Raw genomic sequence first — 57,671 nt, 5'->3', positions numbered from 1 at the left:
CGGCGAAAAGTCCTCGGCATACAGCATCGCCTGGCCCGGCGGGTAGCTGCCGGCGCGCGAATACAGCATGCGGATCAGGCTCGACAAGGTGGTCACACTGCCCACCGAGGAACGCGCGCTCGGCGTGCCGCGCTGTTGTTGCAGGGCCACGGCCGGCGGCAGGCCTTCGATGGAGTCCACGTCCGGCACGCCGACCTGATCGATCAGGCGCCGCGCATAAGGCGCCACCGACTCGAAATAACGGCGCTGGGCCTCGGCATACACCGTGGAAAACGCCAGTGACGACTTGCCGGAACCTGACACGCCGGTAAACACCACCAGGGCATCCCGTGGAATATCCACGTCGACGTTGCGCAGGTTGTGTTCGCGGGCGCCGCGTACCCGGACGAAACCTGGGCGTTGGACGGAGATCGGGGGAATGCTGCGCGGTGAAGTCATTGGCAACCTTGTCGTGCGGTAAGCATGCTGCGCACCCGTAGCGTGAGGGCTTCGGGGCTGTAGGGCTTGCTCAGCAGATGAATGTCGGGGCTCAGCAGGTGGTTGCTGGAGAGAATGTCGCGGGTGTGGCCGGAGGTGAACAGCACCGGCACCGGCGGCTGTTGCTGGCGAGCCCAGTCGGCCAGGTCGGTACTTTTGACCCGTCCCGGCATCACCACGTCGGTAAAGATCAGTTCCGGTTGCAGGCCGGTTTGCAGCTTTTGCATGGCCTGGTCGCCGTCGTCGGCGGTGAGCACGGTGTAGCCCGACTGTTCGAGCACTTCCACCACGGTGAGGCGCACGCCTTCGTTATCCTCAACCACCAGGATGGTTTCCTGGCCGCCGACAGTCTCCACGGGCTCATCCACCGACTCCCCGCATTCCTCACCAAGGCTGCGCGGGAAATACAACTGCACCACGGTGCCCTTGCCTTCGGCGCTGCACACGTCGACATGCCCGCCGCTTTGGCGCACAAAGCCGAACACCATGCTCAAGCCCAGCCCGGTGCCGTGGCCGTCGCGCTTGGTGGTGAAGAACGGTTCGAACACCTTGGCCCGGATCGCCGGTGACATGCCCACCCCGGTGTCGCTCACCGACAGGCGCACGTACTCGCCGGGGCTGATGCTTTTGCCCACGCAATCCTTGGGATTGAGGATGATGTTTTCGCCACTGATGCGAATCACGCCTTCGCCTTTCATGGCGTCCCGCGCGTTGATCGCCAGATTGAGCAGGGCATTTTCCAGCTGGTTGCGGTCGACGTGAATGCGCCACGGGTCGCGCGGCAGTTGCACATCGATATGGATGGTTTCACCCAGCGCACGCTGCAACAGCTCGCCGAGGCTTTCATAAATGCGCAAAGGGTTGTACACCGCCGGCGACAGCGGCTGACGACGGGCAAACGCGAGCAATTGCGAGGACAGCTTGGCGCCCCGCTCCACGGCGGCGATGGCCGCCGTGACACGGCGCTGTACCTGAGGGTTATCCGGCTCATGCCGGGCCAGCAGGTGCAGGTTGCCGGCGATCACTTGCAGCAGATTGTTGAAGTCGTGGGCCACGCCGCCGGTCAGGCCGCCGATGGCTTCGAGTTTCTGCGACTGGCGCAACTGTTCCTCGGCGGTCGAACGCGCCTGCACTTCGGCGGCGACGCGCTGCTCAAGGTTGTGGGTGAGCTCCTGGCGCACCCGCTCGGACTTCACCAGTTCGGTGGTCTCCACCACAATCGCCAACACCCCGGCCGGTTGCTGGTTGTCGCCGGCAACCGGGCTGTAATAAAGGTCGAGCCACAGGGTTTCGGGCCTGCCGTGACGCGACAGCACCAGTTCCTTGTTGTTGAACGACAGGGTGCCGCCGGCCAGGCAGGTGTCCACCACATGCCGGTTGAACTCGGCCACTTCCGGCCAGCCCTGCTCCACCGGCGTGCCCAGCAGGTAGGGATGGCGCCCGCCGGCGAACACCGAATAGCTGTCGTTGTAGATCATGTAACCCGCCCGCCCCCACAGCATCACCATCGGCACGGGAGATGCGAGCATCATCTGCACCGTGCAAGCCAGACTGGTCGACCATTCGTCGAGCGGCCCCAGGTCGGTGTTCGACCAGTCGAACGCGCGAATGCGTTGGGCCATTTCACCGGCCCAGCCTTCACAGTCATGTGGGTTGGATAAAAATTGCATGGTTGGGCTCTGCACAAAGAGGACGTTTGCAAGGTTTGGAGCATGCCAGTTGTAGATGGTTTCATCCGGACTTATTTAGGGCGCAAACACTATGCAATCAACGGCTTCAATGGAAATCCCGGCTGCGCACATGGATGCCGTCCAGCAGCGGCGTGAGGTCGGTGAGACGCCCGGCGATCAGGTGCCGCACTTCGCCCACCGCCTCCCAGCGCCCATCCACCTTGAGCAGGCGCGAACCCACCAGGGCCTGGCGCTGGCGCTCGGCGAGGTCGCGCCAGACCACCACATTGAGGTTGCCGAATTCATCTTCCAGGGTGACGAAGGTCACGCCGCTGGCAGTGCCGGGCCGTTGCCGCCCCGTGACCAGCCCCGCCACACTGACGTTGCGCCCATGTTCCACCGTCGCCAGCTCGCGGGAACTGCGACAACGCCGCTTGCGCAACTCCCCGCGCAGCAAGGCCAGCGGGTGCGGGCCCAGGGTGGTGCCGAGGGTGGCGTAGTCGGCGTGCAGGTCTTCGCCCAACGTTGGCGCGGGCAACGCCACCGGGGTTGCGTCGGCGCCGGGCAGGCCGGCAAACAGCCCCAGCTGTTTATGCACCCCGGCCACGTCCCAGCGCGCCTGGTGCCGGTTGCCGGCCAGCGCACGTAATGCACCGGCATCGGCCAGCAGGGCCTGGGCACGCGAATCCAGCCCGGCCCGCTCGTCGAGGTCGGCAATGTCGCCGAACACACGACGCCCGCGCGCGGCCTCGATGCGCCGCGCGTCGTCTTCGCGAAACCCCGAGATCATGCGCAGCCCCAGGCGAATTGCCGGTTGCTGGCCGTCGATGGGCTCCAGGCTGCAATCCCAGTCACTGGCGAGCACGTCCACCGGGCGGATCTGCAGGCGATGGCGGCGTGCGTCCTGCAGGATCTGGTCCGGGCTGTAGAAACCCATGGGCCAGCTGTTGATCAGCGCACAGGCGAACGCCGCCGGCTCATGGCACTTGAGCCAGCAACTGGCGTAGGTCAGCAGGGCAAAGCTGGCCGCGTGGGACTCGGGAAAACCATAGCTGCCAAAGCCCTTGATCTGCTCGAAGATCTGCGCGGCAAAGGCTTCGGTGTAGCCGTTCTTCATCATGCCGGTGCGCAGGCGTTCCTGATGGGGCTCCAGCCCGCCATGGCGTTTCCAGGCAGCCATGGAACGGCGCAACTGGTCGGCCTCGCCGGGGCTGTAGTCGGCGGCGACCATGGCGATCTGCATCACCTGTTCCTGGAACAGCGGGATGCCCAGGGTGCGTTCCAGCACCTCTTTTAAGGCAGGCGACGGATAAGTCGTGGGTTCTTCTTTATTACGCCGACGCAGATACGGATGCACCATGCCGCCCTGAATCGGCCCGGGCCGTACGATGGCGACTTCAATCACCAGGTCGTAAAACGTCTGCGGCTTGAGCCTGGGCAACATCGACATCTGCGCCCGCGACTCGATCTGGAACACACCGATGGTGTCAGCCTTGCTGATCATCGCGTAGGTGGCCGGGTCTTCCTTGGGGATCGACGCCAGCGTCAGGTCCTGGTTGCGGTGGCGGCGCAGCAGGTCGAAGCAGCGGCGGATCGCGCTGAGCATGCCCAGGGCGAGGATATCCACCTTGAGCAGGCCCACGGCGTCGAGGTCGTCCTTGTCCCACTGGATGATGGTGCGCTCGGCCATGGCCGCGTTTTCCACCGGCACCAGGGTGTCCAGCGGGTGTTCGGAAATCACGAAGCCGCCGGGGTGCTGGGACAGGTGCCGGGGGAAGCCGATCAACTGTTGGGTCAGCGTGAGCACCCGGCGCAGGATCGGGCTGTCCGGGTCGAAGCCGCTTTCACGCAGGCGTGCCAGCGGTGGCGCATCATCACTCCAGCGCCCGCAGCACTCGGCCAGCGCGTTGATCTGGTCGGCGGGCAAGCCCAGGGCCTTGGCCACATCGCGCACTGCGCCGGCCGCGTGATAACTGCTGACCACCGCCGTCAACGCCGCGCGGGCACGCCCGTAGCGTTGGAACACGTATTGCAGCACCTCCTCGCGGCGTTCGTGCTCGAAGTCGACGTCTATGTCCGGCGGTTCGTTGCGCTCCCTGGACAGGAAGCGCTCGAACAGCAGCCGGGTCAGGCTCGGGTCGATTTCGGTGATGCCCAGGGCAAAGCACACCGCCGAATTGGCCGCGGAGCCGCGCCCCTGGCACAGGATCGAACGGCTGCGGGCGAAACGTACGATGTCGTGCACCGTGAGGAAGTAGCTTTCGTAGCCCAGCTCGCTGATCAGCGCCAGCTCGGTGTTGATCTGCTCCAGGGTGCCGGCCTCGACGCCCTGGGGCCAGCGCCGGGCAATGCCTTCTTCGGTGAGGGTACGCAGCCAGCTCTTGGCGCTGTGGCCGTCGGGCACCAGCTCGCGCGGATAGTGGTAGCGCAACTGGCAGAGGTCGAAGGTGCAGCGGCGGGCGATGGCCAGGGTTTCGTCGAGCAAGGCCTGGGGGTACAGCGCGGCCAGGGCCTCGCGGCTGCGCAGGTGGCGTTCGCCATTGGGGTGCAGGCGCGTGCCGGCTTCGGCCACCGGTACGTGATGGCGGATGGCGGTCATGGTGTCTTGCAGGGCCCGGCGACCGCGCGCATGCATGTGCACATCGCCACAGGCCACCGCCGGGATGTGCAGGCTGGCGGCCAGTTGCAGGCGCTGCTCCAGATGGCGCGCATCGTCCTGGCCGCAGTGCAGGTGCACCGCCAGCCACAGGCCGTCGACGAAGGTGCGGCGCAGCCATTGGATATCGGCCTGGGTATTGCCGTCTTCGGCCACCCACAGCGCCAGCAGGCCGGAAAACGGTGTATCGAAGTCCTCCCGCAGCAGGCGATAACCGCCCTTTTCGGCCCGCCGCCGGGCCAGGGTGATCAGCCGGCACAGGTGCTGGTAACCGATGAGGTCCTGCACCAGCAACACCAGTCTCGGGCCGTTTTCGATGCGCATCTCGCTGCCGATGATCAGCGGCACCTCCACCGCCTTCGCCGCCTGCCAGGCCCGCACGATGCCCGACAAGGTGCACTCATCGGTGATCGCCAGCGCGCGGTAACCCTGTTGTTTGGCACGCTCGAACAACTCCAGCGCACTCGAGGCGCCGCGCTGGAAGCTGAAGTTGGACAGGCAGTGCAGTTCGGCGTAGTTCATGCAAACCAGCCTTGCAGCCATAACCCGTCGCTTTGCCCCACGCTGCGGTAGGCCCAGCCCTGCTGACCGGCGCGGGTCTGGATCAGGTAGTAGTCGCGGCGGATGTCGGCGCCGTCCCACCAGCCGGATTCGATGCGTTCCGGGCCCATCAGAATCTGCACCCCCTGCTCGGCCAGCAGGGTTGGTTCGCGCAGCAGCCAGCCGGGGCGTTGCACCTTGTTCAGGGGTGGGCAGGGGTGTTTGTCGACCACCGCCTGCCAGGCACATTCGGGGCGGTGATCGGCATGAAAACGCAGGCCCTGCACCGCCTCATCCCCCAGGCGCGCGCGCAGGCGTTCGCGCAACTGTTCCCACGGCAGGGTTTGTTGCGGGCGGTCGTCGAACAGGTCCTGGCGCTGGGGCACGAACAACGGCAGGTCCTCGGCCACCAGGCGAAAGCCGCGTACCGGCGCGGTAACCTGCACCTGCTCAAGCCGCCCGCGAGCCAGCTCGAACAGCATCGCCGGTTCGCGCTCGGCGCTGAGCAGGCCGACCTTGATCACGCTGTCCGGCGCCTGGGCGTGTTCCAGGTGCAGGTCGAACCGTTGCACGCCGCTGTCGCGACCGCAGAGGAAGGCTGATAGATCGCCGGTCAGGCGGCGCAAGGGAAACAGCAGCGCCTGGTGGGAGCGCACGTCGAAATTCAATTCGATACGCGCATCGAACTGGTCCGGCGGCTGATAGAAGGCCAGGGCCAGGGGGCGCTGCCCGGTCAATGTATCCAGGTGCTGCAGCAGCCCGGCGTCAAAGCGCCGCGCCAAGGTATGCCGGGGCAGCGCCTGCACCTGCGCCAGCGTGCGCAGGCCCATGCGCGACAAGGCGGTGGCGGCCTGCGGGTTCAGGCCTGCACGGTCGATGGGCAGCGGCGCCAGGGCGTGCAGCAAGGCGCTGTCATCGGCCACGGCCAGGCCATCGTAAAGGTTCGCCAGCACCCGCGCCGCCGCCGGGTTGGGGGCGGCGACGATGCGGTGGCGAAACCCCAGTTCGGTGAGTTCCTTGCGCAAGCGCGCCTCGAACTGCGGCCAGGGCCCGAACAGGCCCAGGCTCGACTCGATCTCGAACAGCAGCGCACGCGGATAAAACACACTGACCTGGGAACTGAAACGGTAGGCCCAGGCCGCGAGAAACTGTTGCCAGTGTTCGATTTGAACCGGGTCGTACTCGGCGCTGGCAAAGGTTTTGCTCAGCGCATGGGCGGCCGTCAGCGACTGACCGGGGCGCAAGCCCAAGGCGCGCGCGGCGGCATTGGCCGTTTGCACGACGCGGCGCTGCGGCGTGCCCGCCAGCAGCACCAGCGGTTGGTCCGGCTCGGGATGCAGACGCTGCACCCCGTCCAGCGCCAATTGCGGGAAGACAATACACACCCAGCGCATGGCAACCTCAGTGCCCGGCCAGCGCAATCGGCGCCGGATGGGCCAGCCCGCCCCGGCACTTGAGCACGCGCACCTGCGCAGGCCGCGCCTCGACCGCCAGACGCAGAGCCGCCGGCGACGCATTGAGCGCCTCGCCCAATGCGCGCCAGGCAAACGCCAGGGTCTGCCCGGTTTCCGCCGCCACCTGCAGGCGGCGCAAGGCGCGGTCATCGGCCTTGCGCGGCCAGCACAGCACCGCGCCGCAACTGCCGGAACGCAGGCACTGTTCCGCCGCCCACAGCGCGTCGCGTTCCTCGGCCTGGATGACGGCGAGCTGGCGCAGGTCCACCCCGGCGTTGTGCCAGGCATGGGCGTACGGCGTGTAAGGCGGCGCCACCAGCACGATGCGCTCCCCCGCCGCCGACAGGCGCGCCAGGGTCGGCAGCACCAGTTGCAATTCGCCTACGCCCTCCGTGGCCATCAGGATTTCGCTGAGGGCCGACTCCGGCCAGCCACCGCTGGGCAGCACCGCATCCAGCGCCGCCAGCCCCGTGGGGTGCACGCTGGCCGGTGGCGCGGCGGGCCGGCCTTTCCACACGCGGCCGCCATTGAACAGCATGTCCAGCGCAATAACGGCGCCCATCAACCCTGCCTCACCAGGCCGCAGAACACCCCTTCGATGGCCAGGTCCTGGTCAGGCCCCACCACGATGGGCTGATACGCAGGGTTGCGCGGCAACAGGCGCACGCTGTCGCCATGGCGCTCGAACCGCTTGATGGTGACTTCGCCATCCAGGCGCGCCACCACGATCTGCCCGTTTACGGCCTCGGCACTGCGGCGCACGCCCACCAGGTCACCGTCGAGAATGCCGTCTTCGATCATCGAATCGCCCTGCACCCGCAGCAGGTAATCCGGAGTTTTGGCGAACGTGGTCGGGTCCAGTTGCAGGCGGCTGTGCACCTCGGCATCGGCACCGATGGGCAGCCCGGCGGCCACGCGACCGAGCACCGGAACATCCAGCCAGTCGGGCCGCGCCGGCTGATTGAGCAGGCGAATGCCACGGGCCTGGTTGGGGTTGACCTCGATAAAACCGGCTTCAGTCAGCGCCAGCACATGCTTGCGTGCCACGCTGCGCGAGGCAAAGCCGAACGCCTCGGCGATCTCGGCGAGGCTGGGAGGCTGCCCTTGCTGCGCGATGCGATCGCGGATAAAGGTCAGAATGGCGGTACGGCGTGGGGTTAGAGTCGTCATGGAGTACATTTGTACTCCTGCGGGAAATTTCTGACAATTACCGGCAGTCGGGAGACCGGTACGGATTGCATGACTGCCCGGTGTCAGGGCTTTGAAAGTGTGCGAATGAAGTGACGCTTTATCTTTGTACGCTTATATAAGCCACCTCTAGAATTGTGCGTCGGCGTAGTACCGTTCTTACACTTATTTCATGGCGAACTATAGGAACTTTCTAATTAACTGTTTTGCAGCGTTTACCTATGGCGGCAGTTTCTTCGGCTCAGTAAGTTGCTCGACCGAATAACGTTAAACCGCACATCCGCCAATCCTTATCGTGAGTTAGTTGGGTTCTTCCAACTTAATCAAGATCAGGCAGGGCGGACGCTGGAGACAGTGAATGCTTGCATTGCCAGTGCCTTCCTGGTTCGACATAGAATCACGCTTGACCCATGCAATGGGCTATCAATCAGGCGCCAGCTTTCGTACCGCGTATAACGAGTCTGTTCCCTCTCTCGCGTTTAACCTGCGTCGGCTTAAATGCATCAGAACGGCTTTCATCCATGCCGAGTGGGAAGCCGCCGATCTTTTGAGACGACGCTTCGCTGACCTGGACATATCCAGCGTCCTTAACGATTTGATCGACGCCGTCGCTCAAATGGCGATGATTGTGGCCGGGAGCGTTTTAACCGGTGCTGTGATCGGTGCCGGCGTGGGCGTGCTGGGCGCTGGTGCCGGCGCCATTCCGCTGGGCGCCACCGGTGCCGCCCTGGGGTTGCAAGTCGCCGGCGGGATCCTGAGTGTGCTTGGGCTGGCCGCACTGACGGAGTTCTTTGCCGAGGGATTGCCTGCAATTGTCGAGTATTACCTCAGGGGCATTCGCACCGCCTGGGGCGCACCGCATGGTGAAGAGGGGCTGACAGCCTATAGCCATGACGATTCTTTCGCCATTTATTGCGCCTCCCAGGAAATCGCGAAGGGCCATGTAGAAGCCGTCATCCTGCTGTTGGGCGCCATTGTCAGCTACCTCACGCGCGGTCGCGGCGACGCGCACGCCCTCGCCCAACAAATGCAAGCCAGCGCCAAAGGCAAGCGACTGGGCGCCTGGGTACTGAAACATGAAGAAGCCCTGAAAAATCGTCCGGAACTGCAAACGGCAAAATCGCACACTGGGTCGTATGTGCCTCAGCAGCCTGCTCCGGTAGCCACTCCTGCAAAATCCAGACAGCCGACCGTGGTCAAGCCCGGCAGGATGGCGCTGCATAATGTTGAGTGTTTCAAGGCGGACAAGCTGCCGGTTTACAAGGTGGGAGAGTTCAAGCGGCAGTTGAAGGGGCAGGAAGGTGGGCTGAATCGGCTGACGATTGAGGAGTATTTGGAGAATATTGCGAGTCCGGTGAAGCGCAGCCCCGAAGTGGCAAAGCGCGCCAGAAAAGAATTAGAACGTAGGTTACGAAAGAGATTTCTGAAAGATTTTCCAGATATGGATAGAAAAGAGGCTCAGACAGCTGCTATCAACAAAGCCAAAGAGACGATGGCCAATATTGCAGCACTTCACACCCCTGACCTGCGTGCTGGCGGCAAGGATATCATCGGCGATTTCGGTGACCGGCAAGTAAACTCCACCATTGGGCCACAGTGGAGGCCAAAAATTAAAAACCTGAAAGAGGTTGCTGAGAAGGTTCCTGAATCTCTACGGAAATCAACTTTTCTCAACGTAAAATTGCATAAGTGCTAATCAAGGAGGTGTCCATGGATGAGGTATTTTCAATTTTTCTAGAGGAGTTTGGTGCTCCTATTGAGCGACAGGAAGTGCCAGCTTCAAGCATCGACCGCTACAGGGGCAAGCTGCCCAATCAACTGCTGGCGTATTGGGCGGAGCACGGTTGGTGCGGATACGGTGACGGGATTTTTTGGATAGTGAATCCTCAGGAATACGAGAGTGTGGTGGCTTCCTGGATTGAGGGTACGGAACTGGAAAAGTACGATACTTATCATTTGATTGCCCGTGGTGCATTTGGCGATATGTATCTATGGGGCGAAAAAACCGGCTATTCGCTGAAAATAACCAGCTTTCTTTCTCGATGTGTTATCGACGACTTTAAACCAACACCAGAACAAATGGATCGCAATCTGCAAGACTTCCTACTGATCGCCGATGTCGAAGCCAACGATTTTGGCGACCTATTCAAACCCGCCAGGAAAAAGCTCGGCACTCTTCGCCACGACGAGATGTATGGCTTCGTTCCAGCGATTATGCTCGGTGGCCCGGACACGCTTGATCATCTTGAAAAGGTGAAGACTGTTGAGCACCTGATCTTTCTCTCTCAGCTCGCCGAACTTGAGCCTTATAGTTTTTCAGACATTCAGTTCTGATCAAAAAGAGACGTCGGTGGACGAGGTACTTGAAGATGGAGATCGTCCCACGCTCCCGCGTGAGAATGCTCAATCTCAGGGCTGCAGCGCAGCCCGGCGCGGGGCAAGCCCGCTCGCCACTGGGGCGGTGAATCCAGGGCAAGGAATGTATACAGTTCCCAATGTGGGAGGGTTGAGCACACACCGAGCGTCTAATACCCGGTCATCTCCAGATACCCCCCCCCCCCCTCAAACTCCACCGGCCCTTCCCAGTACGGAATATTCAAATCCATCCAGGCCTTGGGGTTGACGGCTTGAGTCGTGATATCCAAGCCCTTGCCGGGAATCTTAAGCGACCAGCGCGTGGGAATACGGCGCCCGTCAATCTCGGTGGTGGCCAATGGCGTGAGCTGGATATCGGCGTTGTGCAAGGTCTGCGTCCCCCCTTGCGGATCAATCCAGGTACCCGTCAGGTAGCCCGAACCGTCCTTCTGCCGCACACGAAACAGCATCAACTGCTCGCCCCTGTCCAGGTGCAGCGAAAACCAGTCCCAGCCCGTCTGGCTGGCGGCCAGGGGTTGGCTGCTCCACTCCCGATCCAGCCAGGCCGGCCCGGTCACCTGATACACCTTGCCATCCAGGCTGACACTGCCGCTGGCCGTAAAAAACGGCTGACTGTAGTAATACGACGCCTGGCCCTGATCCGATTTACGGCTGTAGCCACGGTCACCTTGCAGCACCAGTGGGCGGCTGGAGGTCAAGCGCAAATCGTAGGCAAACTGCGCGCCGCCGGCCTTGAGTTGCATGTCTGTCAAGGGGCTGGCCGCGCCGGGACGGCTGGCAAAATTCCACTCGTCGATCCAGGCAGCAAACGGCTCCGCCTGGGCGCCGGCCTGGCCGACACCGCCACGGGCGTAGCGCTCGGCAGCGTAGTGGCGGGTGGCAGAAGTGACGGCCGCGTGGCCCAGCCAGACGGTGGAATCGCGCCAACCGGCCTGCGCGGGGCCCGCCTGCAAGGCGTTGCGAAACAGCGTCCACTGCACGCCAAACACATTGCCCTGGGCGTCCTTCAAGTTGGCGGTGACGTACCACCATTCAATGCGAAAGCCTGGATGCGCACCGTGGTCTGCGGGAAACGTAAACACCTTGCCTGGCACCACCTGGGCAAAATCCGCGGCATCGCTGCCAAGGCCGGCAAAGCTTTCTTCGGGGGCGGGGGCTTTGTCGCACGCACTCAACAGCAGCAACGCACACCACAACCAGGCTTTAATTTTCATGGGCGAAGGTCCTCAGCAGATCCGCCGGGCGGCTGCGGTACAGCTGCCACAGCGGCCAGGCGGAGGCCAGCAGCGTGGCGAGCATCGCCAGCCCCAGCAGTTGCGCCAGCTGCCACGGAAATACCTGCAACGGCAGGCGCCAGCCAAAGGCCTGCACGTTGATCACCGCGTCCAGGCACCACGCCAGCAGCAGGCCCAGAGGCAAGGCCAGCACCAGGGTCAGCACCGCCAGCAGCCAGGTCTGGCCCAGGTTGAGCAGCATCAGTTGTCGGCGCGTCACCCCCAGCGCCCACAACGGCGCGAGTTGGCCGAGGCGGCTTTGGCTCTGGGTCAACAGGCTGATGAACAGCGCCACGCCGGCGACGCCGAGGGTGAGGCTGTTGAGCGCGGCCGTGGCGGCAAACGTGCGTTCGAACACCTGGCTCGACCAGCCTTTGAGCTGCTGTTGATCGACAATGCGGCTGTCCTCCAGGGCAAAGGTGCGCTGCACGGCCTGGATCAGCGACGGTACCTGTTGCGGCAACACCCGCAGGTTGAAGCGCACCGGTGACAGCCCTGGCCAGTGCGCCAACAGGTGCTGTGAATCGACCAGCAGATGGCCCTTGGGGTTGCCGTAGTCAGCGTAAATCCCGACCACCGAAGGCGACCAGTTTCCCTGCGCGGTGGGCACGCTGAGCGTATCGCCCAATCGCACTTTCAAGCGCCGCGCCAATTGTTCACTGAGCATCACCGTATCGCCTTGATGCAGGCGGTCCCAGGGTTGGCCGACGGCTTCCAGCAACGGCCAGTGCTGACGGTAGGTGGGGTCGTCGACCACGCCGAACACGTCCGCCGGCCAACCCTGTAATTGCACGCTGACCTGCCAGGCGGGCAGCACCGCCTGCACCTGCGGTTGGCGGGCCAGCCAGGTGTGCATCTGCTCGGCCTGCGCCGGGTTTTGCGGGTTGAGGTAGAGCTCGGCGGTAAGGCGCTGTTCCAGCCAGTTATCGAAGGTGTGGCGAAAGCCCGAGGTCATGGAGCCCGCGCCGATATTGGCCGCCAGCGCCAACAGCAGCGCCATCAGCGCCAGGCTCAGGGCCGGCAGTTGCTGACGGCAATCGGCGAGAAACCACTGTCCCAACACCGAACGGCTGCGCCCCAGCACGCCTTTGAGCAGCGCATTGAGCAACACCGGCAAGCCCAGCGCCGCGCCCAGCAACAGTGCGGCCATCAGCACAAACCCGGCGGCCAGGCTGTTGCCCAGCCACAGCGCCAGCAGCGCAATCAGCAGCGCCGCTCCCGCCACCCAACCCTGGCGCCGCAACCAGCGGCCATGGGCCTCATGCCAGGCCTGGGCATTGGCCAGCGCCAGCAGCGGCAAGCGTGCCGCGCGCCACAGGCTGCCGGCGCCGGCGAGCAGCGCGCCGAGCAGGCTCAAGCCGAGCCCGGCTACCCACCAGCCCGGGCTGAGGCTCAATTGGCCCGGCACCTCGGCGCCGTACAGGCCGCGTATGCTGGCAGCCACATCCGGCAGCAACAGGCTGGCCAGCAAGTACCCGCTGGCCACGCCCAGCACGCCGCCGAGCAACGCCAGCACGCCCAGCTCCACGCCCAGGCTGAGGGTCAGCAGGCGCGCGCTGACCCCGCACGCGCGCAAGGTGCGCAGCAGGCTGCGTCGTTGCTCCAGGGCCAGGCCGATGGCGGCGTGGACGATAAACAACCCGACCACAAAGGACAGAAAACCCAGGGCATCCAGGTTCAGGTGAAAGCTTTCGGTGAGGCGCGCGAGGTTGTTGTCTTCGCCCTGCTTGAGCTGCAAGCCGGCCGGCGGCGTGGGATGGGTGGCGGCGAAGGTTTTGTCCAGCAGCAGGCGCGACAATTGCCCGGGCATGCCCAGCAAGGGTTGGGCAAAGCCGATGTCCATCAGCAGCAGCCCGGGGGCCATGTCCGGCTGGGCCTGCAAAGGCGGCAGGGCTTGCCCGCTGGTGGTATGCGCTTGCTCGCCCTCGCTCAGGCCCAGCGCGTGCAGGGTCTGCGGCGAAATCCAGGTGCGCCCCGGCGCGGCAAAAAACGCGAGCATCTGCGCCTGGCTCAAGCGCTGCCCTGCCACCGCGCCACTGCCGGGCAGGGACAGCGGTTCGATGCCCATCAACTGCAGGCGCTGGTCTTCATGCCCCTTGAGCAACACGCGCCCCTGCACCACCGGCGACACCGGCCAGCCGGCGCGACGCAACTGGGCAAACAGCGCCTCGGGGAAAGCGGCCGCATCCGGCGCACTCAGGCTGGCTTGCGGCTCACCGCCGATCAACTGGCCGGCGCGTGCGTAGCTATCCCGCGCTTGACTGTTGAGGGCTTGCACACCGGTGAGCAACGCCGTGGCGAGCCACAAGCCGGTGAGCACACTGAAAAACTGCACGGGGTGACGCCGCCAGTGGCTGAGCAGCGCGCGCAAGGCCCAATAAAATACCCTCATCTCAAGAGGCAACGGCGGGCACGACCAGCCCGCGATGCAGCACCACCTGGCGGTCGAGCCGCGCCGCGATACGCGGGCTGTGGGTGACCATCAACAGGCTGGTGGGGCTGTCGCGCAGCAGGTCCAGCAGCAGTTGCAGCACGTCATCGCTGGTGGCTTCATCGAGATTGCCGGTGGGTTCATCCGCCAGCAGCAGGCCCGGCCGCGACGCCAGCGCGCGGCCCACCGCCACCCGCTGCTGCTGACCGCCGGAGAGTTGCTCGGGATAGCGCTTGAGCAAGTTGCCCAGGCCCAGGCGCTCGACCAACTGCGCCTGCCACTGCGGATCAAAACGCCCGGCCAGGCGCGCCTGGAAGGCCAGGTTATCGTCGACGCGCAAACTGCCGATCAGGTTGAACTGCTGGAACACCAGGCCGATTTCGCTGCGCCGCCACTGCGCCAGTTGCGCCTCGCCCAGTTGGTCCAGGCGCTGCTCGCCCACCTGGATACTGCCGGCGTCCACACGGTCGAGCCCGGCCACCAGATGCAGCAGCGTGCTCTTGCCGCTGCCCGACTCCCCCATCAGCGCCAGGCTGCTGCGCTCGCCCAGCTGCAAGTCGACGCCGGCCAGCACCGCCAGCGGCCCCTGGGGGGTGGTGTAGCTCTTGCGCACGCCGTGCACCTGCAACATAAACACGCTCACTTGGAAAACTGAAAACGAGAATAACGGCTGATGGCGCCAAGTACGCAAATTTTTCACATGGATTTCACCACCTGCCCACCCCTGTCACTTTAAATTGCCGGCGCATTACTGATGAATCGGCAACTTGTTAGTTATTCAGTGCGACAACTTTTAACCGCAGGATGTTCAGCCAAAAGACAGCCGCCCTGTGACAGCCTCTTTATCCCACTGCGGGCCTCCGTTAATGCATTGCGCCTACTTGAATATTAATAAATACGGCCATGGTGAATGATGTGGTTGACCTCACGCTAACCAAACCGCGCACGCGCCGACGCTTTATCAAGCGCTGGCGAACGTGGCGGATGAGCCTTGCCGTCGTAAGCCTGATGCTTGCGGGCTGGCTGTTGTGGCCTGCGACACCCCGCGACCTGGGTGTGGGCAAGCGCCTGCTGACTGCGCACCTGCTGCCTGCCTGGCGGGAAGGCGAACTGATCGTGCTGGTGCGCCATGAAGAGCGCTGTGATCGCTCGAAAAACCCCTGCCTCGGCCCGTCCGACGGCCTCACCGTCGTCGGCCACCAACATGCCGAGGCGCTGGGCAAAGCCTTCAACGTATTGGGCATGACGCGCACCGACGTGCTCGCCAGCCCCGCCACTCGCACGGCCCAGACGGCCCATGCAATGTTCGGCAACGTCCAATTGACGGCCGATCCGCAGGCCATCTGCGGCGAGGCGATCGGCGAACAGCTGCTGCAGCACAAACACCCCGGGCGCAACCTGATCTTCGTCACTCACAGTGGCTGCATCGCCGACTTCGAAAAAGCCCTGGGCTACCCCCACGCGGCGTTTCCCCAATACGGCAGTGCGCTGTTCATACGGGCAAGGGCCGACGGCAGGTTCGACACCCTGGGACTGGTCAATGGTCCGGCATGGACGGCTGTTTTGAAAAACCTCTGAACACACTTTTTTACATATCCAGCATTACCTATTCAGCAAAATGACAGGCCTGTTCTGGCATGTTGAGCCGCGCCCGTTAATTAACGGCGCCCCACATAACTCGACCCAGTTAGTGAACATTTTGAGTCTTGCTCTTATTACTTATATAGCCCCCCACTCCGTCATTAAGTGTCAAGGCGCCGCGCGCTCATGACCCGACTAAAACCTCTGCCCTTACTGTTGCTGGCAATCGCCGCATTTTACCTGCTGCCCCTTGGCCTGCATGGCCTGTGGGTGCCCGACGAAACCCGCTACGCCCAGATCAGCCAGGAAATGCTCACCAGCGGCAACTGGGTATCCCCGCATTTCATGGGTTTGCGCTACTTCGAAAAACCTGCCGGCGGCTACTGGTTGATCGCCCTCGGTCAGGCGGTGTTCGGCCAGAACCTGTTCGGCGTGCGGATTGCCTCGGCACTCACCACCGCCCTGAGTGTATTGCTGGCCTACCTGATCGCCCGCCGCCTGTGGAACGATCCGCGCAAAAGCTACGCCTGCGCCCTGCTCTACCTGAGCTTCGGCCTGGTGGCCGGGCAAGCCGGGTACTCCAACCTCGATCCGCAATTCACGCTCTGGGTCAATCTCAGTCTGGTGGCGCTGTGGTTCGCCCTCGACAGCCGCACGCCACGGGCCCGACTCGGCGCCTGGGCGCTGCTCGGGGTGGCTTGCGCCATGGGCTTCATGACCAAAGGGTTCCTGGCCTGGCTGCTGCCGGTGCTGATCGCGGTGCCCTACTTGTTGTGGCAACGCAGGCTGGGTGAATTGCTGCGCTATGGCCCACTGGCCGTGGGCGTTGCCTTGCTGCTGTGCCTGCCCTGGGCCTGGGCGATTCATGTGCAGGAACCGGATTACTGGCGCTTCTTTTTCTGGCACGAACACATCCGCCGATTTGCCGCCGATGATGCACAGCATGCGCGGGCGTGGTGGTTCTTCCTGCCGATCATGGTGGTGGCGTGCCTGCCCTGGGCCGGGTTGCTGCCCAGCACACTGCTCAAAAGCTGGCGGGAAAAACGCCAGCCGGCCATCGTGTTCCTTTCCCTCTGGCTGTGGCTGCCGCTGGCGTTTTTCAGCCTGAGCCGGGGCAAGCTGCCAACCTACATCATGCCGTGCCTGTTGCCGCTGGCCCTGTTGATGGGGCATGCGCTGATCGACCTGGTTCACCAGCACAAGCCACGCGCCATCCGCCTCAACGGCGTGATCAATCTGGTCGTCGGCCTGCTCGCGATGGTGGCCTTGATCTACCTGCAAATCGACCGCCCGCTGTACGGCAACAGCCATGCCGAGATGTTCAGCCTGTCGCTGGCATTTATCGTGCTGCTGGGCTGGATCCTTGCCAACCTGCTGCAGGCCTTCCGCCCGCTGACGCTGTGGGCGACACCGGCGCTGGGCATCGGCCTGCTGGTGGTGTTGCTGCCGGTGGGCATGCCGGCGCAGATCGCCAACAGCGAAATGCCCGACCAGTTCGTGCTCGAACACCTGGACGAACTGCAGCAGACCCAGGCGCTGTTGAGCAATCAACTGGAATCGGCCTCCGCGCTGGCCTGGCGACTGAACCGCGCGGACGTCACGCTTTACAACACCGAAGGCGAACTGCGCTACGGCCTGACGTATGCGGATGCAGCGCACCGCAAGGTCAACCTGGACACTGTCCAGGCCTGGCTCGCCGAGGCGCGCAAGCACGGCTCGGTCGGCGTGCTGCTGCGCGTCAGAAGCACCAGCGAACACCGTGAAGAGGGGCAACTGCCACCCGGTGGCAAGCGCTACCGCAAGGGCGACCTGGTCATTACCCTCTACCCGCAATCCCCTTAGGAATACCCATGAGTTTCTGCAAGACCGAACGCGGCGCACTGCTGTTGCTGCTGGGCGTATCAGCCCTGCTCCTGCTGCTGGGCCTGGGCAGCCGCGACCTGTGGGGACCGGAAACACGCTGGGCGAATATCGCCCTGCAGATGCTGCAAAGCGGCGACTACTTCGACCCTTATCTCAAGGGCGCACCCTACTATGACAAACCCCTGCCCTCCTACTGGCTGATCACCGGCTTTGCCAACCTGATGGGCGGCCTGGGCCCGTGGTCGCTGCGCCTGTCGTCGGTGATCGCCGCGTGGCTGAGCATCTGGCTGGTGTACCTGATCGGCGAGCGCCTGTTTCGCAAGGGCACCGGGCTGATTGCCGGCTGGATGCTGGCCACCACGTTCTATTTTCTGTTCTGGGCGCGGGTGGCCACGGCGGATGTGCTCACCGTGTGCGGCGTGCTGGCCGCCGTGTGGTGGTACTGGCGCGGGCCGGACGACACCCGGCTGGGGCGCTACACAGTATTTTTCCTGCTGCTGGCGGCGACCTCATTGTTCAAGGGGTTGATCGGCTTCGTACTGCCGGGCCTGGTGCTGTTACCGCACCTGCTCAGCGAACAGCGCTACAAACGCCACTTCAACCTGCGCCTGCTGCTGGCCGTGATTATCGCCGGCGCGTTCTACGCGATTCCCTTCGTACTGTCCCATCTCTATGGCGCCCCCACCTATGGCGAAAGCGGCCTGGAGCTGGTGTTCAAGGAAAACGTAGTGCGCTTCTTCGATCCCTTCGACCATATGGGGCCGATCTACACCTACCTGATCTACCTGCCGGCGTACACCCTGCCCTGGGCACCCTGCTGGATGCTCGGCCTGTGGCTGGCGCTGCGCCACTGGCGCGAAACGCCGCCCAATGTGCGCTGGCTGGTGTGGGGCCTGGGCCTGTTGTTCGTGTTCTTTACCGCCAGCGGCAGCCGACGCAGCTACTACGTACTGCCCCTGGTGCCTTTTGCCCAGCTGCTGGCAGCGTGGTGGTTGAGTGAACGCCTGGAGAAAAACCCCGCCGGTTGGCCGCGCTGGCAAAAGGGTTTTGGCTGCGCTGCGGGCTTGATGCTGCTGGTGATCGGCGGCGTGTATCCCTGGACCAACGGTAATGGCGGCGTGACGCAGTTTGTCGACGATGTGAAAGCACAGGCGGTGAAAACAGCACCGTGGGATCAGTGGCAGATGGTGCTGGTGGAAGTCGACAACAAGCTGCCGATGTACCTGAACAATGGCGGCAAGCCGTTCTACTACGTCAGCGAAACCCAAAACTTCCCGCGCCAGGGCGACAGCGCCGCGTTCATGGCCTGGCTGGAGAAAACCAGCGGCCAGGAATTTGATCCACAGCACACCATCATCATCGCGCAGTTCTCCAAAGACGACCCGACGCCGCTGGCGTTTCTGGGGGCGGATCACCAGGTGATCGTTACCCAGCCGGATAATGGGGAGCGGTTGTTTCACAAGCGCGAAGGTGGGAGTGTGGGGTTTCTTCCAGTGAGTAAATGAAGCGACCCGGTGCTTACAGACACTGAATACCCAGTGTGGAAGGCTCCGCCAAATCTTCGACTTAGCGCTGTCGCGCAGCAAACTGGAGACGATTCGACTCGCTCGCGAAGGTGATTTTTCGGTGTACCTATCCGTTTCTGCGGTGACGGCGAATTAGGGTTCCGCCCTTACGGCGGGTCACTTTGGAGAAGCCCCAAAGGGCGCCTCAGATCAAAATCAAGAGCGCGGCGGCCTGAGAGCCGACCGGTAATGCTCTGCGCAGCATCAGGTAAACCGCGTTCTGTCGAATTGGGGGCGCTTCGCACCCCAGCGCGGGGCAAGCCCGCTCGCCACAAAAGCCCGCTCGTCAGAGAGGTTCCGGTTTGCTGCGCGACAGCGCTAACCGAATCTCCCACATTGACCGCAATCTATAGGGGCGTTGGTTAATGGGATTTGGTCATGGTTTGTTAAGGGCCAGCAAGGCGCGTCCCTTTTAATTGCAGGACGTTTCCTAGACAATCTCTGCCGCCTTGCGCCTGTTGGAGTCGGTGGCTAGTCTGCGGCCCGTCACTGCCAATTCAGTGATCGGGTTTAGTCGCCCGGATCTCATATGGCGCATGGTCCCCCGTGATGTTTTATGGTGGCTGTGCGTATGGGCACCTTCGGGTGCGCCGGTTTGCCATGTGGCCGGTCGACTAACCTGCGTACAGCCACCGCCCATCGTTTAGTCGCGAAGAGTGTCGGCTCCAAACCATGTGGAGTTACACCATGAACAAAGCCCTACCCGATCCACCTCACGATCGCAGCGCCTTCCACCGCGCCATTGACCGTCACTCACCCACAAAAGACTTCCATTGCGTCAATGAAGACCTGAGCTTCGAAGATGCCCTGCTCTTCACCGCCAGCTTGCTGGACAGCGCCTCGGTGACGGCACTCGATTGCAGTGAGCACCTGGAGAGCCCCGAACGGGCGAAGATTCTGGCGGTGTGGCATTTGCTGGAGATTGCCAGGACCACGGTGGATCGCTCTATCCACTGCATGAACAACCCAAAAACCACTGCCTGAACGCGCGAAAAAAATGTGGGAGGGGGCTTGCTCCCTCCCACAGTGAGCGTATTTCAAGATCAGGTTCAGCGTAATTCTGGCCCTCAAATCCTGCGACGACGATTGAGTTGCGGAATGGTGGTTTGCGCCACTTCCACTCGCTGCACCCGCGCCTGGGTGCGCGCTGCCAGTTGTGCCAGTGTCGGCTGGCTGAACAGGGTGCGCGCATCCACTTCCAGCCCGGCCTTGCGCAGGCGTGCCACCAGGTTGACCGCCAGCAGGGAATGCCCGCCCAGCTCGAAAAAGTGGTCATGACGCCCCACCCGTTCCAGCTTCAGCACGTCGGCCCAGATTCCGGCCATGGTGGTTTCCACCTCGCCTTGCGGTGCTTCGTAGGCGCGGCTGATCACCGCTTCCAGGCCCGGTTCCGGCAGGGCCTTGCGGTCGAGTTTGCCGGCCGGGTTCAGCGGCAGCGCATCGAGCTGCACGAAGGCCGCCGGCACCATGTACTCGGGCAGTTGCTCCAGCACATGGATGCGCAACGCTTCCAGGCTCGGTGCCTGTTCGCGCACGGTGAAATACGCCACCAGCCGCTCTTCGCGGATCAGCACCGCCACTTCACGCAACGCCGGGTGCGCCAGCAGGCGTGATTCGATCTCGCCCAACTCCAGGCGCACGCCGCGTAGCTTGACCTGGAAGTCATTGCGCCCCAGAAACTCCAGGTTGCCGTCCGGCAGGTAACGCACCAGATCGCCGCTGCGATACAGGCGGTCGCCGGCCACGAACGGGCTGTCGATAAAGCGCTCGGCGGTCATCTGCGCCAGGCCCAGGTATCCGCGTGCCACGCCTACCCCGCCGATATGCAACTGGCCGCTGACGCCCAGCGGCACCGGCGCGTCGTGGTCGTCGAGCACATACAGGCGGGTGTTGTTGATCGCGCGGCCGATCGGCAGTTGCAGTGCCGGCACCGGTGCGCCGGGTTCAAGGGTCCAGGCGCTGCTGTCGACGGTGGCTTCGGTGGGACCGTAGACATTGTGCAGGCGCACCTGCGGCAAGCGCGTTTGCACGCCACGGGCCAGGGCTTCGGTGAGTTCGCCGCCGCCGCACAGCACGTCGGTGAGGCTGGTGCACAGCGCTGACTCGTCCAGTTCCAGAAACTGCTGCAACATCGCCGGCACGAATTTGATCACGCTGATGCGCTGCTCGCGAATCACTTGCGCCAGGTACGCTGGTTCCCGATGCCCGTCAGGTCGCGCCAGCACCAGGCGCATGCCATTGGTCAGCGGCCAGAACAGCTCCCACACCGAGCCGTCGAAGCTGAACGGCGCGCGTTGCAGCAGCGCGCCGCCTTCAGCGTTCGGGCACAGTGTGGAGCCCCAGTGCATCAGGTTGCTCAGCCCGCGATGCTCGATCATCACGCCTTTGGGCGTACCGGTGGAGCCGGAGGTGTACATCACGTAGGCCAGGTTGGCGGGGCTCAGGCCCGGCACCAACGGATTGCCGATCGGCGCGTGGCGCCAGGCGCAGCAGTCGAAGTCGATCAGCGGGATCGACACGTCGCCCGGCAGGTCGCGCGTTGCGGCATGCACCAGCAGCGCCACCGGCTGGCTGTCGTGCAGCATGTAGGCCAGGCGCTCGCGCGGGTAGCCCGGGTCCAGCGGCACGTAAGCGCCGCCGGCCTTGAGAATCGCCAGCAGGCCCACGACCAGATCCAGCCCGCGCTCGACGCACAGCGCCACCCGCGAATCGGGCTGTACCCCGCGCTCACGCAGGTGGTAGGCCAACTGGTTGGCGCGCTCGTTGAGCTGTTGGTAACTCAGCTGGTGTTCGCCGGCCTGCACCGCGATGGCGTGAGGGGTATGTCGCGCATGCGCCTCGAACAGTGCCTGCACGCTGAGGGTGTCGGGGTAGACGGTGTCGGTGGCGTTGAAATCCACCAGCAAGGTGTGCAACTCGTCGGCGGGCAGCACCGGCACGTCGCGCAGCGGCGATGTCGGCGCCTGTTCCAGTGCCTGCACCAGGCCGCGCACGGCCGTGTCGAGGTAGGCCAGCAGCCGCGCGGCGCCGACCTTGCGCGGCGCCTTGGCCTTGAGGCGAAACCCCTCGGCGGTGTCGTCCACCGTGAGCATCAGCGGGTAGCTGAGGATGTCCTCACTGCTGAGCAGGGCAATCCCGGGCACCAGCTTCAACTCGGGGTCGGCCGAGGTATGCCGGTAATTGAGCAGGCTGTTGAACAACGGCGAGGCGCTGCTGCAACGCTGGGCCAGCGCCAGCGACGCCTGCTCGTGAACGAGCAAGGCACTCAGTTGGGCGTGGGTATCACTCAGCGCATCCAGCACAGTTTGCCCGGCCAGTTGCACCCGCAGCGGCAGCGTATTGATGAACATGCCCAGTGCGCGGTCGGCGCCCTCGCCCGCCTGCAGGCGACCCAGCAATACGGTGCCGAACACCACGTCATCGCGGCCCGACACACGGCTGAGCACCTGCGCCCAGGCCAGGTGAAACAGACTCGCGGCACTCACGCCCAGGGCGCGGGCCTGTTCGCGCACGCATTGATTGAGGTGCTCGTCGAGGGCCTGTTCGGCCTCTTCACTGTCGGCGCGATTGGCCTGGCGCTCCTGCAAGCCGAACGCCAGTGTCGGCTCGTCGACATCCGCCAGACGCTCACGGAAAAACGCCTCGTGCGCGGCCTGGCGCGCCGGCAAGCGGCTCTGCGCGACCACATTGCGATACGGCACCGGCGCCGGCAGTTGCGCCTGCTGGCCGAGCAGGTGCGCGCGAATCTCGTCCACCAGCACGGTGGTCGAGGTGGCGTCGTTGACCAGGTGATGAAAGCGCAATCGCGCAATCCAGCGTTGCTGCTGCGGCTGTTCGGCGTAGTCCATGGCCATCAGCGGCGCCTGGCGCAGGTCCAGCGGCTCATCACTGTCGCCCAGCGGCGCGACGCGCAACTGCGCCTTGCGCCACACCACCTGCATCGGTTGCTCCAGCGCATCCCAGGCCAGGCTGGTGCGCAGGATGTCATGCCGGTCGATCACCTGTTGCAGGGCCTGGGCAAAGGCATCGAGCTGTTCGCGCCGGGCAAAGCTGAACATCGCGTGCTGCTGGTACGGATCGCGCTCATCGGTGAGGTGGTGGTAGAGCAAGCCCTCCTGCAACGGCGCCAGCGGGTAGATATCCTGCACATTTGCCGCGCCGCCGGGAATACCCGCGACGATGCGGTCGATGCTGGGCTGGTCGAGTTCGGCAAGGGCCAGCAGGTCCGGGGTGATGTGGGTGCAACCTGGCGCAATTCGGTTGGCCGGCACCGCCACCTCGCGGCGCTGGCTGACGGCTGCCAGCGCCGCCAGGGTGGGCTGGCCGAACAGCACCTGCACATCGGCATGCAGCCCGGCCTGACGCATGCGCTGCACCAGTTGCACCGCCAGCAGTGAGTGCCCGCCCAGTTCGAAGAAATGATCATGCCGGCCCACTTGCCGCACCTGCAGCAGCTCGGCCCAGATCTGCGCCAGGATGGTTTCCGCACCGTCGTGCGGGGTTTCGTAACGGCGGCTGACAAAGGCATCCTGGGTCGGTGCCGGCAACGCCTTGCGGTCGAGTTTGCCGTTGGCGGTAAGGGGCAGACTGGTCAGCTTCACGTAGGCGGCGGGCAGCATGTAGTCGGGCAGCGACGTTTGCAGGTGGGCGCGCAGGGTGTCGATATCGATAGGGTGATGCTCGATGAACCAGGCCAGCAGTTGTCCCTCGCGGAACTGCACCACGGCCTCCTTGACGGCGGGATGGCCGGCCAGGGCGGTTTCGATTTCCCCGAGTTCGATGCGCACGCCGCGAATTTTCACCTGGTCGTCATTGCGCCCCAGGTATTCAAGGTTGCCATCGGGCAGCCAGCGCGCCAGGTCGCCGGTGCGGTACAGACGGCCGGCGCTGAACGGGTCATCCAGAAAACGTTCGGCGCTGAGGTCCGGGCGGTTGAGGTAACCGCGCGCCACGCCCTTGCCGCCGACATACAACTCACCCGCAACGCCAATCGGCAGCAGGCGTTGCCGGGCATCCAATACGTAGACCTGGGCATTGGCGACAGGCGCGCCGATAGGCAGCAGGCTTCCCACTTCAACCCTTCCGGACGTGGCGACCACCGTGGCTTCGGTGGGCCCGTAGTTGTTGATCACATCGAAGGTTTGTGCACGGTTGAACGCACGCAGGCGGTCGCCACCGATGAGCAAGGTGTGCAGGGTCGGGTGTTCCAGGCGCTGGCTGAAAGCGTACTCGGCCACCGGCGTGGGCAGGAAGCACACGTCCAGCGGCTGGGCGCGCCACCAGTCGAGCAGCGCGTCGATGTCTTCGGCACCGTCATGGGCCGGCGGCAGGTGCAGCGTGGCGCCCACGCACAGGGCCGGCCACACCTCCCAGGCCATCGCATCGAAGCCGAACCCGGCGACGCTGGCGGTGTGGCTGCCCGCATGCAGGTTGAAGGCCCGGCAGTGCCAGTCCACCAGGTTCGACACACTGTGGTGCTCGACCATCACGCCTTTGGGCAGGCCGGTGGAACCGGAGGTATAGATCACGTAGGCAAGGTGCGTGGGCTGCACCGCCACGTCAGGGTTGGTGCCCAGGTGCAACGCGGGACGGTCCAGCGCGATCACCGGTACGTCCAGCGCAGGCAGGCGCTGGCGCAAGTCATGCTGGGTCAGCACGGCGACCGGGGCGCTGTCGTGCAGCAGGTAGTTGAGGCGTTCGGCGGGATGGGCCGGGTCCAGCGGCACATAGCAGGCGCCGGACTTGAGAATCGCCAGCAGCCCCACCAGGGTGTCCAGCCCGCGCCGGGCCAGGATCACCACGCGATCGTCCGGCTGTACGCCCTGTTCGATAAGCTGATGGGCCAGGGCATTGGCCTGTTGATTGAGCTGGGCATAGCTCAGTTGCCGGCCCTGATACACCGCCGCCGAGGCCTGCGGCGTGCGCGCAGCCTGGGCTTCGATGCGCGCGTGCAGGGTGCTCGGCTGAGTATCGGGCTGGGCGGTGGCGTTGAACTGTTGCAGTTGCGCCTGCTCAGCCGGGGTAATCAGGGACAATTCGGCGAGGGTGAGCGCCGTGTCCTCCAGGCCCTGCTCCAGCAACCCGATGACGCGTTCAGTCAGTGCCTGGACCTCGTCGTGACTGAAATACGCCTCGTTGTACACGCAATGCAGGCATGCGGTGTCCTGCACGCGATTGCTGCGCAGGTGCATGGCAAGCGGCAGCGCTTCATGGTGGTTGGAAACCTTGATGGCCCGGGCCTGGACCTCGCCATAGCGCAGGTCATGATCGTCCTGCTCGTAGGACACCGACACCTCGAACAGCTGGCCGCGGTCGCTACGGCGCAGGCCCAGCTCACGGTTCATGTCGCTCAAGGGGAAGCGCTGGTGGCGCATGTCCTGCTTGAGCTGGTCGCGCACGCCGCGCACCAGTTCGGCGAAAGACAGCTGCTCGTCAAATTGAAAACGTACCGCGCTGACCTGGGCAAACATTCCCACGGTCGCGCGAAAACGCGCGTTGGCGCGGTTGAGCATCGGCAGTCCTGCCACCCATTCCTCGCGCTGATAGGTGCGGGTGAAACACACATATAACGCCGCCAGCAATACATGGAACGCCGAGGCCTGGTAACGCTTGGCCATGTCTTCCATGCGGTGCAGCAACGCCACGGGAAACCCTTGCACCAAGGTGCTGCTCGGCGCTGGCGCGGTGTGCCGTGGCGTCAGCAGCGGCTCGGGCAAGGTCTGGTATTTGTCCAGCCAATAAGTGCGGTCGCGGACGTAACGCGACGACTGCCGGTAGTGCTGGTCGGCGTCGATGAAGTCGATATACGACGGCGCCAGCGGCTGCGGCTGACGGCCCTGCACCAGGCCCGTGTAGAGCTGCGCCAGGGAGTACAGCATCTGGCCGAAGCCCCAGCCATCGAGGATCAGGTGATGGGCCTGGGTGCCGAGCCAATAGCGGTCGGCGTCGAGCTTGACCAGAAAAAAGCGGAACAACGGCTCGCCCTGCAACCCATAGGGCCGAGCCATCTGCGCCTGCATCAAGGCCTGCGCGGCAACCTGCGGCTCGGGCAAGGACGAGAAATCATACCGCGCCACCTCTACCGTCAATGCCGCAGCGAAGTGCTGGCGTGGCAAGCCGTCAGCGTCGCTGAACAATTGGGTGCGCAGCCCATCGTGCAGGGCCACCAGTTGCTCGATGGCCTGCTGGATCAGCGCGGGCTCCACAGGGCCGGCAAAGTCGAGAAAACCACCGATGTTGTAGAGCGGCGAGTCACCCGCGCGCTGTTGGTCGAGCCAGATATCCTGCTGGGCGGCGGTGAGCGGGAAGCTGGGTGACGGGCTGGAAATGTGCGGCATAAGATCCTTCTCATGGGGGCTCGCCAGGGAGGTCCATCACGGCGAAATTGCCGGATTTGAGCATGGGGGTACGGGGCTGCCTGACACCCCAAACCCGGACATTCAAATGAATGGAACCGGCTCGGCTGAAGGTTCACCGCTGAAACGATTAAAGCGGTGTAGGACATTGGCTATATAACGCCGAGGATGGCAATTAGACACTCCCCCTATAAAATTGAATTATCTTTATAAATCAATAATTTATAAAATTATAAAAATCCGAGCTGGCTATTCGTCTGTGGAAATACCTGACAGAACCGTCGATTTAATGGCGGTACTTTTATGGCAGGTTGTGTCCCACGTTTCCGCTACATACGTAGGACAAATCCATATGGCTAAATGAAATCTCGAACGCCGAGTCACGTTCAAGCACCACGGCGCGCCCCGCACAGACCCAGGGCGCCCGATGGCGGTTTTCGACATCAAGGATGAGATGGCTATGAGTCTGACGCGCACCATGAGCAACACAACCAGCCCGCATTTCTATGCCGAAATGGGCGAACTGATTTCAAACAGCGGCCAGGAAGATTTCGCCGCGCACATGCTGCACCTGGTGGACAAATGGGTGCCGATCCACATGGTTGACCTCAGCGAGTGGACCCTCGACGAACTGCACGACCGCGTGCTCGATATCAAGCTGCTGGGCAGTGCGGGGCTCAAAAGCGAGCTGTCTGCGCCCCAGACCCTGCACCCGCTCAAGGACCATCCGCTGCTGCGGGAGATGCTGCGCATGCAGGACCCGCTGCTGATTCAGATGCGCGCCCAACCCAACAGCGCGCACCCGCGCGGCACCTCGCACCAGTGCAACCTCGTGGCACGCCAGGGCAATCGGCGCCAGGTGATTTCGTTCTACCGCCCGCCGGCCCAGCGTGGGTTCTCCCTGGCGGAGCTGTCGTTTCTCAAGTGCCTGTCGGACACCCTGCTGCCGCTGCTGGAGCGTCATGCCCAATGGCTTCACCAGGCGCCGCAGAGCGGCAGGGAACCGGTGCATAACCCGCTGGAGCAATCGCAATTGCAGCGCGAGTTCTACAAGCGGCTGTCGCTGAGCGATATCACGTTGTCGGCACGCGAGCAGGAAGTCTGCCTGGGCCTGCTGACTGGCGGCACCGTGCCGCAGATGGCGGAAAAACTCAGCGTGAAAAACAGCTCGATTGAAACCTACCTCAAGCGCGCTGCCGCCAAACTGGGCGTAAGTGGCCGCCATGGCCTGGCCAAATGGATGGTGGGCGCTTGATGACCAGAACCACCCTCACCGCCGTCGGCATGGCCTGCCTGCTCGGCGGTTGTTCGCTGATTCCCGAGTACCACCGGCCCCAGGCACCGGTGCCGCAGCATTACCCCCAGGACGGGGTGTATCGCCAGGCGCAAGCGGGCACGCAAACCACCTCGGACTGGCAGCACCTGTTCCATGACCCGGCGCTGCAACAGCTGATGAGTGATGCACTGGTCAACAACCGCGACCTGCGGGTGGCGGCGCTGAACGTCGCGGCGTTCCAGGCGCAGTACCGCATCCAGCGTGCCGACCTGTTTCCGGCGGTGTCCGCCACCGGTGCCGGCAAGCGCCAGAACGTGCCGGGGGATGTGACGGGCACCGGCAAGTCAGCGATCACCTCCAGCTATTCGGCCACCCTGGGCATCAGCGCCTATGAACTGGACCTGTTCGGCCGTGTACGCAGCCTCAGCGAACAGGCGATGCTCACCTACCTGGGCACCGCAGAAGCCAGGCGAAGCGCGCAGTTGAGCCTGGTGGCGAATGTCGCCAACGCGTACCTCACGTGGCGCGCCGACCAGGAACTGCTGGACCTGGCCCGGCAAACCCTGGCCGCCAACGAACGCAGCCTGCACCTCACCGAGCGCAGCAAAAGCGCGGGCAAGGCCTCGGCGGTGGATGTGGTGCAAGCGCGCACCAGTGTCGAAAGCACCCGCGCCAGCCTGGCCCGTTACCAGCGCCAGGTGGCCCAGGACCTCAACAGCCTCGCCTTGCTGGTCGGCGGCCCGGTGGACCCAAACCTGCCGTCGCGCCCGCTGGCGGACGACCTGGTAGCTCGGGTGCCCGCCGGCCTGCCCTCGGACCTGCTGCAGCGCCGCCCGGATATCCTCCAGGCCGAATACCAGTTGCAGGCCGCCAACGCCAATATCGGTGCCGCCCGCGCTGCGTTTTTCCCCTCGGTAAGCCTCACGGCCAATGCCGGCAGTGCCAGCACCGAGCTGTCGGGGTTGTTCAAGGGCGGCTCGGGCACCTGGACGTTCCAACCGCAGATCAACCTGCCGATTTTCAACGCTGGCAGCCTGCGTGCCAGCCTCGATTACGCCAGGCTGCAAAAAGACATCACGGTGGCCCAGTACGAAAAATCGATCCAGACCGCCTTTCAGGAAGTGGCCGATGGTCTCGCCGCGCGCCAGACATTCGTCGACCAGCTCAACGCGCAACGGGATTTTGTGGCCGCCAGCCAGCGCTATTACGACCTCGCCCAGCACCGCTATCGCAGCGGAGTGGACAGCAACCTGACGTTCCTGGACGCACAACGCTCGCTGTTCAGCGCGCAGCAGGCGCTGATTGTGGATCGACTGGCGCAGTTGGTGGCAGAGGTGAACCTGTATACGGCGCTGGGTGGCGCGTGGGCCGAAGCCCCGCGCCTGGCCGCTTCGCCCTAGAGCAGTTTCAGCCCGATGATTGAACGGTTGCTCCAATCCGATTCGCGCAGCTCGGATGCCTTCCCGTAGTTATCCAGCTTGCCGTCGATGACTGCCATTGAATGCGCTAAGCCAGAGACCGTGCCGATCGCTCCCTGCCTGAAGTCTTCAAGAGTAGCCGGGGTCACGTAGTTCTTCAGGCCCAGGCGGCGCAGGGCCTGCCCTGGGTACTCGCCATCGTTCAAGCTGTTCAGGGCAGCGGCATAACCCAGGTGGCCGACGCCATCATTGTTTTCCAACTGAGCACGCTTGGCGCTGACGGCATACAGAAACTGCGCATTGACCAGCACATCATTGGGCCTGTCGGCCTTGAAGTCCGAGGCTTTGCCGGCTTGCTCCAACTCTGCGTAACTGATGCGCAGTCTGTAGGCATCGCGCATGACAACCTCAACACCCGTGGCCGTCGCCTGGACGCGCTTGAAGACGCCGTGGGGATTATGACCAAACCTCATCATGGCGGCCTTGATTGCGGAAATGGTGACGCAATTCCCTTCAACGTTCTGGTAAAAGTCCGTGAATACGTCAGCGGGTTTTATGCCGATGTTGGCCGCCGTTCCGCGGATGAACCGGCCAGCTCCACCCACCCCCGGATCCAGATTTTCAGCCTGTGTGATGCGTCGGCGATTCACTTCATGGGTGTCATACCGCCCACTCCTGCGTTCGGACAATTGCCTGAGCCGCTCGCCCAACACGCCCAGCGCGCTGATCAAACCTTCTGCATTCTGCCTTGACGCGGGCTCAATCGGCATCTGCGCTACGGAATAATCGGTCCTTCCAAAATACACATTCAACCCCAGCATTTTTCACCTCCAATATGCAAACGGTGCAGTCAATCAGCCAGCGTGGCAACTTTCAGGGAAGGTGAGACGGGCCTGTTATAGAACTGCCCCTCCATCACCCCATCAATGATGACGCCGTTCTTGTGTCTGCCGCCTGACGTCACCGGCACACCCACTTGCGCCCCCAGTGTTCCTGCATCGACAACCTTGATCTGCTGTTTCAGGCCCAGCAAGGACAGGGCCGAGTACCCATCAATGCCCTCGCCCGCCACTGCCAGCACGCCCGGATACGTGCGGCGCGCGTGATAGTCGCTGTCCGTGCCATACATCTTCATGAACGGATCCGACGCTTTGTGAAGGTCCAGCTCCAGGCTCTTGCGCTTGTTCATCACGGCAAACAGGAAGCTGGCATCCTTGACCATTTCTTCATCACCGCCGCTGAACTTTGCAGCCCTGAACGCCAGGTTCAACTCTTCAATCGATATATTGAGTTTGAAGCCATCTCTCATCGTAATGCGGTAGCCGTCCCCGGTATTCACGACGTCCTCAAATACACTGGCCGGGCTCTGTCCAAACTTCATCATTGCAACTTTGATGGCGCCTACATGTTCTTCCCTGCCAGCGCTGCCAAAGTAAGGATAGTGTTCGTATGACGCACGCAGCCCGTTGAGGATGTCAGCCGGCTTTTGTCCTTTGGGTACCGCCGATAAGAAGTCTGTGACCGGCTCATAATGTTCAGTTGCAAACATCTCAGTCAGTTCGCTATCAAAATGGGTACGGGTAGCCGCCAGATTTGATCGTTCCATGAACGGTGCCAGCCTGTTGCGCCAGACATTGTCGATGGACACCGGTTCAGTGCGTGGAGCGGGCGCGACGTCCATGGGCGGCGGTGGACTGGGCAGCGTTTTATCCTTGGCCATCCATTTATTCAATGCACCGACCAATGCGTCGTACATCTTCAACAAGGCAGCCAACTCGGGATCTTTTTCCTGCGCCGTTAAATGTTGGCCGATCTCACTGAGTGCCGAGAACGGTCGAAGAGGATTAACGCCATGACTCGCCGCCGGTTGATGATCGACTGATTCAGGCATTTTGCTGATGGGCGCGGGAGTTTCACCGCCCACGGGAGGCATCATCAGACGATTGTTGTACGCAGAACTCATGAGCATGACATTCAAGTCTCGGTAATTGAAATAAAAGGTCAACCCGTCAACGGGGGTACTTTTGCGTGGCGAATCGAAGATGATCGTTCCGGCCGCCAGCGGGCTAATACGTAACAACGACCTTCGATTTCAAACAATTACCATCGGAGAAATCCGCAGCCTCGGCCTGTTTGTGCGCAGGCACGCTGCCCTGCTGGAACTGACGCGGTGTACAGCCATACTCACGCCGAAACACCGTGTGCAGATACTGCGCCGAGGTAAAGCCGCAACGTGAAGCGATATCGGCAATCGCCAGCGCCTGGTTGCCCAACCCCTTGGCTGCTGCGGCGAGTTTGAAGCGCAGGATCTCGTCATGCACGCTGCAGCCGCGTACCTTGCGAAAGTGCGCTTCCAGGGACGAACGCGACACACCCACATAGGCTGCTACCTGCGCAGTCTTGATGCCCTGGCAGGCGTACTGGCGAATAAACAACAAGGCTTGCATCACATACGGATTGCCCAGCGGTTGATGCAGGCTGGAGGCCTGCACGTTGATCGCGTCCGGTGGCACCAGCACCTGGGTGCCCGTGCAGGGTTTGCCGTGCAGCATCTGGTGCAGCAACGCGGCAGCGGTGCGGCCCATGGTCTCGGTGCCCTGGATCACCGAACTGAGCGGCACCCGCGTGAGCGTGCGGGTCAGCGGGTCGTTGTCGATGCCGATCAGGGCGACCTGCTCCGGCACCGCAATGCCCGCCGTGAGGCAGGCCTGCAAGAGCTGCCGGGCGCGGGCATCGGTGACGGCAATAATGCCGATGGGCTTGGGCAGGCTGTGCAGCCAGGCGATCTGCTGCTCCACCGCGCTGTCCCACAGCGGCGCGCTGGTGCCCAGGCCGCGATAGATCTGCACCGCCAGACCGTCGCGCTGCATCAGCCCACGAAAGGCCTTCTCACGCTCCTGGGCCCAACGATTGGCCTGGGCTTCGGGCAGGCTGAAACAGGCAAACCGGGTCAGCCCGGCTTCGATCAGGTGTTCGTAGGCAAGCTTCATCAGCGCATGGTTGTCGGTGGCCACGTAGGGAATGCCCTTGGGATAGGCGTGCACATACTCGTAGGAGCCGCCCACCGCAACGACTGGCAACCTGCTCCCGGCCAGCGCCTCGCCGATCAGCGGGTCATCGAAATCCGCAATGATGCCATCGCCCTGCCAGCGCTCGATGCCCTTGAGGCGGCACAGGAAGTCCTCCTCCAGAAACAGATCCCAGGACGCGCGGGTGCTGCTCAGGTAATTACCGATGCCGGCAATGATGCCGCGGTCGTAGATTTTGCTGCCGTTGAAGAGCAAGGCGATGCGGTGGACGGGCGGTAGGGTTTTCATTGTTGTTGTCCTGGGGCCGATCAGGACAGACTAGACCTCGCCACTCAAAATCGCACCACACCTTGGTGATTTTCATAATCGGCAAGGCAGGCGCCGTTGCTAGTATCCAGACACCGCCAAGAACAATAAGGAAAACGCCATGCCGTACTTCCCCGGTGTCGAGAAGGTTCGCTTCGAAGGCCCAGACAGCGACGCCCCCCTCGCCTTTCGCCATTACGATGCCGACAAGCTGATCCTCGGCAAACCCATGCGCGAACACCTGCGCATGGCCGTCTGTTATTGGCACACCTTTGTGTGGCCGGGCGCGGATGTGTTTGGCGCAGGCACCTTCAAGCGACCGTGGCAGCGCAGCGGTGATCCGATGGACGTCGCCATTGGCAAGGCGGATGCGGCCTTCGAGTTCTTCTCCAAGCTGGGCATCGACTACTACAGCTTTCACGACACCGATGTGGCGCCCGAGGGCAGCTCGCTCAAGGAATACCGCCATCACTTTGCGCAGATGGTCGATCATCTGGAACGCCATCAGGAGCAGAGCGGCATCAAGCTGCTGTGGGGCACCGCCAATTGCTTCAGCAATCCGCGCTTCGCCGCCGGCGCTGCGAGCAACCCGGACCCGGAAGTGTTTGCCTGGGCCGCCGCTCAGGTGTTCAGCGCGATGAACGCCACACTGCGGCTCAAGGGCTCCAACTATGTGCTGTGGGGCGGCCGTGAAGGCTATGAAACCCTGCTCAATACCGACCTCAAGCGCGAACGCGAACAGCTCGGCCGATTCATGCGCATGGTGGTGGAGCACAAGCACAAGATCGGCTTCAAGGGCGACCTGCTGATCGAGCCCAAGCCTCAGGAGCCGACCAAGCATCAGTACGATTACGACAGCGCCACGGTGTTCGGCTTCCTGCACGAGTACGGGCTGGAGCATGAGATCAAGGTCAATATCGAGGCCAACCACGCAACGTTGGCCGGACACAGTTTTCACCATGAAATCGCGACGGCCGTGTCGCTGGGCATTTTCGGCAGTATCGACGCCAACCGTGGCGACCCGCAGAACGGTTGGGACACCGACCAGTTTCCCAACAGCGTCGAGGAAATGACCCTGGCCACCTATGAGATCCTCAAGGCTGGCGGATTCAGGAACGGCGGCTATAACTTTGATTCCAAGGTGCGTCGCCAGAGCCTGGACGAAGTGGACCTGTTCCACGGGCATATCGCGGCCATGGATGTGCTCGCCCTGTCGCTGGAACGGGCGGCGGCGATGGTGCAGAACGACACACTGCAGCAGTTCAAGGATCAGCGCTATGCTGGCTGGCGGCAGCCCCTTGGCCAGGCGGTGCTGGCGGGGGAATTCAGCCTTGAGTCGCTGGCCGAGCATGCGTTCACCCATGAGATTAACCCGCAGGCGGTGAGTGGGCGGCAGGAGATGCTGGAGGGTGTGGTCAACCGGTTTATCTATCGGTGAGGTTTGGCTTCTGTGGTGAGCCTGCTTCTGTGGCGAGCGGGCTTGGTGTGGCGAGCGGGCTTGCCCCGCGTTGGGCTGCGAAGCGGCCCCAAAACCAGACGCCTCGGTTGTATCAGGTAAAACTGCGGTGTATGAATTGGGGGCCGCTTCGCGCCCCAACGCGGGGCAAGCCCGCTCGCCACATAAAGCTCGCTCGCCACAGAGGTCCGCTCGCCACAATCAGTAATGTGCTTGCCTAGAGTCTTCCAACAACAATAAAAGGACGCACTACCATGAAGTCATTCAAACGTACGCTGCTTGCCGCCACCCTGGCGGTGCTCGCCCTGCCGGTGATGGCCGATCCCGCCCACCCGAAAATCGGCTTTTCCATCGACGACCTGCGTCTGGAGCGCTGGTCCCGCGACCGTGATTATTTTGTGGCGGCGGCGGAAAAGCTCGATGCCAAGGTGTTTGTGCAATCGGCCGATGCCAATGAGCAAAAGCAGATTTCCCAGATCGAAAACCTGATCTCCCGGGGCGTCGACGTGATCGTGATCGTGCCGTTCAACGCCACGGTGCTGACCAACGCGGTCGCCGAGGCCAAGAAGGCCGGGATCAAGGTGGTGTCCTATGACCGCCTGATTCTCAACGCGGACATCGACGCCTATATCTCCTTCGATAACGAGAAGGTCGGCGAGATGCAAGCCAGCGGCGTGCTGCAGGCGGCGCCCAAGGGCAATTACTTCCTGCTCGGCGGCGCGCCCACCGACAACAATGCCAAGGTGCTGCGCGAAGGCCAGATGAAGGTGCTGCAACCGGCCATCGACAAGGGCGATATCAAGATTGTCGGCCAGCAGTGGGTTAAAGAATGGAACCCCACCGAAGCCCTGAGCATCGTCGAGAATGCCCTGACCCGTAACGACAACAAGATCGACGCCATCGTCGCCTCCAACGATGCCACCGCCGGCGGCGCCATCCAGGCCCTGGCCGCGCAGAAGCTGGCGGGCAAGGTGCCGATCTCCGGGCAGGACGCCGACCTCGCCGCGATCAAGCGCGTGATCGACGGCACCCAGACCATGACCGTGTACAAGCCGCTCAAGCTGATCGCCACTGAAGCCGCCAAACTCTCGGTGCAATTGGCCCGCAGCGAAAAACCGGCCTACAGCTCGCAGTACGACAACGGCAGTAAAAAGGTCGACACCATCCTGCTGACGCCGACCCCGCTGACCAAAGCCAATGTCGACCTGCTGGTGAAGGACGGTTTCTACACCAAAGAGCAGATCGGCGGGCAGTGACCGTCATGTCCGACTACCTGCTGCAGATGAATGGCATCGTCAAACGTTTTGGCGGTGTCAATGCGCTGAACGGCATCGATCTCAAGGTACGGCCCGGCGAGTGCCTGGGCCTGTGCGGCGAAAACGGTGCCGGCAAATCCACGCTGATGAAGGTGCTGTCGGCGGTCTACCCGCACGGCACCTGGGAGGGCGAAATCCTCTGGGACGGGCAGCCGCTCCAGGCTCAGTCCATCCGCGAAACCGAAGCCGCCGGCATCGTCATCATCCACCAGGAGCTGACGCTGGTGCCGGACCTTTCGGTGGCCGAGAACATCTTCATGGGCCACGAGCTGACCCTGCCCGGCGGGCGCATGAACTACCCGGCGATGCTGCACCGCGCCGAAGCCCTGATGCGCGAACTCAAAGTGCCGGACATGAACGTGGCGCTGCCGGTGTCGCAGTACGGCGGCGGCCACCAACAACTGGTGGAGATCGCCAAGGCCCTCAACAAACAGGCGCGCCTGTTGATCCTCGACGAGCCCTCCTCGGCCCTGACCCGCTCGGAAATCGAGGTGCTGCTCGACATCATCAAGGGGCTCAAGGCCAAGGGCGTGGCCTGCGTGTACATCTCCCACAAGCTCGATGAAGTGGCGGCGGTGTGTGACACCATTGCGGTGATCCGCGACGGCAAACACATCGCAACCACGGCCATGATTGACATGGATATCCCGCAGATCATCACGCAGATGGTCGGGCGTGAAATGAGCAACCTCTACCCTGCCAGGCCTGACGCGGTGGGCGATGTGATCTTCGAGGCGCGTCACGTCACCTGCTACGACGTGGACAACCCCAGGCGCAAGCGCGTCGACGATATTTCCTTCGTGCTCAAGCGTGGCGAAATCCTCGGCATCGCCGGGCTGGTGGGCGCCGGGCGCACGGAGCTGGTATCGGCGCTGTTCGGCGCCTACCCCGGCCGCTACAGCGCCGAGGTGTGGCTGGATGGCGCAGTGATCGACACGCGCACGCCGCTCAAATCGATCCGCGCCGGGCTGTGCATGGTGCCCGAGGACCGCAAGCGCCAGGGCATCATTCCCGACCTCGGCGTGGGCCAGAACATCACCCTGGCGGTGCTCGACACCTATGCGCACCTGACGCGCATCGATGCCGAGGCCGAACTGGGGAGCATCGACCAGCAGATCGCGCGCATGCACCTGAAAACCGCCAGCCCGTTCTTGCCGATCACCAGCCTCTCCGGCGGCAACCAGCAAAAGGCGGTGCTGGCGAAAATGCTGATGGCCAAGCCCAGGGTGCTAATCCTCGACGAGCCCACGCGCGGGGTGGACGTGGGCGCCAAATACGAGATCTACAAGCTGATGGTTGCACTGGCGGCCGAGGGCGTGGCGATCATCATGGTGTCGTCGGAGCTGGCCGAAGTGCTGGGGGTGTCGAACCGCGTGCTGGTGATCGGCGACGGCCAGCTGCGCGGCGACTTCGACAACCAAGGCCTTACCCAGGAACAGGTGCTCGCCGCTGCGCTCAGTCAAAACAATAACGATCGGAAGACCGCCTAGATGAATCAGGTCAAACACCTTTTTACCCGCTACAAGATGCTCGCGCTGGTAATTGCCGTGGCGTTCATCTGGCTGTTTTTCAGTTGGCAGACCGAGGGCGGTTTTCTCACGCCGCGCAACCTGTCCAACCTGCTGCGGCAGATGTCGATCACCGGGATTCTGGCGTGCGGTATGGTGCTGGTGATCATCAGCGGCGAGATCGATTTGTCGGTGGGCTCGTTGCTCGGATTGCTGGGCGGGCTGGCGGCGATTCTCGACGTGGTGTATCACGTTCCGCTGCTGGCCAACCTGAGCCTGGTGGCGTTGTGCGGGCTGATGATCGGCCTGGCCAACGGCTACATGACGGCGTACCTGCGCATTCCCTCGTTCATTGTCGGTCTGGGCGGCATGCTGGCGTTTCGCGGGATTCTGCTGGGGATCACCGGCGGCACCACCATCGCGCCGGTGTCGCCGTCGCTGGTGTATGTGGGCCAGGGTTATCTGCCGCATGAGGTGGGTATCGGGCTTGGGGTCTTGCTGTTTGCACTCACCGTGTTTCTCACCTGGAAGCAACGGCGCAATCGCGCACTGCACGGCCTGGCCGCGCATTCGCCGGTGCGTGACGGGCTGCGTGTGGTGCTTATCGGTGCGGTGCTGGCCGGGTTTGTCACCACGCTCAACAGCTACGACGGCATTCCGGTGCCGGTGCTGCTGTTGCTGGCGCTGCTCGGGGTGTTCAGCTACGTCACCAGCCAGACCGTGTTCGGCCGCCGGGTGTATGCGGTGGGCAGCAACATGGAAGCCACGCGGCTGTCGGGCATCAATGTGCAGGCGGTGAAACTGTGGATCTTCGGCATCATGGGCGTGATGTGCGCCCTCGCCGGCCTGGTCAATACCGCGCGCCTGGCGGCCGGTTCGCCGTCGGCCGGGAACATGGGAGAGCTGGATGCGATTGCCGCGTGCTTTATCGGCGGCACCTCGATGCGCGGCGGCTCGGGCACGGTGTATGGCGCGCTGCTGGGGGCGCTGGTGATTACCAGCCTGGATAACGGCATGTCGATGCTGGACGTGGACAGTTACTGGCAGATGATCGTCAAGGGCAGCATTCTGGTGCTGGCGGTGTGGGTGGATGTGAGTACGCGAGCCGGGCGTCGCTGAGGTCATTGGTGCGAGAAGGGGCTTGGTCCCGATAACGCCAGGTCAGCCACAGATAAGGTGACTGCCATACCGTCAGCGGGAACAAGCCCGTTGGGTTAACCGTAATCTGTAGACCTTAGCGGGACACCGGCATCGCAAACTCCGCGCCCTGCTCGATACTCTCCGACCAGCGCTGCATGATCGACTTCTGTTTGGTGTAGAACCGCACACCTTCGGTGCCATACGCATGCATGTCGCCAAACAGGCTTTTCTTCCAGCCCCCAAATCCGTGCCACGCCATCGGCACCGGGATCGGCACATTGATGCCGACCATGCCCACTTCGATGCGCCGCGCGAACTCGCGGGCGATATTGCCGTCGCGGGTAAAGCAGCTCACGCCGTTGCCAAATTCATGGTCGTTGACCAGTTGCACCGCCTCGGCAAAGTCATTCACCCGCACACAGGCCAGCACCGGGCCGAAGATTTCTTCGCGGTAGATGCTCATCTCCTTGCTCACGTGATCGAACAGCGTCGCGCCGAGCCAGAAACCGTTTTCCAGGCCGGGTTCGGAGGGCACGTAATCACGGCCGTCGAGCAGCAACTGGGCGCCAGCCTGCACGCCCTGTTCGATGTAGCCACTGATGCGCTGCAGCGCCGCACGGGAAACAATCGGGCCCATTTCGGCCTTCAGGTCGCGGCCGTCGGTGATGCGCAACTGCCTGGCTCGTTCGGTCAGGGCGGCGACGACTTTATCGCCCACATCGCCCACCAGCACCGCCACGGAGATGGCCATGCAGCGCTCGCCGGCACTGCCGTAGGCGGCGCCCATCAAGGCGTCGACGGTCTTTTCGATATCGGCGTCGGGCATCACCACCATGTGGTTTTTCGCACCGCCCAGGCCCTGCACGCGCTTGCCGTTGCGCGCGCCGGTTTCGTAGATGTAGTGGGCAATCGGCGTCGAGCCGACAAAACTCAGGGCCTTGACGTCCGGGTGTTCAAGCAGTGCATCCACCGCTTCCTTGTCGCCCTGCACCACGTTGAATACGCCCTGGGGCAAGCCGGCTTCGCGCAGCAGTTCGGCCATGAACAGCGAGGCGCTCGGGTCGGTAGGGCTGGGTTTGAGGATAAAGGTGTTGCCGGCGGCGATGGCGATCGGGTACATCCACATCGGCACCATCACCGGGAAATTGAACGGCGTCACGCCCGCCACCACGCCCAGGGGCTGGCGCAGGGTCCAGTTGTCCATGCCACGGGAGACCTGGTCGGAGTGCTCGCCCTTGAGCAGGTTGGGGATGCCGCAGGCGAATTCGAGAATATCGATGCCACGGTCGACTTCGCCCTGGGCATCGGTGAACACCTTGCCGTGTTCGGCGACGATGATGCTTGCCAGTTCGTCCTTGCGCTCACGCAGCAGATGCAGGTACTGAAACAACACGCGGGCGCGGCGGATCGGCGGCGTGTCGGCCCAGTCGGCAAACGCAGCCTGGGCGGCGGCCACCGCTTCGCCCACGGTGTCGCGGCTGGCCAGGGCGACGCGGCCGGTTACTTCACCGGTGGCAGGGTTGTACACGTCCTGATAGCGATCATCGCGGCTGACGCGCTGGTCGTTGATGTAATGCTCGAGGGTGATGGTCATGGCAGCGGATCCTGGGTCGATTAGCGTTGGCACCTACCATAGGCTTCCGCTTTGTTGCGAACCAGAGCAGAATCCAGAACTTATTGTGCACACAGGCGAACAATAGTCCCATGGAAAAAACCGAGATCGAAGGCCTGTGGACGCACATCCACTGGCTCTCCGTGCTGGAAGAACACGGCACCTACACCGCTGCCGCTGCGCGGCTGGGCGTGAGCAAATCGGCGGTGAGCCAACGCATTTGCGAGCTGGAAGCCGCCACCGGCACCCGCCTGGTCACCCGCACCACACGCAGCGTGCGGCTCACCGACGCCGGGCGCTCACTGACCCGCGACGTGCGCAGCGCCTACGAGCACATCGCCCGCAGCTTTTCCTCGGTGCGCGACTCGGCCGGCGAAATCCGTGGCCTGGTGCGCCTCACCGCTCCGGTCGCCTTCGCGCGCCAGCAACTGGTGCCGCATCTGCCCGAATTCCTGCGTCAGCACCCGCAGGTTCGCATTCAGCTGGACGTGTCCGATGCGTTAAGCTCACTCGCCGCCGAAGGCTACGACCTGGCCGTGCGCCATGGCTTCCAGGTGCCGGAAACCCACGTCGCCTGGAAACTCTGCGACACCGCCTCGGTACTGGTCGCCACCCAGGACTACCTGCACCACCACGGCGAACCCCGCGAACCCGCCGACCTCAGCGCCCACAACTGCCTCTACTATCCGCGCGGCGCCGACCAGCCCGCGTGGACCTTCGAGCGCGGCGTTAAACAGACAGAACGCATCACCGTGCCCATCGCCGGCAGCTTTTCTACCAATAACAGCGAGGCACTGCGTGACTCGGCGCTCAATCACCTGGGCATCGCCCTGCTCCCGGATTTCAGCGCCCACGCGGCGCTGGCCAATGGCACGCTCAAGCAAGTGCTCAAGGGCTGGCGCTTGAAGGGTGCGTTTGCCGACGAGATCTACTTGATTCGGCCGTATTCGCCCCATGTGCCAAAGGCAGTGAGTGCGCTGGTGGGGTTTCTGAAGGACAAGCTGTCGGCAGGCTTCGGTTCTGGCGAGCGGCAGGTCGCGACGAGAGCGGGCTGAACATTTTTTTGAAAATGCTGCAATGCGTAGGACATTTCACACAGTTTTCACAGGCGCACGCTTAAGCTCCACTCAGCTCCTAAGTGAACACCTTTAAGCCCGCGCCCCCATCGTGGGCTTTTCTTTGCCTGGCGCAAAAGGCATTGCGCGCAGTGCCTGCCCTGAATGCAAAAAGCCCGGCTCAATGGCCGGGCTTTTTGTTATGGAGCGGTCCTCAGTTGTCAGGATGCTCACTCGCCACCGAATCCGCAGCGTCCACGTCAGACATGTCTTCCTCGTCATCAGCCGGCAACGACTGCTCCGGCGCGTCGCGCTTGGGATCGTGACCGGTTTCGCTGTCCGTGCCTCGGGTCACGGGCTGCTGTGAAATGTTGCCTGGGGCGTTCTCGTCGATTTCCATGCTGGCTCTCCGCTTGGGCGTTCGGGATATCCGCGCTTGAACATGAGAAGCATCGTGGTCTGACAAGTGCCGTTTGATGGACGAACGGTGGCCTGTTCGGACCTCGCTCTATCGGCGGTGTAGAAAATTTGAATTAGCAGATTGTCTTCCCGGTCAAGAATTATGAACGCAGTCAATCTGACGAGGTGAGCGCAATGACTATCCAGGCAGAGACACTCGTACAACTGACCGAAGCGCTGCGCGAACGCGGCTTGAATCTGGTGTCGGATGTGCACTTTACCCGTGCACCTTATCGGCACAATCACCGCTGGATCTGCACGGTGGAGTAAGGTCACACAAAAACAAATGCCCCGACGAGTCGGGGCATTTGCTGTCAGCCGGAGTAGACCGCGTTTTCACATGGCCCGCCCGGCCCTTTTTTACTCACTGCAGGCTTACCTGACGCAGTTGCGGATCACTGTCGCTACCGATCGTGATGCGTTTGGGCTTGGCCTCTTCAGGCACCACGCGCAGCAGGTTGATGCTCAGCAATCCGTTGTTCAGCGAAGCACCACGCACCTCGATGTGATCCGCCAGGCGGAACGACAACCGGAAGGCCCGTTGCGCAATGCCCTGGTGCAGGTAAGTCACCTCTTTCTCGCTTTCACGTTTGTCACCCACAACCGTCAAAACGCCCTTCTCGACCTGGATATCCAGATCCGCCTCAGTAAGCCCGGCGACTGCAATGACAATGCGATATTCGTCATCACCGTGCTTTTCCACGTTATGAGGCGGATAGGTGTTCGGAGCCTCGCTGCGCAGCGCAGACTCAAACAGGTCATTGAAGCGATCAAAGCCCACCGACTGACGGAACAGAGGGGCCAGGGAAAGAGTAGTAGCCATTTTAAAATCTCCTGATTAGATCCAAGTGATTTAAAGCACGACCCTGATTCGGCGTCGCGTGAAGGGAATTTATGTGCGGGAGAGAAGATTTCAAGGGGCGGGTTTGAAATTTTTTTACGGGCTCGCTGGCCCTGGGCTGAAAATCCCGCGAAGCCTCTGGCTCGCGGGATTTCTCCTCGGTGTTAAGTCAGTTGACCTTGAACTGCCTCACCAATCCCTGCTGATGCTCGGCCAATCGAGCAAGCTCGCGGCTGGTGGCGGCGGTTTGCTCAGCGCCGGCGCTGACCTGGATCACCAGTGAGTTGATGTCGTTGACGTTGCGATGAATTTCTTCGGCCACCAGGCTTTGCTCCTCGGCAGCGGACGCTACCTGGATGTTACGGTCACTGATGGACGCAATGCCTTCGGCGATCTCATTGAGCAAGTGGCCGGCACGCACCACATTGCTCGCACCTTCCTGCGCCTTGCCAAGGGTCTCCAGCATGGAGACCGCGGCGCGGTCGGAACCCGACTGCAGGTTGGCGATCATGTTCTGGATGCTGACCGTGGAGTCCTGGGTCTTTTTCGCCAGATTGCGCACTTCATCCGCAACCACCGCAAAACCACGGCCCTGCTCCCCCGCACGCGCCGCTTCGATGGCGGCGTTCAGTGCCAGCAGGTTGGTCTGCTCCGCAACACCGCGAATCACGTCCAGCACCGAAGAGATGGAATCGCTTTCGAGTTTGAGTTCGTTGATGATCTTCGAGGTTTGTTCGGCCTGCACTTCCAGGCCCTGGATCAAGCTGATGGTGTTATCGATCTCAGTCTTGCCCTGCATCGTGCTGGCGTTGACACGCTGTGACATTTCGGCGGCGTCAGTGGTGATGCGCGCTACATCCTTGACCGTGGCGCTCATCTCGCTGATCGCGGTCACCACCTGGTCGGTCCCCTGACGCTGTTGTGCCACGTTCTGGCTGGTCTGCAAGGCCACCGCCGAGGACTGCTCGGCAGCCGTGGCAACCTGCGCCGTGGCGCTGCCGATTTCGCTGACCACGCCACTTATCTGAAGCGCCATGTTGTCCAGGTTGCGTGATATTTCGCCAAACTCGTCCTTGCCGGTGTAGCGGGTGCGCACCGTCAGGTCGCGGGTGGAAAGCGATGCAAGGGTGCGGTTCACATCGGTCACCGCCAGCTTGATATTGCGGATGATCACCAACGCCAGCCACAGCAAGGCGATCAACATCACGATAACGGTCGCTATGGCCACATACAGACTGAGTTCGGCATCGTCACGCTCGTGATGGGCCAGGCCAACCACGGTCTGGCCCAGCTCCGCTTCGACGCCAGCCATGAGGTCGATACGACTGGTCGAAAGGTTGAACCAGTCTTCAGGTTTGATATTGAGCGGGTTGCCCAGGGGCGTGTCAAAACCGAGCCGCTGAAGGCGTGCGACTTCCAGTGATCCGGGTTGTTGCAGGACGGCATCCAGCTTGCTCTTGAAGGCTGCCGGAGCCCATCGCTGGAAGGCTTCAAAGTAGCCGGAGAACTCACCGAGGTTACGGCTGAAGCGCGACAACAATGCAGCGTCGAAGCGATTTTGATTGAACGCCAGGCCCAGCAATACGCGCTCGCGCCCGGCACGCTCTTTCATATCGACAAATTGATTGAGCGAGCCCAACGCACGCAGAATCTGGGGGTCATCAATGCTGGCTTCCAACGAATAATTGAAGCCCACGAGGGTTTTAATCAGGTCGGTAAAAAGAGCGCCGGACTCCGTGTTGTTAATCGCCAGGTTATCGACTTTCAAACGCAAGGCGGCCAGCTCACCCAGCGCGCGCAATGCCTCGTTCGGAGCTGGAATACCCTCGCTCGATTGCCCTCGCAGCGCGCCGATTGACGTGTCGGTCTCCTGGCGCAAGGCCTTGAGCTTGTCTTGCATGGACTTGCCACCGCTGCCCAGAAAAACGCCGCTGGCGCCGCGCTCGCGTTGGAGGGTGGTCACGACATTGCTGAATTTCTGTGCGGCGGTGGTGGCGGCAACTGCGCGATTCATTGACCCCAGCGTATCGCTTTTGTCCGCAATGAAAATGCCCGCAAAGGCCAGAAATCCGAGCAAAGGAAAAATCAGAATAAGCAGCAGCTTGGTACTCAAAGGAGCATTGCTAAGCATTACAAACCTCGGGACTTACAAATTTTGTCTAATAATTACCTCCGGCGCACGTTCTAGTGAAATCGACGTTTATAGGAGCCAAAGATGATCCAGTTTGAGCCCGCCATAGCCGTTTTTCTTCCGTTTACACTATCTCGGCCTGAAGCTATCGAGCTTTAGAGCTGCCGGAAAAAATGGACTGCGCGTGAACCTGGACACCTGAGGGTGTTTACAAACCCCGGAAACGCAAAAGCCCCGCTTTCGCGAGGCTCTCGTGTCAATCTTGGCGGGAAACCAGGGATTCGAACCCTGGGAACGCTATTAACGTTCGCCGGTTTTCAAGACCGGTGCATTCAACCACTCTGCCAATTTCCCTTGTGCATCACGGGATTATAGTAGCCCTTCCCGTCTCAGCGGGCGCCATAATACCCGAATGAAACACACTGTCAAACTCTCGCCATCGCTTGTTACAGAGCGTCTGTTATGATCTTTGCGACTGAACGTTTCAAAACCACAGGAGTGTCGCCATGCGCGAACAGAATTACGCAGTGAATGGCAACGCCCAGGCTGAGCAGCTTGAAGTCAGCCGCGTGTTGCGCAACACCTACGGCTTGCTCGCCCTGACCCTCGCCTTCAGCGGTGTGATGGCGTTCGTGGCTCAGCAGATGCGTGTTGGCTACCCGAATATCTTTGTTGTGCTGATCGGCTTCTATGGTCTGTTCTTCCTGACCAACAAGCTGCGTGACTCGGCCTGGGGCCTGGTGTCGGCGTTTGCCCTGACCGGTTTCATGGGCTTTATCCTTGGCCCGATCCTCAACCGTTACCTGGGTATGGCCGGCGGCGCGGAAGTGGTCAGTTCGGCGTTTGCCATGACGGCGCTGGTGTTTGGTGGCTTGTCCGCCTATGTGCTGATCACCCGCAAGGACATGAGCTTCCTCGGCGGCTTCATCACCGCAGGCTTCTTCGTGTTGCTGGCGGCGGTGGTTGCGGGCATGTTCTTCCAGATCAGCGGCTTGCAACTGGCGATCAGCGCAGGTTTCGTGCTGTTCTCGTCGGTGTGCATCCTGTTCCAGACCAGCGCGATCATCCACGGCGGCGAGCGTAACTACATCATGGCGACCGTCAGCCTGTATGTGTCGATCTACAACCTGTTTATCAGCCTGTTGCAGATCTTCGGCATCATGAGCCGCGACGACTGATTCATTTTCATTGCCGCAATAAAAAATGCCCCGTATCGAAAGATACGGGGCATTTTTGTTGGCGCGGGACTTAATACTGGTTGGGTTCCATCTCCAACTCAACCTTGAAACGCTGGGCGATGTCCTGCTGGATACGCCGCGCGAGGTTGGCAATGTCCTGCCCGGTAGCACCGCCGTAGTTGACCAGCACCAACGCCTGCATGTTATGCACGCCGGCATCGCCGTCTCGAAACCCCTTCCAGCCGGCCTTGTCGATCAGCCAGCCAGCGGCGAGTTTCATCTGCCCGTCGGCCTGGGGATAGGCCACCAGGTCCGGGTACTGGCTTTTCAGCTCGGCTGCGAGTGCCTGGGAGACCAGCGGGTTTTTGAAGAAGCTGCCAGCATTGCCCAGCTCTGCCGGGTCCGGCAGTTTCTCGCGGCGAATGCTACAGATCGCACGGCTGACGTCACTCGGCGTGGCATCGGTGATGCCCTGCGCCGCCAGACGCTGCTGCACCGGGCCGTAGTCGAGTTTCAAGTGGCGGATGCGGCTCAGGGCAAAGCGCACGCGCAGGATCAGCCAGCGTCCGGTGTGCTGCTTGAACAGGCTGTCACGGTAGCCGAACTGGCACTCTTCCAGGCTGAAATCGCGCAGTTCGCCGGTTTGGCGATCCAGGGCGGTGAGGCCGGCGAATACATCCTTGATCTCCACTCCATAGGCACCAATGTTCTGCATCGGCGCTGCGCCGACAGTGCCGGGGATCAGGCTGAGGTTTTCCAGGCCGCAGAAACCATGTTCCAGGGTCCACAACACAAACGGATGCCAGGGCTCACCCGCTTCGGCTTCGATCACCACGCGGCTGCCGTCGTCCTGCAATACCCGAATGCCGCGGGTTGCCATGCGCAATACCAAAGCGCAAATGTCCTGGGTCAGCAGCAGATTGCTGCCGCCACCGATCACCAGCAACGGCAGTGCCTGCGCAGCGGCGTAAGCCAGGGCTTCACGCACATCGGCGTCGCCATGAGCCTCGGCGAACAGTTGGGCACGCACATCGATGCCGAAACTGTTGAAGGGCTTGAGCGAGACCTGCGCCTGCACCTGCAAGGTCATAACCGCCCCTTCAATTCGATCACCAATAAATCACAGGCGCGCTCGATCAGGTCCAGCACCCTGTCGAAGCCTTGTTCGCCTTCGTAGTAAGGGTCTGGCACTTCGTCCACGTCGGCATCGAAGCGGCGCAGGAACAGATCCAGCTCCGCCTTGCCCTGCCCTGACTGCATCAGCTTGAGGTGACGCAGGTTACTGTGGTCCATCGCAAGGATCAGGTCGTAGCGCGAAAAATCGGCGCGGCTGACCTGCTGGGCACGCTGGGACGACAGGTCATAACCGCGCATCAGCGCCGCACGCTGGCTGCGCTGGTCCGGCGGGTTGCCGACATGCCATTCACCGGTGCCGGCGGAGGCCACGTCGACCTGCCCCGCCAGCCCCGCTTCGCGCAATTTATGGCGCAGTACGCCTTCCGCCGTGGGCGAGCGACAGATGTTGCCCAGGCAGACAAACAGAACCTCCATCAGGCCCCCAGCAGGCGACGAACGCGCTCGAGGTCTTCCTGGGTGTCGACACCGGCCGGCGGCGCTTCGAGTGCATCGCCGACATGGATGCGCACGCCATGCCACAGGGCCCGCAGTTGCTCCAGGGATTCGGTGTTTTCCAGCCAGCACGGGCCCCAACTGACGAAGTCGTGCAGGAAGCCGGCGCGGTAGGCGTAAATGCCGATGTGGCGGCGGTAAGGCACGCCTTCGGGCAACAAATCGGGGTGTTTGGCAAAGGCATTACGCGCCCAGGGCAAGGTCGAACGACTGAACGTCAGCGCCAGGCCGTTGATGTCGCTGACCACCTTGACCACGTTCGGGTTGAACAGGGTTTCCACGTCTTCGATCGGTTCGGCCAGGGTGGCCATGCGCGCTTCGCCATGGGCGGCCAGGTTGGCGGCGACCTGATCGATCACGCTCGGCGGAATCAACGGCTCGTCACCTTGCACGTTGACCACGATGGCGTCGTTTGCCAGGCCCAGTTGCGTGGCCACTTCGGCCAGGCGGTCGGTGCCGGAGTTATGGTCTTCGCGGGTCAGCACCGCCTCGGCGCCAAACCCTTGGCAGGCGGCGATGATGCGCGGGTCATCGGTGGCCACCACCACCCGCTCGGCGCTGCTTTTGCAGGCCTGTTCCCACACCAGCTGAATCATCGGCTTGCTGCCGATCAATTGCAGCGGTTTGCCCGGGAGACGGGTCGATGCATAGCGCGAGGGAATGACAACGGTAAAGGCGGTGGTCATTTATCCAGACGCTCATCGGTGGTGAGGGTGCGCGCTTCGCTTTCCAGCATCACCGGGATACCGTCGCGGATCGGGTAGGCCAGGCCCGCACCTTTGCTGATCAACTCGGTTTTGTCGGCGCTGAGCTTGAGCGGGCCTTTGCAGATCGGGCAAGCAAGGATATCGAGCAGTTTGGTGTCCATGAAGATTTCCTGGAAAGAAGCGTGTTAGGGCAAGGGACGTGCGGGCAGCAGGCGCGTCAGCTGCGTGTCGAACCAGGCGACAAACGCCGGCGACGGCAGCGCATCCACCGCAAGGTACCACCAGTCGGGCTGTGCGAAGGCGCGGCACTTCACCGCGTCCTTCTCGGTCATCACCAGCGGCAATGACGGGGTAAAACTCAAGACCTCGGCGCTGTACTGCGCATGGTCGGCAAATACATGGGGTATGGGCTGCCAGTGTAGCGTTTCAAGGGTGGTGAAGAAACGCTGCGGGTTACCGATACCGGCGACCGCATGCATGGCCTGACCCGCCTGGAAGTGGTCGACCGGCCTGCGCTCGCCGCTGTGCAGATTGATCAGTGCGGCAGGTTGCAGGCGAAAGGCGAAACCGTCTTCACGGTCGGCCCCCGAGCCGTTATATAACAGCGCATCGACGCTTTGCAGGCGCTCCACCGGTTCGCGCAGCGGCCCGGCAGGCAGGCAACGGCGGTTGCCCAGGCCACGGGCGGCATCGATCAATACCAGTTCAAGATCACGCGCCAGGCGGTAATGCTGCAGGCCGTCGTCAGACAGAATCAGGTCCAGGGGTTCGCTTTCCAGCAAGGCTTTTACCGCACGACTGCGGTCGGGGTCGATCATCAGCGGCACACCGCTGCGCTGCACGATCAGCAACGGCTCGTCGCCGGCCACGGCGGCACTGTGGTCGGCCTCGACGCGCCAGGGCAGTTGTGGCGGTTTGGCGCCGTAGCCACGGCTGACCACGCCCACCCGCAAACCGGCGCGGCGGCAGTGTTCGATCAACCACAGAATCAACGGCGTCTTGCCGGTGCCGCCCACGGTGATATTGCCCACCACTACAACTGGCACAGGCGCCTTATAGATGTCGCCCTCCCCGGCCATGAAGCGCGCGCGCTTGCGCTGCACCACCCGACGATACAGACACTCCAACGGTGTCAGCAGCGCCAGGGCCGGATGGCCTGTGTACCAGGCCTTGAGCAGACGGTCGGACATTGCCATCAGGGTTGGCCCGCCGCCTCGACGGTGCTCATGCGCAAGTGGCTGAAGCCCAGCTTGCCGGCGGCGTCCATCGCAGTGATCACGGCCTGGTGCTGGGTCTTGCCATCGGCACTGATGGACAACGGCATTTTGGTATCGCCGCCGGATTCCTTCTGCAGCGCGTCCATCAAGCTATTGAGGTCGTTTTTCTCCAGCAACTGGTTGTTCACAGTGAACACGCCATCAGCGCTGATGGCGATGTCCAGTTGCTTGACCTCCTGGTCCTCGGCCGGCGAGCCGCTCACCGCTTCCGGCAGATCAACCCGCAGCGCGGTCTGCCGAGTGAAGGTGGTGGTCACGACAAAAAACAGCAGCAGGATAAACACCACGTCGATCAGCGACGCGAGGTTGATATCGACATTTTCCCGTCGCTTGCGGCGAAATTTCACACCTTGTCCTCAACCAGATCCACGTCACGGTCGCCCTGCACCACTTCCACCAGCTTGATGGCTTCCTGCTCCATGCCGACCACCAGCTCATCGATACGCCGTTGCAGGAAACGGTGGAAGAACACCGATGGAATACCCACCATCAGGCCCGCTGCGGTGGTGATCAAGGCTTTGGAAATACCGCCGGCCAGCACCGCCGCGTTGGTGGTCATGCCCGAGCCCATGAACGAACTGAAGATATCGATCATGCCCAGCACGGTGCCGAGCAAGCCGAGCAACGGCGCCATGGCGGCGATGGTGCCGAGCGCATTGATGTAGCGCTCCAGCTCATGAATGACGCGGGCAGCGGCCTCTTCGATGCATTCCTTCATGATCTCGCGACCATGCTTGGAGTTGGCCAGGCCCGCCGCGAGGATTTCCCCCAGGGGTGAATCGGCGCGCAGTTCCTTGAGCTTCTGTTTGTCGAGCTGCTTGTTCTTGATCCAGCCCCACACCTGCCCCAGCAGATGCTCGGGGGTCACGCGACTGGCACGCAGGGTCCACAGGCGTTCGGCAACGATGCCCAGCGCTGCGATGGAACTCAAGATGATCGGCAACATCATCCAACCACCGGATTTGACCAATTCCCACACAGTGAATGTCCCCTCGAAAAAGTGCGCCACTTTACCATATAGGTTCGGTCGCGGGGCCCGCCCGTCGCAGGCCGTGAGCGCGTTGGATAGCGAATCAGCGTAACGGTTCACGCCAGAAGCGGCGTTGCGCGCGTGCAACCGTGGCGGGCTCGAAAGCCCCCAACTGCAGGCGTACCGCACCCTGCTCGGCGCTGTCATACACCCGGCTGCCCACTGCGCGGTAACGCTCCAGCACCTGGGCGTGAGGATGGCCGAATGCATTGCCGCGCCCCCGCGAGATCAGCACCGACGTGGGCTCCAACTGCTGCACAAAGGGCCGCGACGACGAACTGCGGCTGCCATGGTGAGGGGCTTGCAGCCAGTCGGTGCGCAGCGCCAGCGGCGAGTCGAGCAACGCGCGCTCGGCAGCGCGATCGATATCGCCGGTGAGCAGCAACCGTTCGCCATTGGCCTGCACCTGCAACACGCAGGATTTCGGGTTACCGTCGACGGCCCCGGGCCATTGCCACAGCTCGAATGACACACCGTCCCACTGCCAGCGTTCGCCGCTGATACAAGGTTGAGTGCCGAGAAACTCGGGCAGGCCGTCGGTTTCACCCCCCACCACACGCTTGACCGGCAGCCCGCGCGCCACCGCGGCCGCCCCGCCGGCATGATCGGCATCGGCGTGGCTGATCAGCATCAAATCCAGCGACGCGATGCCAAGCTTTTTCAGCGACGGCAACACCACCCGCGCGCCCAGGTCTGCGGCCCGCGAACGCGGGCCGGCATCGTAGAGCACACTGTGATGACGGGTGCGCAGGATAATCGCCTGCCCCTGGCCGACATCCAGCTGCACTACGTCCACCCGCCCATGGGGCACCAGCTCACGCGGCGTAAACACCGCCAGCAACAGCATCGGCCAACCCAACAGCCGAAAAGGCACACCGCTCGGCAGCAGCACGATCACCGCGCCGGCCAGACTCACCAGCCAATACCCCAGGGGCACTTCGGCCGGTATCCACGCCGGCAGGTGCGCCGCCAGCAGCGCCAGGCCCTGGAACAACAGGTCCAGCGCGCCGCCCGCCAACCACAGCAGGCCCTCCCCCACAAGCGGCACCGCCAGCAGGGTAGTCCCCAGCAATGCCAGCGGCAACACCACCAGGCTGATCCAGGGCACAGCGACCAGATTGGCAAGGGGAGCACTCAGGCTGATCGGCAAATCAAGCATCAACAACAGGGGAAAAAGACCGATGGCGATCAACCACTGCGCACGCGTCCAGGCCTGCCACAGGCGCCACGGGCCCAAGCGCCCGCCGAAGGCCAGTATCAACACCGCAACCGCACCGAACGATAACCAGAATCCGGGCTGCAGACTCGCCAGCGGTTCCAGCACCAGTACCCCGTTGAGTGCCAGCAGCAACGGCCACCAGGCACCCAGGTGGCGAAAACGCAACCGCCACAGCAGCACCAGCCCCACCATGACGCAGGCCCGCTGCACCGGCACGCCGAACCCTGCCAGCAAGCCGTAACCCAGCGCTGCAACAAAGGCCAGGCCGCAGGCCCAGGGCAACCACGGCCAGGTGGCGGGCCAGCAACCATAACGCGCCAGCAACGCGATCAGCCCGTAGATCAACCCCGCCAGCAGGCCAATGTGCTGGCCGGAGATCACCAGCAGGTGCACGGTGCCGGTGTCTTGCAGCACTTGCCAGTCTTCGTCCGCCAGCCCGGAGCCGTCGCCCAGCACCAGCGCGGCCAGCCCCGCTTCGCGGCCCTGGGCATCCACCGTCATCAGGCGTTGGCGCAGCGTATCGCGCCAGGCGTTGCGGGCCGGCGTCAGACGCTCGCCGTCCTTTACCGTACCGGTCGCGCCGATGCGCTGCGCCAACAGCCAGGTTTCGTGATCGAACCCCTGAAAGTTGAGCAGGCCGGACGGTCGCTTCAGGGTCACGGCCAACCGCCAGCGCTCGCCACTGTGCACCGCCGGCCCGCCGTGCCAGGACACCCGGATGCGCCTGGGCAAGCGGGTATGGCGTGACCGGCTGTCGGCCAGTTCGAAGCGCACGCCAGTGGATGTCTGCTGCGGTAACCCGACCACCCGCCCTTCCAGCCAACGCGTCTGGCCGTCCAGTGCGGAGGGCAATCGGTCATTCAGCGCCCACTGCGCACTGATGCACGCCCAACTCAAACCAAACAGGAAAAAGGCCAGCGCGAAGGTGCGAAACGGCAACAGCATCAAGGCCAGCACCAGCATGGCCAGCAGCCATCCCGTCGCTGGCAATGCGGGTAAAACACGCAGAGTCAGCAACCCCAGCGCCAATGCGAACATCCCTGTCTTCATGAATCATCCTTCTCAAATGACCCACTCAGTCTTAGCCGGGCGTCGGACGGCGCCTATGATGTTTTGTCACAAAGTCTGAATTTTCTGTTTATAGAATCCGGGCATACTTGCCCCTCGAACTGACCTGGACCCCTTATGCCCCGGCGCTTATTCAAACGGTACATGCCCGACCCCAGCAGTATCAGGGAACACAAGTCATTACAGTTTCTTGGGACCTTGCTGCATGACCCGAACCTCTGGCACCTGAACCGGCACTCGGTGGCGCGGGCCATGGCCGTGGGTCTGTTCGCGGCCTTTATCCCGATTCCCCTGCAGATGTTATTGGCCGCGCTGCTGGCCATCGTGGTGCGCGGCAACATGCCCATCGCCGTCAGCCTGGTGTGGCTGACCAACCCGATCACCATGCCGGTGGTGTTCGTGTGTACCTACATGACCGGCGCCTGGCTGATGAACGTGCCGCCGCGCAGCCTGCCCGACCACCTCACCTGGGAATGGATCAGCGGCCAGCTGAACACGCTGTGGCAGCCGTTCCTATTGGGTTCGGTGGTGCTGGGGCTGGTGCTTGGCGCACTGGCCTACTGCCTGACCATGGGCTACTGGCGCTGGTGGGTCGCGCGCCAATGGAAACGCCGCAAACTGCGCCGCCGCTGAAACCCGACACCCAGGCTCCCGCTCAACACCATTAATTTTCAGGATTCCAGGCCGCGCAAATGGCTACACTGCGCAGGTGGCGCGGGCCGGATGCCCGCGTGGAAGATTGATATCAGTGGTAGCAGGAGAAGTGGCGTGCTTAGAAGAATGGGAATTAAAGGCCGCGTACTGTTGCTGACCTTATTGCCGACCAGCCTGATGGCCGTGTTGCTGGGCGGTTATTTCACCTGGATGCAGCTCTCGGAACTGCAGACCCAATTGCTGCAACGCGGCGAAATGATCGCCGAACAACTGGCGCCGCTGGTGGCCCCGGCCCTGAGCAGCAAGAACGCCGACCTGCTGGAACGCATCGCCACCCAATCCCTTGAGCAGACGGACGTGCGCACCGTGTCGTTCCTCGCACCGGACCGCACGTCCCTGGCCCATGCCGGCCCGAGCATGCTCAACCCGCCGCCGACCGGTAACAGCTCACACCTGCTGCAACGCACCGGCAATGACGCCACGCGCTATTTGCTGCCGGTGTTCGGCCGCCATCGCAACCTGGCCGGCGAGCTGATCCCCGATGAAGCCGACCGCCTGCTGGGCTGGGTCGAGGTAGAGCTGTCCCATAACGGCATGCTGCTGCGCGGCTACCGCAGCCTGTTCGCCAGCCTCCTGCTGATCGCCGTCGGCCTGATCTTCACCGCCGCGCTGGCCCTGCGCATCAGCCGCACCATCAACGCGCCGATCGGCCAGATCAAGCAGGCCGTGGCCCAGCTCAAGGACGGCAACCTGGAAACCCGTCTGCCAGCGCTGGGCAGCCAGGAGCTTGACCAACTCGCCTCGGGCATCAACCGCATGGCCGAAACCCTGCAAAACGCCCGCGAAGAACTGCAACACAGCATCGATCAGGCCACCGAAGACGTACGCCAGAACCTGGAAACCATCGAAATCCAGAACATCGAGCTGGACCTGGCCCGCAAGGAGGCCCTGGAAGCCAGCCGCATCAAGTCGGAGTTCCTGGCCAACATGAGCCATGAGATCCGCACCCCGCTCAACGGCATCCTGGGCTTTACCCACCTGCTGCAAAAAAGCGAACTGTCGCCGCGCCAGCTGGATTACCTGGGCACCATCGAAAAATCCGCCGACAACCTGCTGGGCATCATCAACGAAATCCTTGATTTCTCGAAGATAGAGGCCGGCAAGCTGGTGCTCGACAGCGTGCCGTTCAACCTGCGCGACCTGCTGCAGGACACCCTGACCATCCTCGCCCCCGCCGCCCATGCCAAGCAGCTGGAACTGGTCAGCCTGGTGTACCGCGACACCCCGCTGGCGCTGGTCGGCGACCCGCTGCGCCTCAAGCAGATCCTGACCAACCTGATCAGCAACGCGATCAAGTTCACCCGCGAGGGCACCATCGTTGCCCGTGCAATGATCGAAGACGAACAGGAAGACAGCGTACAACTGCGCATCAGCGTGCAGGACACTGGCATCGGCCTGTCCAGCCAGGATGTGCGCGCGCTGTTCCAGGCGTTCAGCCAGGCCGACAACTCCCTGTCGCGCCAGCCCGGCGGCACCGGCCTGGGGCTGGTGATTTCCAAGCGCCTGATCGAACAGATGGGCGGCGAAATCGGCGTCGACAGCACACCGGGCGAAGGCTCGGAGTTCTGGATCAGCCTCAACCTGCCCAAGACCCGCGACGATGTCGACGACCTGCCCTGCGCGCCGCTGCTCGGTCGCCGCGTCGCCGTGCTGGAAAACCACGAACTGGCGCGCCAGGCCCTGCAACATCAGTTGGAAGACTGCGGCCTGGCGGTCACGCCATTCAATACCCTGGAAAACCTGACCAACGGCATCACCAGCGCACACCAGACCGAACAGGCCATCGACCTGGCGGTGCTTGGCGTCACCGCCAACGACATTCCGCCCGAGCGCCTCAACCAGCACCTGTGGGACCTCGAACATCTGGGTTGCAAAGTGCTGGTGCTGTGCCCGACCACCGAGCAGATGCTGTTCAACCAGTCGGTGCCCAACCCCAACAGCCAGTTGCAGGCCAAACCGGCGTGCACGCGCAAACTGCGCCGTGCCCTGGCCGACCTGATCAGCCCGCGCCCCTTGCGCGCCGAGCCTGGCGAGCCGCTCTCCAGCCGTGCGCCGCGAGTGCTCTGCGTCGACGATAACCCGGCGAACCTGCTGCTGGTGCAGACCCTCCTCGAAGACATGGGCGCCAAGGTGCAGGCGGTGGACAGCGGTTACGCGGCGATCAATGCGGTGAAGCAGGAAACCTTCGACCTGGTGTTGATGGATGTGCAAATGCCGGGCATGGATGGACGCCAGAGCACTGAGGCGATTCGCCAGTGGGAAAGCGAACGCCACGGCACGCCGCTGCCGGTGGTCGCGCTCACGGCCCACGCCATGGCCAACGAAAAACGCGCGCTGCTGCAGAGCGGCATGGACGACTACCTGACCAAGCCGATCAGCGAACGGCAACTGGCCCAGGTGGTGTTGAAATGGACCGGCTTGGCCCTGCGCAACCAGGGCCCCGAGCGGGTCACTGAAAACCTCGGCCACGGCGTGCAACTGCTGGTGCTCGACCATGAAGAAGGCCTGCGCCTGGCTGCCGGCAAGACTGAGCTGGCGGCCGACATGCTCGCCATGCTGCTGGCGTCGCTGGAGGCCGACCGCCTGGCCATCACCGTCGCCCGCGAAGCCAACGACAATCAGGCCCTGATCGAGCGCGTCCACCGCCTGCACGGCGCCACGCGCTATTGCGGCGTGCCGCAACTGCGCGCCGCCTGCCAGCGCGCCGAAACCCTGCTCAAGCAGGACGATGCCAAGGCCGCGGCGGCGCTGGATGAACTGGACATGGCCATCACCCGGCTGGCCAGTGAGGCACGGGTGAGCGCCTGACTCCTGTTGATCAGCGGTCACATACCGGGCTCATGATAGGCCGGCACCCGTGATAGGATGCCGCGCCTATTTGGAGGATCCATGGCCGAACACGATTTCCGCTTCAGCTTGCTGAGCCCGCAACACACCCTGATCGAATGCCGCGCCCTGGTGCCGGGCCGTTACCAAGTGACCGGCAACGGCGGTTCGATCAAGCATGGCGACGTGCTGATCGTCACCCTGCGCGGCAGTAAAACCCTGTCGATGCGCCTGACTGTCGAAGGGGACGCACGCTACTCCATCCGCCCCGCTGGCCAGTGGGTCGCCATGGCCCACGGGCCGCAATTCGGCGAGCTTGAGATTCACACCTGGAAGGTCAACTGCGACAGCTGCGACAACGTGCTGGAGTTTGAATTTGCGGTGGAAACCAAGCTGACCAAAGCGCCGCTGCAGCCAGCGGCCAACGCGCGCATCAAGGCGTTGGGCTGGGCCAGCGATGGCGACAGGCACCGCTGCCCGAAATGCCAGCAGGCCGCGCAATGAGAGGCTTGTTGCTCATCGCCCTGGCGGCCGGCCTGAGCGGTTGCGCCGCTCACGCAGTCAAGCTCAAGCAGGATCACAGCTACGTGGTGGAATGGATCGGTGAACGGCCGCTGATGGATGACGCGAACCTGACCGTTACCCTCGGTGCCGATGGCCGCGCCTACGGCAACGGTGGCTGCAACCACTGGTTTGCGCCCTACACCGTGAACGGCGACACCCTCAGCTTCGGCAAGATCGGCAGCACCCGCAAGCTCTGCGCCGAGGCCTTGATGGAGCAGGAACAGCGCTTCTTCCAGGCCCTGCAAAGCGTGCAACGCTGGGACATCTCGCCTATCGAACAGACCCGCTTCTGGCCGGCCGAAGGCAAACCGATTCGCCTGTGGCTCGAAGAAGGCTGATCGCAAGGTTGGCGCAAACCCAATGTGGGAAGGGGGCTTGCTCCCGATAGCGGTGTATCAGTCAACCGATGTATGGACTGACACTCTGCAATCGGGAGCAAGCCCCCTCCCACATGTGAGTTATGCCCTTTAGCCGCGCAACGCCTTGAGCTTGGCCAGCACCCCTGCCGCCGTCTGCTCGCCCATCAACTGCTCGCGCACCTTGCCCTTGTCGTCAATGATGTAGGTCACCGGCAACGCCTCGCTGCGCGGGATATCAAAGAGCTCTTCGGGGTTCTGCGCCAATACGGTGAACTTGATCCCCAGTTTCTCGCTGGCGGCCTTGAGTTCCTCGCCCTGCACGTTGTCGAAATTGACCCCGAACACGCCGACGTTCTGGGCTTTCAACTGTTCAGACAACGCATTGAGCTCGGGGATTTCCGTGCGGCACGGGCCACACCATTCCGCCCAGTAGTTGACCACCACCCACTGCTTGTCGAGGCGCTCCGCCGCCACCTTCTGGCCGTACTGGTCGACGCCATAGTCGTTGCCGCAGCCGCTGAGCAGCAGGGTTGTGATGATCGCCAATGCACCGATCAGTCGCCTTGTCATGGAGTAATCCTTCGCAAAAATGAACGTGGGCTGCGACCGGTTGCCTCTTACGGTTTAAGGACGGGCCGCCACGCGGGTAGAATACCCGCCACCTTACGCAAGATGCGACCCGCACATGACCGATCTGACGCTTTATCACAACCCGCGCTGCTCGAAATCCCGCGGTGCGCTCGAACTGCTTGAAGCCCGTGGCCTCGCTCCGACCGTGGTGCGCTACCTCGAAACCCCGTTGAACGCCGCGCAACTGACGGCGTTGCTCGGCAAGCTCGGCATCACTGCGCGCCAACTGCTGCGCACCGGTGAAGACGAATACAAGACCCTCGACCTCGCCGACGCCACCTTGAGCGAAGCCCAGGTGATCGCCGCCATCGCCGCGCATCCGAAGTTGATGGAACGCCCGATCCTGGAAACCGCCGACAAGGCCGTCATTGGTCGCCCACCCGAGAAGATACTGGAGATTCTGCCGTGAGTACGCCGTATGTGCTGGTGCTGTATTACAGCCGTAACGGCTCGGTGAGCGAGATGGCCCGGCAGATTGCCCGTGGCATCGAGC

The 57,671-nt window shown here is 62.8% G+C and carries 47 protein-coding genes and 1 tRNA gene (2 of these 48 cut by a window edge); 21 read left to right on the top strand and 27 right to left on the bottom strand.

Annotated elements, in window-relative coordinates:
- The 6 genes from uvrA to lexA form a co-directional block, all read right to left on the bottom strand.
- On the bottom strand, positions 1-438 hold the start of the coding sequence (gene uvrA, locus ACXX81_RS08040) for an excinuclease ABC subunit UvrA (protein ID WP_458571465.1). It extends 2,082 nt beyond the left edge of the window; the window shows 438 of its 2,520 coding nt (coding positions 1-438); it begins with the start codon at positions 436-438; its stop codon lies beyond the left edge, outside the window.
- On the bottom strand, positions 435-2,147 hold the full coding sequence (locus tag ACXX81_RS08035) for an ATP-binding protein (protein WP_458571464.1): 1,713 nt from the start codon (positions 2,145-2,147) through the stop codon (positions 435-437). Before ACXX81_RS08035 ends, uvrA begins: the two co-directional genes overlap by 4 nt.
- 106 nt (positions 2,148-2,253) lie before the next feature.
- Positions 2,254-5,346, bottom strand: a complete 3,093-nt coding sequence (locus ACXX81_RS08030) for an error-prone DNA polymerase (RefSeq protein ID WP_458571463.1) — start codon at positions 5,344-5,346, stop codon at positions 2,254-2,256.
- Positions 5,322-6,737, bottom strand: a complete 1,416-nt coding sequence (locus tag ACXX81_RS08025; RefSeq protein ID WP_458571462.1) for a Y-family DNA polymerase — start codon at positions 6,735-6,737, stop codon at positions 5,322-5,324. Before ACXX81_RS08025 ends, ACXX81_RS08030 begins: the two co-directional genes overlap by 25 nt.
- Positions 6,738-6,744: 7 nt before the next feature.
- A complete protein-coding gene (gene imuA / locus ACXX81_RS08020; RefSeq protein ID WP_458571461.1) occupies positions 6,745-7,359 on the bottom strand; it encodes a translesion DNA synthesis-associated protein ImuA in 615 nt (204 codons plus the stop codon).
- Positions 7,359-7,976, bottom strand: a complete 618-nt coding sequence (gene lexA / locus ACXX81_RS08015; RefSeq protein ID WP_057007451.1) for a transcriptional repressor LexA — start codon at positions 7,974-7,976, stop codon at positions 7,359-7,361. The genes imuA and lexA overlap by 1 nt, the downstream gene beginning before the upstream one ends.
- 367 nt (positions 7,977-8,343) lie before the next feature.
- On the opposite strand from lexA, the gene ACXX81_RS08010 reads away from it, so the two are divergent.
- Positions 8,344-9,681, top strand: coding sequence for a DUF6861 domain-containing protein (locus ACXX81_RS08010; protein WP_458571460.1), 1,338 nt, complete (start codon positions 8,344-8,346; stop codon positions 9,679-9,681).
- A 14-nt stretch (positions 9,682-9,695) separates the two neighbouring features.
- Positions 9,696-10,319, top strand: a complete 624-nt coding sequence (locus ACXX81_RS08005; RefSeq protein WP_458571459.1) for a GAD-like domain-containing protein — start codon at positions 9,696-9,698, stop codon at positions 10,317-10,319.
- 191 nt (positions 10,320-10,510) lie between these two features.
- Here ACXX81_RS08005 and ACXX81_RS08000 read toward each other — a convergent pair whose 3' ends face one another.
- The 3 genes from ACXX81_RS08000 to ACXX81_RS07990 are packed head-to-tail and all read right to left on the bottom strand — an operon-like array spanning position 10,511 to position 14,697.
- Positions 10,511-11,575, bottom strand: coding sequence for a lipocalin-like domain-containing protein (locus ACXX81_RS08000; RefSeq protein ID WP_458571458.1), 1,065 nt, complete (start codon positions 11,573-11,575; stop codon positions 10,511-10,513).
- Positions 11,565-14,027 (bottom strand): ABC transporter permease, encoded by a 2,463-nt coding sequence (locus ACXX81_RS07995; RefSeq protein ID WP_458571457.1) that lies wholly within the window; start codon positions 14,025-14,027, stop codon positions 11,565-11,567. The genes ACXX81_RS08000 and ACXX81_RS07995 overlap by 11 nt, the downstream gene beginning before the upstream one ends.
- Position 14,028: 1 nt before the next feature.
- Positions 14,029-14,697, bottom strand: coding sequence for an ABC transporter ATP-binding protein (locus tag ACXX81_RS07990; protein ID WP_458571456.1), 669 nt, complete (start codon positions 14,695-14,697; stop codon positions 14,029-14,031).
- A 272-nt stretch (positions 14,698-14,969) separates the two neighbouring features.
- Here ACXX81_RS07990 and pmrG point away from each other — a divergent pair, with 272 nt between their 5' ends.
- From pmrG to ACXX81_RS07970, 4 genes are all read left to right on the top strand, one after another.
- The gene (pmrG, locus tag ACXX81_RS07985) at positions 14,970-15,644 is read left to right on the top strand and encodes a lipopolysaccharide core heptose(II)-phosphate phosphatase PmrG (protein WP_209982743.1); all 675 of its coding nucleotides are present in this window, start codon (positions 14,970-14,972) and stop codon (positions 15,642-15,644) included.
- Positions 15,645-15,833: 189 nt separating this feature from the next.
- Positions 15,834-17,489 (top strand): lipid IV(A) 4-amino-4-deoxy-L-arabinosyltransferase, encoded by a 1,656-nt coding sequence (arnT, locus tag ACXX81_RS07980; RefSeq protein ID WP_458571455.1) that lies wholly within the window; start codon positions 15,834-15,836, stop codon positions 17,487-17,489.
- An 8-nt stretch (positions 17,490-17,497) separates the two neighbouring features.
- Positions 17,498-19,015: an ArnT family glycosyltransferase gene (locus ACXX81_RS07975; protein ID WP_458571454.1), complete on the top strand. Its 1,518-nt coding sequence runs from the start codon at positions 17,498-17,500 to the stop codon at positions 19,013-19,015.
- A gap of 747 nt (positions 19,016-19,762) precedes the next feature.
- Positions 19,763-20,059 carry a DUF6124 family protein gene (locus ACXX81_RS07970; protein WP_209982750.1) on the top strand — a complete coding sequence of 99 codons (297 nt, stop codon included), beginning with the start codon at positions 19,763-19,765 and terminating at the stop codon, positions 20,057-20,059.
- A gap of 83 nt (positions 20,060-20,142) precedes the next feature.
- Here the strand turns inward: ACXX81_RS07970 and ACXX81_RS07965 are convergent, their stop codons facing one another.
- Positions 20,143-26,412 carry a non-ribosomal peptide synthetase gene (locus ACXX81_RS07965; protein ID WP_458571453.1) on the bottom strand — a complete coding sequence of 2,090 codons (6,270 nt, stop codon included), beginning with the start codon at positions 26,410-26,412 and terminating at the stop codon, positions 20,143-20,145.
- Positions 26,413-26,890: 478 nt separating this feature from the next.
- Here ACXX81_RS07965 and ACXX81_RS07960 point away from each other — a divergent pair, with 478 nt between their 5' ends.
- Together ACXX81_RS07960 and adeC are read left to right on the top strand one after the other, a co-directional pair.
- Entirely contained in the window at positions 26,891-27,685 is a 795-nt protein-coding gene (locus ACXX81_RS07960) for a helix-turn-helix transcriptional regulator (RefSeq protein ID WP_209982753.1), read from the top strand.
- Entirely contained in the window at positions 27,685-29,106 is a 1,422-nt protein-coding gene (gene adeC / locus ACXX81_RS07955) for an AdeC/AdeK/OprM family multidrug efflux complex outer membrane factor (protein WP_209982755.1), read from the top strand. The genes ACXX81_RS07960 and adeC overlap by 1 nt, the downstream gene beginning before the upstream one ends.
- On the opposite strand, the gene ACXX81_RS07950 is transcribed toward adeC, so the two are convergent.
- The 3 genes from ACXX81_RS07950 to ACXX81_RS07940 are packed head-to-tail and all read right to left on the bottom strand — an operon-like array spanning position 29,103 to position 32,441.
- Positions 29,103-29,945 carry a hypothetical protein gene (locus ACXX81_RS07950; protein WP_458571452.1) on the bottom strand — a complete coding sequence of 281 codons (843 nt, stop codon included), beginning with the start codon at positions 29,943-29,945 and terminating at the stop codon, positions 29,103-29,105. The two genes, adeC and ACXX81_RS07950, sit on opposite strands and share 4 nt — an antisense overlap.
- Positions 29,946-29,974: 29 nt before the next feature.
- Positions 29,975-31,204: a type III secretion protein gene (locus tag ACXX81_RS07945; protein WP_458571451.1), complete on the bottom strand. Its 1,230-nt coding sequence runs from the start codon at positions 31,202-31,204 to the stop codon at positions 29,975-29,977.
- Positions 31,191-32,441 carry a XylR family transcriptional regulator gene (locus tag ACXX81_RS07940; protein ID WP_458571450.1) on the bottom strand — a complete coding sequence of 417 codons (1,251 nt, stop codon included), beginning with the start codon at positions 32,439-32,441 and terminating at the stop codon, positions 31,191-31,193. The genes ACXX81_RS07945 and ACXX81_RS07940 overlap by 14 nt, the downstream gene beginning before the upstream one ends.
- A 139-nt stretch (positions 32,442-32,580) precedes the next feature.
- Between ACXX81_RS07940 and xylA the strand changes: the two genes are divergently transcribed.
- The 4 genes from xylA to ACXX81_RS07920 all read left to right on the top strand — a co-directional run bounded on the left by xylA (position 32,581) and on the right by ACXX81_RS07920 (position 37,858).
- Positions 32,581-33,897, top strand: coding sequence for a xylose isomerase (gene xylA, locus ACXX81_RS07935; RefSeq protein WP_231422941.1), 1,317 nt, complete (start codon positions 32,581-32,583; stop codon positions 33,895-33,897).
- Positions 33,898-34,169: 272 nt separating this feature from the next.
- The gene (gene xylF / locus ACXX81_RS07930) at positions 34,170-35,171 is read left to right on the top strand and encodes a D-xylose ABC transporter substrate-binding protein (RefSeq protein ID WP_209982763.1); all 1,002 of its coding nucleotides are present in this window, start codon (positions 34,170-34,172) and stop codon (positions 35,169-35,171) included.
- A gap of 5 nt (positions 35,172-35,176) precedes the next feature.
- Complete coding sequence (gene xylG / locus ACXX81_RS07925; protein WP_231422940.1) at positions 35,177-36,721, top strand: D-xylose ABC transporter ATP-binding protein; 1,545 nt, start codon at positions 35,177-35,179, stop codon at positions 36,719-36,721.
- Positions 36,722-37,858, top strand: coding sequence for a sugar ABC transporter permease (locus tag ACXX81_RS07920; protein WP_209982766.1), 1,137 nt, complete (start codon positions 36,722-36,724; stop codon positions 37,856-37,858).
- Positions 37,859-37,973: 115 nt separating this feature from the next.
- Here ACXX81_RS07920 and ACXX81_RS07915 read toward each other — a convergent pair whose 3' ends face one another.
- Complete coding sequence (locus ACXX81_RS07915) at positions 37,974-39,473, bottom strand: CoA-acylating methylmalonate-semialdehyde dehydrogenase (RefSeq protein WP_209982767.1); 1,500 nt, start codon at positions 39,471-39,473, stop codon at positions 37,974-37,976.
- A gap of 110 nt (positions 39,474-39,583) precedes the next feature.
- On the opposite strand from ACXX81_RS07915, the gene ACXX81_RS07910 reads away from it, so the two are divergent.
- A complete protein-coding gene (locus ACXX81_RS07910; protein WP_458571449.1) occupies positions 39,584-40,546 on the top strand; it encodes a LysR family transcriptional regulator in 963 nt (320 codons plus the stop codon).
- A gap of 214 nt (positions 40,547-40,760) precedes the next feature.
- Here the strand turns inward: ACXX81_RS07910 and ACXX81_RS07905 are convergent, their stop codons facing one another.
- Positions 40,761-40,946: a hypothetical protein gene (locus ACXX81_RS07905; RefSeq protein WP_003232175.1), complete on the bottom strand. Its 186-nt coding sequence runs from the start codon at positions 40,944-40,946 to the stop codon at positions 40,761-40,763.
- Positions 40,947-41,140: 194 nt separating this feature from the next.
- Here ACXX81_RS07905 and ACXX81_RS07900 point away from each other — a divergent pair, with 194 nt between their 5' ends.
- Positions 41,141-41,275, top strand: coding sequence for a hypothetical protein (locus ACXX81_RS07900; RefSeq protein ID WP_269325489.1), 135 nt, complete (start codon positions 41,141-41,143; stop codon positions 41,273-41,275).
- A 94-nt stretch (positions 41,276-41,369) separates the two neighbouring features.
- Here the strand turns inward: ACXX81_RS07900 and ACXX81_RS07895 are convergent, their stop codons facing one another.
- From ACXX81_RS07895 to ACXX81_RS07885, 3 genes are all read right to left on the bottom strand, one after another.
- On the bottom strand, positions 41,370-41,828 hold the full coding sequence (locus ACXX81_RS07895; protein WP_003232172.1) for an Hsp20 family protein: 459 nt from the start codon (positions 41,826-41,828) through the stop codon (positions 41,370-41,372).
- A gap of 187 nt (positions 41,829-42,015) precedes the next feature.
- Positions 42,016-43,977, bottom strand: coding sequence for a methyl-accepting chemotaxis protein (locus ACXX81_RS07890; protein ID WP_458571448.1), 1,962 nt, complete (start codon positions 43,975-43,977; stop codon positions 42,016-42,018).
- Positions 43,978-44,240: 263 nt separating this feature from the next.
- Positions 44,241-44,331 (bottom strand) — tRNA-Ser (locus tag ACXX81_RS07885).
- 152 nt (positions 44,332-44,483) lie between these two features.
- Here ACXX81_RS07885 and ACXX81_RS07880 point away from each other — a divergent pair.
- Positions 44,484-45,155 (top strand): Bax inhibitor-1/YccA family protein, encoded by a 672-nt coding sequence (locus tag ACXX81_RS07880; RefSeq protein ID WP_003174664.1) that lies wholly within the window; start codon positions 44,484-44,486, stop codon positions 45,153-45,155.
- Positions 45,156-45,225: 70 nt separating this feature from the next.
- On the opposite strand, the gene murB is transcribed toward ACXX81_RS07880, so the two are convergent.
- The 8 genes from murB to ACXX81_RS07840 all read right to left on the bottom strand — a co-directional run bounded on the left by murB (position 45,226) and on the right by ACXX81_RS07840 (position 52,067).
- Entirely contained in the window at positions 45,226-46,245 is a 1,020-nt protein-coding gene (gene murB / locus ACXX81_RS07875) for a UDP-N-acetylmuramate dehydrogenase (protein WP_209982770.1), read from the bottom strand.
- A complete protein-coding gene (locus tag ACXX81_RS07870) occupies positions 46,242-46,706 on the bottom strand; it encodes a low molecular weight protein-tyrosine-phosphatase (protein WP_209982771.1) in 465 nt (154 codons plus the stop codon). Before ACXX81_RS07870 ends, murB begins: the two co-directional genes overlap by 4 nt.
- Positions 46,706-47,470, bottom strand: coding sequence for a 3-deoxy-manno-octulosonate cytidylyltransferase (gene kdsB, locus ACXX81_RS07865; protein ID WP_458571447.1), 765 nt, complete (start codon positions 47,468-47,470; stop codon positions 46,706-46,708). Before kdsB ends, ACXX81_RS07870 begins: the two co-directional genes overlap by 1 nt.
- On the bottom strand, positions 47,467-47,652 hold the full coding sequence (locus tag ACXX81_RS07860; RefSeq protein ID WP_003174668.1) for a Trm112 family protein: 186 nt from the start codon (positions 47,650-47,652) through the stop codon (positions 47,467-47,469). Before ACXX81_RS07860 ends, kdsB begins: the two co-directional genes overlap by 4 nt.
- Positions 47,653-47,676: 24 nt before the next feature.
- Positions 47,677-48,687 carry a tetraacyldisaccharide 4'-kinase gene (gene lpxK / locus ACXX81_RS07855; protein WP_322213938.1) on the bottom strand — a complete coding sequence of 337 codons (1,011 nt, stop codon included), beginning with the start codon at positions 48,685-48,687 and terminating at the stop codon, positions 47,677-47,679.
- The gene (gene pocB / locus ACXX81_RS07850) at positions 48,687-49,115 is read right to left on the bottom strand and encodes a flagellar polar localization protein PocB (RefSeq protein WP_209982774.1); all 429 of its coding nucleotides are present in this window, start codon (positions 49,113-49,115) and stop codon (positions 48,687-48,689) included. The genes lpxK and pocB overlap by 1 nt, the downstream gene beginning before the upstream one ends.
- Positions 49,112-49,747 (bottom strand): flagellar polar localization protein PocA, encoded by a 636-nt coding sequence (gene pocA, locus ACXX81_RS07845; protein ID WP_209982775.1) that lies wholly within the window; start codon positions 49,745-49,747, stop codon positions 49,112-49,114. Before pocA ends, pocB begins: the two co-directional genes overlap by 4 nt.
- 94 nt (positions 49,748-49,841) lie before the next feature.
- Positions 49,842-52,067 carry a DNA internalization-related competence protein ComEC/Rec2 gene (locus tag ACXX81_RS07840; protein ID WP_458571446.1) on the bottom strand — a complete coding sequence of 742 codons (2,226 nt, stop codon included), beginning with the start codon at positions 52,065-52,067 and terminating at the stop codon, positions 49,842-49,844.
- 135 nt (positions 52,068-52,202) lie between these two features.
- Between ACXX81_RS07840 and ACXX81_RS07835 the strand changes: the two genes are divergently transcribed.
- The 4 genes from ACXX81_RS07835 (at position 52,203) to ACXX81_RS07820 (ending at position 56,527) form a co-directional block, all read left to right on the top strand.
- Positions 52,203-52,718: a DUF2062 domain-containing protein gene (locus tag ACXX81_RS07835; protein WP_458571445.1), complete on the top strand. Its 516-nt coding sequence runs from the start codon at positions 52,203-52,205 to the stop codon at positions 52,716-52,718.
- 135 nt (positions 52,719-52,853) lie between these two features.
- On the top strand, positions 52,854-55,607 hold the full coding sequence (locus ACXX81_RS07830; protein WP_209982780.1) for a response regulator: 2,754 nt from the start codon (positions 52,854-52,856) through the stop codon (positions 55,605-55,607).
- A gap of 81 nt (positions 55,608-55,688) precedes the next feature.
- Positions 55,689-56,129 (top strand): hypothetical protein, encoded by a 441-nt coding sequence (locus ACXX81_RS07825; RefSeq protein ID WP_209982783.1) that lies wholly within the window; start codon positions 55,689-55,691, stop codon positions 56,127-56,129.
- On the top strand, positions 56,126-56,527 hold the full coding sequence (locus ACXX81_RS07820) for an META domain-containing protein (RefSeq protein ID WP_209982785.1): 402 nt from the start codon (positions 56,126-56,128) through the stop codon (positions 56,525-56,527). The genes ACXX81_RS07825 and ACXX81_RS07820 overlap by 4 nt, the downstream gene beginning before the upstream one ends.
- Before the next feature lie 129 nt (positions 56,528-56,656).
- Here the strand turns inward: ACXX81_RS07820 and ACXX81_RS07815 are convergent, their stop codons facing one another.
- A complete protein-coding gene (locus ACXX81_RS07815) occupies positions 56,657-57,118 on the bottom strand; it encodes a TlpA disulfide reductase family protein (RefSeq protein WP_209982787.1) in 462 nt (153 codons plus the stop codon).
- Positions 57,119-57,233: 115 nt separating this feature from the next.
- Between ACXX81_RS07815 and arsC the strand changes: the two genes are divergently transcribed.
- Positions 57,234-57,587, top strand: coding sequence for an arsenate reductase (glutaredoxin) (gene arsC, locus ACXX81_RS07810; RefSeq protein WP_209982789.1), 354 nt, complete (start codon positions 57,234-57,236; stop codon positions 57,585-57,587).
- Positions 57,584-57,671 carry the 5' end (the start) of an NAD(P)H:quinone oxidoreductase gene (gene wrbA / locus ACXX81_RS07805; RefSeq protein WP_209982791.1) on the top strand. 518 nt of this gene lie beyond the right edge of the window, so only the first 88 of its 606 coding nucleotides appear in the window; the start codon lies at positions 57,584-57,586; its stop codon lies off the right edge, out of view. Before arsC ends, wrbA begins: the two co-directional genes overlap by 4 nt.

This window comes from Pseudomonas sp. GNP013 (assembly GCF_054343995.1).
The sequence above is the reverse complement of the archived record's forward strand: the minus strand, read 5'-3'. Positions and strand labels throughout refer to the sequence as shown.

What these genes read in the sequence shown, in the direction of transcription:
- ACXX81_RS08025 (WP_458571462.1), bottom strand. Translation starts at nt 6,737, where the DNA reads ATGCGCTGGGTGTGTATTGTCTTCCCGCAATTGGCGCTGGACGGGGTG.
- lexA (WP_057007451.1), bottom strand. Translation starts at nt 7,976, where the DNA reads ATGTACTCCATGACGACTCTAACCCCACGCCGTACCGCCATTCTGACC.
- ACXX81_RS07870 (WP_209982771.1), bottom strand. Translation starts at nt 46,706, where the DNA reads ATGGAGGTTCTGTTTGTCTGCCTGGGCAACATCTGTCGCTCGCCCACG.
- ACXX81_RS07910 (WP_458571449.1), top strand. Translation starts at nt 39,584, where the DNA reads ATGGAAAAAACCGAGATCGAAGGCCTGTGGACGCACATCCACTGGCTC.
- adeC (WP_209982755.1), top strand. Translation starts at nt 27,685, where the DNA reads ATGACCAGAACCACCCTCACCGCCGTCGGCATGGCCTGCCTGCTCGGC.
- ACXX81_RS07895 (WP_003232172.1), bottom strand. Translation starts at nt 41,828, where the DNA reads ATGGCTACTACTCTTTCCCTGGCCCCTCTGTTCCGTCAGTCGGTGGGC.
- ACXX81_RS07940 (WP_458571450.1), bottom strand. Translation starts at nt 32,441, where the DNA reads ATGAAAACCCTACCGCCCGTCCACCGCATCGCCTTGCTCTTCAACGGC.
- ACXX81_RS08030 (WP_458571463.1), bottom strand. Translation starts at nt 5,346, where the DNA reads ATGGCTGCAAGGCTGGTTTGCATGAACTACGCCGAACTGCACTGCCTG.
- ACXX81_RS07950 (WP_458571452.1), bottom strand. Translation starts at nt 29,945, where the DNA reads ATGCTGGGGTTGAATGTGTATTTTGGAAGGACCGATTATTCCGTAGCG.
- ACXX81_RS07840 (WP_458571446.1), bottom strand. Translation starts at nt 52,067, where the DNA reads ATGAAGACAGGGATGTTCGCATTGGCGCTGGGGTTGCTGACTCTGCGT.
- ACXX81_RS07965 (WP_458571453.1), bottom strand. Translation starts at nt 26,412, where the DNA reads ATGCCGCACATTTCCAGCCCGTCACCCAGCTTCCCGCTCACCGCCGCC.
- ACXX81_RS07915 (WP_209982767.1), bottom strand. Translation starts at nt 39,473, where the DNA reads ATGACCATCACCCTCGAGCATTACATCAACGACCAGCGCGTCAGCCGC.
- arnT (WP_458571455.1), top strand. Translation starts at nt 15,834, where the DNA reads ATGACCCGACTAAAACCTCTGCCCTTACTGTTGCTGGCAATCGCCGCA.
- lpxK (WP_322213938.1), bottom strand. Translation starts at nt 48,687, where the DNA reads ATGGCAATGTCCGACCGTCTGCTCAAGGCCTGGTACACAGGCCATCCG.
- ACXX81_RS08035 (WP_458571464.1), bottom strand. Translation starts at nt 2,147, where the DNA reads ATGCAATTTTTATCCAACCCACATGACTGTGAAGGCTGGGCCGGTGAA.
- ACXX81_RS08010 (WP_458571460.1), top strand. Translation starts at nt 8,344, where the DNA reads ATGCTTGCATTGCCAGTGCCTTCCTGGTTCGACATAGAATCACGCTTG.
- pmrG (WP_209982743.1), top strand. Translation starts at nt 14,970, where the DNA reads ATGGTGAATGATGTGGTTGACCTCACGCTAACCAAACCGCGCACGCGC.
- ACXX81_RS07815 (WP_209982787.1), bottom strand. Translation starts at nt 57,118, where the DNA reads ATGACAAGGCGACTGATCGGTGCATTGGCGATCATCACAACCCTGCTG.
- ACXX81_RS07900 (WP_269325489.1), top strand. Translation starts at nt 41,141, where the DNA reads ATGACTATCCAGGCAGAGACACTCGTACAACTGACCGAAGCGCTGCGC.
- xylF (WP_209982763.1), top strand. Translation starts at nt 34,170, where the DNA reads ATGAAGTCATTCAAACGTACGCTGCTTGCCGCCACCCTGGCGGTGCTC.
- ACXX81_RS07890 (WP_458571448.1), bottom strand. Translation starts at nt 43,977, where the DNA reads ATGCTTAGCAATGCTCCTTTGAGTACCAAGCTGCTGCTTATTCTGATT.
- ACXX81_RS07960 (WP_209982753.1), top strand. Translation starts at nt 26,891, where the DNA reads ATGAGTCTGACGCGCACCATGAGCAACACAACCAGCCCGCATTTCTAT.
- ACXX81_RS07970 (WP_209982750.1), top strand. Translation starts at nt 19,763, where the DNA reads ATGAACAAAGCCCTACCCGATCCACCTCACGATCGCAGCGCCTTCCAC.
- ACXX81_RS07825 (WP_209982783.1), top strand. Translation starts at nt 55,689, where the DNA reads ATGGCCGAACACGATTTCCGCTTCAGCTTGCTGAGCCCGCAACACACC.
- ACXX81_RS07990 (WP_458571456.1), bottom strand. Translation starts at nt 14,697, where the DNA reads ATGTTGCAGGTGCACGGCGTGCGCAAGAGCTACACCACCCCCCAGGGG.
- kdsB (WP_458571447.1), bottom strand. Translation starts at nt 47,470, where the DNA reads ATGACCACCGCCTTTACCGTTGTCATTCCCTCGCGCTATGCATCGACC.
- xylG (WP_231422940.1), top strand. Translation starts at nt 35,177, where the DNA reads ATGTCCGACTACCTGCTGCAGATGAATGGCATCGTCAAACGTTTTGGC.
- ACXX81_RS07995 (WP_458571457.1), bottom strand. Translation starts at nt 14,027, where the DNA reads ATGAGGGTATTTTATTGGGCCTTGCGCGCGCTGCTCAGCCACTGGCGG.
- ACXX81_RS07975 (WP_458571454.1), top strand. Translation starts at nt 17,498, where the DNA reads ATGAGTTTCTGCAAGACCGAACGCGGCGCACTGCTGTTGCTGCTGGGC.
- ACXX81_RS07820 (WP_209982785.1), top strand. Translation starts at nt 56,126, where the DNA reads ATGAGAGGCTTGTTGCTCATCGCCCTGGCGGCCGGCCTGAGCGGTTGC.
- ACXX81_RS07880 (WP_003174664.1), top strand. Translation starts at nt 44,484, where the DNA reads ATGCGCGAACAGAATTACGCAGTGAATGGCAACGCCCAGGCTGAGCAG.
- ACXX81_RS07860 (WP_003174668.1), bottom strand. Translation starts at nt 47,652, where the DNA reads ATGGACACCAAACTGCTCGATATCCTTGCTTGCCCGATCTGCAAAGGC.
- ACXX81_RS08005 (WP_458571459.1), top strand. Translation starts at nt 9,696, where the DNA reads ATGGATGAGGTATTTTCAATTTTTCTAGAGGAGTTTGGTGCTCCTATT.
- ACXX81_RS07905 (WP_003232175.1), bottom strand. Translation starts at nt 40,946, where the DNA reads ATGGAAATCGACGAGAACGCCCCAGGCAACATTTCACAGCAGCCCGTG.
- xylA (WP_231422941.1), top strand. Translation starts at nt 32,581, where the DNA reads ATGCCGTACTTCCCCGGTGTCGAGAAGGTTCGCTTCGAAGGCCCAGAC.
- arsC (WP_209982789.1), top strand. Translation starts at nt 57,234, where the DNA reads ATGACCGATCTGACGCTTTATCACAACCCGCGCTGCTCGAAATCCCGC.
- ACXX81_RS08000 (WP_458571458.1), bottom strand. Translation starts at nt 11,575, where the DNA reads ATGAAAATTAAAGCCTGGTTGTGGTGTGCGTTGCTGCTGTTGAGTGCG.
- murB (WP_209982770.1), bottom strand. Translation starts at nt 46,245, where the DNA reads ATGACCTTGCAGGTGCAGGCGCAGGTCTCGCTCAAGCCCTTCAACAGT.
- imuA (WP_458571461.1), bottom strand. Translation starts at nt 7,359, where the DNA reads ATGGGCGCCGTTATTGCGCTGGACATGCTGTTCAATGGCGGCCGCGTG.
- ACXX81_RS07835 (WP_458571445.1), top strand. Translation starts at nt 52,203, where the DNA reads ATGCCCCGGCGCTTATTCAAACGGTACATGCCCGACCCCAGCAGTATC.
- ACXX81_RS07920 (WP_209982766.1), top strand. Translation starts at nt 36,722, where the DNA reads ATGAATCAGGTCAAACACCTTTTTACCCGCTACAAGATGCTCGCGCTG.